The 57,671-nt window shown below is 65.3% G+C and carries 47 protein-coding genes, 1 tRNA gene and 3 rRNA genes (1 of these 51 cut by a window edge); 36 read left to right on the top strand and 15 right to left on the bottom strand.

What is annotated here, in order from left to right; genetic code table 11:
* Positions 1–19 precede the first annotated feature (19 nt).
* Positions 20–898 (top strand): alpha/beta fold hydrolase, encoded by an 879-nt coding sequence (locus tag JVX90_RS00915; protein ID WP_240193994.1) that lies wholly within the window; start codon positions 20–22, stop codon positions 896–898.
* Here the strand turns inward: JVX90_RS00915 and JVX90_RS00920 are convergent.
* Complete coding sequence (locus JVX90_RS00920; RefSeq protein ID WP_240193995.1) at positions 876–1,940, bottom strand: UDP-N-acetylmuramate dehydrogenase; 1,065 nt, start codon at positions 1,938–1,940, stop codon at positions 876–878. The two genes, JVX90_RS00915 and JVX90_RS00920, sit on opposite strands and share 23 nt — an antisense overlap.
* A 24-nt stretch (positions 1,941–1,964) precedes the next feature.
* On the opposite strand from JVX90_RS00920, the gene JVX90_RS00925 reads away from it, so the two are divergent.
* The 6 genes from JVX90_RS00925 (at position 1,965) to JVX90_RS00950 (ending at position 6,765) form a co-directional block, all read left to right on the top strand.
* A complete protein-coding gene (locus JVX90_RS00925) occupies positions 1,965–2,453 on the top strand; it encodes a DUF2505 domain-containing protein (RefSeq protein ID WP_205330629.1) in 489 nt (162 codons plus the stop codon).
* 22 nt (positions 2,454–2,475) lie between these two features.
* Positions 2,476–2,988: a DUF2505 domain-containing protein gene (locus JVX90_RS00930; protein ID WP_205330630.1), complete on the top strand. Its 513-nt coding sequence runs from the start codon at positions 2,476–2,478 to the stop codon at positions 2,986–2,988.
* Positions 2,985–3,770, top strand: a complete 786-nt coding sequence (locus JVX90_RS00935) for a class I SAM-dependent methyltransferase (protein ID WP_205330631.1) — start codon at positions 2,985–2,987, stop codon at positions 3,768–3,770. The genes JVX90_RS00930 and JVX90_RS00935 overlap by 4 nt, the downstream gene beginning before the upstream one ends.
* A gap of 63 nt (positions 3,771–3,833) precedes the next feature.
* Positions 3,834–4,685 carry a hypothetical protein gene (locus tag JVX90_RS00940; protein ID WP_205330632.1) on the top strand — a complete coding sequence of 284 codons (852 nt, stop codon included), beginning with the start codon at positions 3,834–3,836 and terminating at the stop codon, positions 4,683–4,685.
* Positions 4,686–4,819: 134 nt separating this feature from the next.
* Positions 4,820–5,638, top strand: coding sequence for a carbon-nitrogen hydrolase family protein (locus tag JVX90_RS00945; protein ID WP_205330633.1), 819 nt, complete (start codon positions 4,820–4,822; stop codon positions 5,636–5,638).
* A complete protein-coding gene (locus JVX90_RS00950) occupies positions 5,635–6,765 on the top strand; it encodes an LmeA family phospholipid-binding protein (protein WP_205330634.1) in 1,131 nt (376 codons plus the stop codon). Before JVX90_RS00945 ends, JVX90_RS00950 begins: the two co-directional genes overlap by 4 nt.
* 43 nt (positions 6,766–6,808) lie before the next feature.
* Here JVX90_RS00950 and JVX90_RS00955 read toward each other — a convergent pair whose 3' ends face one another.
* Together JVX90_RS00955 and purU are read right to left on the bottom strand one after the other, a co-directional pair.
* Positions 6,809–7,660 carry a DUF559 domain-containing protein gene (locus JVX90_RS00955; RefSeq protein ID WP_240193996.1) on the bottom strand — a complete coding sequence of 284 codons (852 nt, stop codon included), beginning with the start codon at positions 7,658–7,660 and terminating at the stop codon, positions 6,809–6,811.
* Between the two features lie 120 nt (positions 7,661–7,780).
* Positions 7,781–8,671, bottom strand: a complete 891-nt coding sequence (purU, locus tag JVX90_RS00960; protein ID WP_205330635.1) for a formyltetrahydrofolate deformylase — start codon at positions 8,669–8,671, stop codon at positions 7,781–7,783.
* 27 nt (positions 8,672–8,698) lie between these two features.
* On the opposite strand from purU, the gene deoC reads away from it, so the two are divergent.
* Positions 8,699–9,376, top strand: a complete 678-nt coding sequence (gene deoC / locus JVX90_RS00965; RefSeq protein ID WP_205330636.1) for a deoxyribose-phosphate aldolase — start codon at positions 8,699–8,701, stop codon at positions 9,374–9,376.
* Positions 9,377–9,384: 8 nt separating this feature from the next.
* Here deoC and JVX90_RS00970 read toward each other — a convergent pair whose 3' ends face one another.
* Positions 9,385–10,512 (bottom strand): ROK family transcriptional regulator, encoded by a 1,128-nt coding sequence (locus tag JVX90_RS00970; RefSeq protein ID WP_205330637.1) that lies wholly within the window; start codon positions 10,510–10,512, stop codon positions 9,385–9,387.
* Positions 10,513–10,553: 41 nt separating this feature from the next.
* On the opposite strand from JVX90_RS00970, the gene JVX90_RS00975 reads away from it, so the two are divergent.
* The gene (locus tag JVX90_RS00975) at positions 10,554–11,309 is read left to right on the top strand and encodes an SDR family NAD(P)-dependent oxidoreductase (RefSeq protein ID WP_205330638.1); all 756 of its coding nucleotides are present in this window, start codon (positions 10,554–10,556) and stop codon (positions 11,307–11,309) included.
* Here JVX90_RS00975 and otsB read toward each other — a convergent pair.
* The 5 genes from otsB to JVX90_RS01000 are packed head-to-tail and all read right to left on the bottom strand — an operon-like array spanning position 11,296 to position 15,962.
* Positions 11,296–12,054 (bottom strand): trehalose-phosphatase, encoded by a 759-nt coding sequence (gene otsB, locus JVX90_RS00980; protein ID WP_205330639.1) that lies wholly within the window; start codon positions 12,052–12,054, stop codon positions 11,296–11,298. The genes JVX90_RS00975 and otsB overlap by 14 nt on opposite strands.
* Positions 12,051–13,523, bottom strand: a complete 1,473-nt coding sequence (locus JVX90_RS00985) for a trehalose-6-phosphate synthase (RefSeq protein ID WP_205330640.1) — start codon at positions 13,521–13,523, stop codon at positions 12,051–12,053. The genes otsB and JVX90_RS00985 overlap by 4 nt, the downstream gene beginning before the upstream one ends.
* 6 nt (positions 13,524–13,529) lie before the next feature.
* The gene (locus tag JVX90_RS00990; RefSeq protein ID WP_205330641.1) at positions 13,530–13,691 is read right to left on the bottom strand and encodes a hypothetical protein; all 162 of its coding nucleotides are present in this window, start codon (positions 13,689–13,691) and stop codon (positions 13,530–13,532) included.
* A 10-nt stretch (positions 13,692–13,701) separates the two neighbouring features.
* Positions 13,702–14,478 (bottom strand): MerR family transcriptional regulator, encoded by a 777-nt coding sequence (locus JVX90_RS00995; protein ID WP_205332212.1) that lies wholly within the window; start codon positions 14,476–14,478, stop codon positions 13,702–13,704.
* 41 nt (positions 14,479–14,519) lie between these two features.
* Positions 14,520–15,962, bottom strand: coding sequence for a threonine/serine exporter family protein (locus JVX90_RS01000; protein WP_205330642.1), 1,443 nt, complete (start codon positions 15,960–15,962; stop codon positions 14,520–14,522).
* A gap of 80 nt (positions 15,963–16,042) precedes the next feature.
* Here JVX90_RS01000 and JVX90_RS01005 point away from each other — a divergent pair.
* A tRNA-Thr gene (locus JVX90_RS01005) sits at positions 16,043–16,117 on the top strand.
* 163 nt (positions 16,118–16,280) lie between these two features.
* Positions 16,281–17,531, top strand: a complete 1,251-nt coding sequence (locus JVX90_RS01010; protein ID WP_205330643.1) for an MFS transporter — start codon at positions 16,281–16,283, stop codon at positions 17,529–17,531.
* Here JVX90_RS01010 and JVX90_RS20505 read toward each other — a convergent pair.
* A complete protein-coding gene (locus tag JVX90_RS20505) occupies positions 17,446–18,315 on the bottom strand; it encodes an AraC family transcriptional regulator (RefSeq protein WP_240193997.1) in 870 nt (289 codons plus the stop codon). The genes JVX90_RS01010 and JVX90_RS20505 overlap by 86 nt on opposite strands.
* An 85-nt stretch (positions 18,316–18,400) precedes the next feature.
* Here JVX90_RS20505 and JVX90_RS01020 point away from each other — a divergent pair, with 85 nt between their 5' ends.
* The gene (locus tag JVX90_RS01020; RefSeq protein WP_205330644.1) at positions 18,401–19,819 is read left to right on the top strand and encodes an FAD-binding oxidoreductase; all 1,419 of its coding nucleotides are present in this window, start codon (positions 18,401–18,403) and stop codon (positions 19,817–19,819) included.
* 21 nt (positions 19,820–19,840) lie between these two features.
* Here JVX90_RS01020 and JVX90_RS01025 read toward each other — a convergent pair whose 3' ends face one another.
* The gene (locus tag JVX90_RS01025; protein WP_205330645.1) at positions 19,841–20,311 is read right to left on the bottom strand and encodes a GyrI-like domain-containing protein; all 471 of its coding nucleotides are present in this window, start codon (positions 20,309–20,311) and stop codon (positions 19,841–19,843) included.
* A 50-nt stretch (positions 20,312–20,361) separates the two neighbouring features.
* Here JVX90_RS01025 and JVX90_RS01030 point away from each other — a divergent pair, with 50 nt between their 5' ends.
* The 12 genes from JVX90_RS01030 (at position 20,362) to JVX90_RS01085 (ending at position 36,464) form a co-directional block, all read left to right on the top strand.
* Positions 20,362–21,945, top strand: coding sequence for a carboxylesterase/lipase family protein (locus tag JVX90_RS01030; RefSeq protein ID WP_240193998.1), 1,584 nt, complete (start codon positions 20,362–20,364; stop codon positions 21,943–21,945).
* Positions 21,942–22,331 (top strand): RidA family protein, encoded by a 390-nt coding sequence (locus tag JVX90_RS01035; RefSeq protein ID WP_205330647.1) that lies wholly within the window; start codon positions 21,942–21,944, stop codon positions 22,329–22,331. The genes JVX90_RS01030 and JVX90_RS01035 overlap by 4 nt, the downstream gene beginning before the upstream one ends.
* Positions 22,328–23,500: a winged helix DNA-binding domain-containing protein gene (locus tag JVX90_RS01040; RefSeq protein WP_205330648.1), complete on the top strand. Its 1,173-nt coding sequence runs from the start codon at positions 22,328–22,330 to the stop codon at positions 23,498–23,500. The genes JVX90_RS01035 and JVX90_RS01040 overlap by 4 nt, the downstream gene beginning before the upstream one ends.
* Before the next feature lie 175 nt (positions 23,501–23,675).
* The gene (locus JVX90_RS01045) at positions 23,676–24,386 is read left to right on the top strand and encodes a response regulator transcription factor (RefSeq protein ID WP_205330649.1); all 711 of its coding nucleotides are present in this window, start codon (positions 23,676–23,678) and stop codon (positions 24,384–24,386) included.
* Complete coding sequence (locus JVX90_RS01050) at positions 24,383–25,816, top strand: HAMP domain-containing sensor histidine kinase (protein ID WP_205330650.1); 1,434 nt, start codon at positions 24,383–24,385, stop codon at positions 25,814–25,816. Before JVX90_RS01045 ends, JVX90_RS01050 begins: the two co-directional genes overlap by 4 nt.
* Before the next feature lie 9 nt (positions 25,817–25,825).
* Positions 25,826–26,251 carry an HIT family protein gene (locus tag JVX90_RS01055; RefSeq protein ID WP_205330651.1) on the top strand — a complete coding sequence of 142 codons (426 nt, stop codon included), beginning with the start codon at positions 25,826–25,828 and terminating at the stop codon, positions 26,249–26,251.
* Between the two features lie 67 nt (positions 26,252–26,318).
* Positions 26,319–27,836 carry a multicopper oxidase domain-containing protein gene (locus JVX90_RS01060; protein ID WP_205330652.1) on the top strand — a complete coding sequence of 506 codons (1,518 nt, stop codon included), beginning with the start codon at positions 26,319–26,321 and terminating at the stop codon, positions 27,834–27,836.
* Between the two features lie 30 nt (positions 27,837–27,866).
* Positions 27,867–29,456 carry a multicopper oxidase domain-containing protein gene (locus JVX90_RS01065; protein ID WP_205330653.1) on the top strand — a complete coding sequence of 530 codons (1,590 nt, stop codon included), beginning with the start codon at positions 27,867–27,869 and terminating at the stop codon, positions 29,454–29,456.
* 492 nt (positions 29,457–29,948) lie between these two features.
* Positions 29,949–31,468: ribosomal RNA gene (locus JVX90_RS01070) — 16S ribosomal RNA — on the top strand.
* Between the two features lie 450 nt (positions 31,469–31,918).
* A 23S ribosomal RNA gene (locus tag JVX90_RS01075) occupies positions 31,919–35,051 on the top strand.
* A 114-nt stretch (positions 35,052–35,165) separates the two neighbouring features.
* Positions 35,166–35,282, top strand: a 5S ribosomal RNA gene (gene rrf, locus JVX90_RS01080).
* Together the 16S, 23S and 5S rRNA genes form the textbook arrangement of a ribosomal RNA operon.
* A gap of 60 nt (positions 35,283–35,342) precedes the next feature.
* Positions 35,343–36,464, top strand: coding sequence for a hypothetical protein (locus JVX90_RS01085; RefSeq protein WP_205330654.1), 1,122 nt, complete (start codon positions 35,343–35,345; stop codon positions 36,462–36,464).
* 31 nt (positions 36,465–36,495) lie between these two features.
* Here the strand turns inward: JVX90_RS01085 and JVX90_RS01090 are convergent, their stop codons facing one another.
* Entirely contained in the window at positions 36,496–38,595 is a 2,100-nt protein-coding gene (locus JVX90_RS01090) for a DEAD/DEAH box helicase (protein ID WP_205330655.1), read from the bottom strand.
* Positions 38,596–38,681: 86 nt separating this feature from the next.
* On the opposite strand from JVX90_RS01090, the gene JVX90_RS01095 reads away from it, so the two are divergent.
* The 9 genes from JVX90_RS01095 to JVX90_RS01135 all read left to right on the top strand — a co-directional run bounded on the left by JVX90_RS01095 (position 38,682) and on the right by JVX90_RS01135 (position 49,134).
* The gene (locus tag JVX90_RS01095) at positions 38,682–40,448 is read left to right on the top strand and encodes a penicillin-binding transpeptidase domain-containing protein (protein ID WP_205330656.1); all 1,767 of its coding nucleotides are present in this window, start codon (positions 38,682–38,684) and stop codon (positions 40,446–40,448) included.
* A 50-nt stretch (positions 40,449–40,498) separates the two neighbouring features.
* Positions 40,499–40,936, top strand: coding sequence for a MerR family transcriptional regulator (locus JVX90_RS01100; RefSeq protein WP_205330657.1), 438 nt, complete (start codon positions 40,499–40,501; stop codon positions 40,934–40,936).
* A gap of 39 nt (positions 40,937–40,975) precedes the next feature.
* Positions 40,976–42,007 (top strand): aldo/keto reductase, encoded by a 1,032-nt coding sequence (locus JVX90_RS01105; protein ID WP_205330658.1) that lies wholly within the window; start codon positions 40,976–40,978, stop codon positions 42,005–42,007.
* A 5-nt stretch (positions 42,008–42,012) separates the two neighbouring features.
* Entirely contained in the window at positions 42,013–42,402 is a 390-nt protein-coding gene (locus JVX90_RS01110; RefSeq protein WP_205330659.1) for a PPOX class F420-dependent oxidoreductase, read from the top strand.
* Positions 42,403–42,467: 65 nt separating this feature from the next.
* Positions 42,468–43,730: a bifunctional glycosyltransferase family 2/GtrA family protein gene (locus JVX90_RS01115; protein ID WP_205330660.1), complete on the top strand. Its 1,263-nt coding sequence runs from the start codon at positions 42,468–42,470 to the stop codon at positions 43,728–43,730.
* Positions 43,727–45,829, top strand: a complete 2,103-nt coding sequence (locus JVX90_RS01120; protein ID WP_205330661.1) for a glycosyltransferase family 39 protein — start codon at positions 43,727–43,729, stop codon at positions 45,827–45,829. Before JVX90_RS01115 ends, JVX90_RS01120 begins: the two co-directional genes overlap by 4 nt.
* Positions 45,830–45,893: 64 nt before the next feature.
* Complete coding sequence (locus JVX90_RS01125; protein WP_240193999.1) at positions 45,894–47,105, top strand: low temperature requirement protein A; 1,212 nt, start codon at positions 45,894–45,896, stop codon at positions 47,103–47,105.
* A 22-nt stretch (positions 47,106–47,127) separates the two neighbouring features.
* Positions 47,128–48,378: a phosphoribosylamine--glycine ligase gene (gene purD, locus JVX90_RS01130; RefSeq protein ID WP_205330662.1), complete on the top strand. Its 1,251-nt coding sequence runs from the start codon at positions 47,128–47,130 to the stop codon at positions 48,376–48,378.
* Positions 48,379–48,486: 108 nt separating this feature from the next.
* A complete protein-coding gene (locus JVX90_RS01135; RefSeq protein ID WP_240194000.1) occupies positions 48,487–49,134 on the top strand; it encodes an LppP/LprE family lipoprotein in 648 nt (215 codons plus the stop codon).
* A gap of 6 nt (positions 49,135–49,140) precedes the next feature.
* On the opposite strand, the gene JVX90_RS01140 is transcribed toward JVX90_RS01135, so the two are convergent.
* Entirely contained in the window at positions 49,141–50,040 is a 900-nt protein-coding gene (locus tag JVX90_RS01140) for an alpha/beta hydrolase-fold protein (RefSeq protein WP_205330663.1), read from the bottom strand.
* A 193-nt stretch (positions 50,041–50,233) separates the two neighbouring features.
* Here JVX90_RS01140 and purB point away from each other — a divergent pair, with 193 nt between their 5' ends.
* From purB to JVX90_RS01155, 3 genes are read left to right on the top strand one after another with little or no spacing between them, the layout of a single operon-like run.
* Complete coding sequence (gene purB / locus JVX90_RS01145) at positions 50,234–51,661, top strand: adenylosuccinate lyase (protein ID WP_205330664.1); 1,428 nt, start codon at positions 50,234–50,236, stop codon at positions 51,659–51,661.
* Between the two features lie 45 nt (positions 51,662–51,706).
* Positions 51,707–52,603 (top strand): phosphoribosylaminoimidazolesuccinocarboxamide synthase, encoded by an 897-nt coding sequence (locus JVX90_RS01150; protein ID WP_205330665.1) that lies wholly within the window; start codon positions 51,707–51,709, stop codon positions 52,601–52,603.
* Positions 52,596–54,725, top strand: coding sequence for a S9 family peptidase (locus JVX90_RS01155; RefSeq protein ID WP_205330666.1), 2,130 nt, complete (start codon positions 52,596–52,598; stop codon positions 54,723–54,725). Before JVX90_RS01150 ends, JVX90_RS01155 begins: the two co-directional genes overlap by 8 nt.
* Before the next feature lies 1 nt (position 54,726).
* On the opposite strand, the gene JVX90_RS01160 is transcribed toward JVX90_RS01155, so the two are convergent.
* Entirely contained in the window at positions 54,727–57,240 is a 2,514-nt protein-coding gene (locus JVX90_RS01160; protein ID WP_205330667.1) for a polynucleotide kinase-phosphatase, read from the bottom strand.
* A protein-coding gene (locus JVX90_RS01165; protein ID WP_205330668.1) for a 3' terminal RNA ribose 2'-O-methyltransferase Hen1 crosses the window boundary here: on the bottom strand, positions 57,233–57,671 show its final stretch. Its footprint extends 938 nt past the window's final position; the window shows 439 of its 1,377 coding nt (coding positions 939–1,377); its start codon lies off the right edge, out of view — the gene reads right to left on this strand; its stop codon occupies positions 57,233–57,235. The genes JVX90_RS01160 and JVX90_RS01165 overlap by 8 nt, the downstream gene beginning before the upstream one ends.

The raw sequence follows: 57,671 nt of genomic DNA on the forward strand, positions 1-57,671 counted from the left end.
AGCGCCCCGGTCGTCCGTCGTGGGGACGCCAGACGGTGCACTGCTCCACGTCGCGACGCTCGGCGACATCGACGCCGCCGACGAGGTGGTCGTCCTCATTCACGGGTGGACGTGCAACACGGGATTCTGGAATCCACAGTTCCATCACTTCGCGGGCAACCGCGCAGTCATCGCGTACGACCATCGAGGGCACGGGCTGTCCGAGATGGGCTCGGTCCGACCCTCCGTCGAACTCCTCGGGCAGGACCTGCAGACCGTCCTCGAGGAGATGGTCCCGGAGGGCAAGCGAGCCGTGCTGGTGGGCCATTCGATGGGCGGCATGACGATCATGTCGTGGGCGGCGCAGTTCAGTTCGGGGATGGAGGAGAAGATCTCGGCCATCGTCTTGACCTCGACCGCTGCGAAGGACGTCGTCCAGCGTCAGCAGCTCGTCCCGGATCTCCCGAGGTTCCTCCGCCCGGCCGAACCGCTGGTGGAGCGTGCGTTCGTCTCCTTGCCGCTTCCGCTCGCCAGCAACGATCTGAGCGCCAGGATCGCACACTATGTTGCACTCGGCCCGGTCGCGCGACAGGCGCATGTGGACTTCACGGACAAGCAGCTCGCTGCGTGTTCGCCGTCGGCGCGCGGTGCATGGGGAACGGCCATGTACACCCTCGACGTGACCGCGGGCCTCGAGCGGATCTCTGTGCCGACCGCAGTGGTGGTCGGCACGAAGGATCGACTGACGAAGGTGGAGCATTCGCGGGAGATGGCGGACGTGCTCCGATCCAACGGGGTGCTGCACTCGTACACGGAGTTCCCGGGTGCGGGTCACATGGTGCCGTTCGAGCGCGCCGATGCGTTCAACGCAGTGCTCGACACCGTCCTCGGTGATGTCAGCGAGGCAGTGAACAGCTGACGAACACGGGCTCGGGGTGCAGGTCGACGCCGAACGCGTCGCGCACCCCGTCCCGCACGTCGGAGGCCAGCGTCACGAGGTCGGCGGCGGTAGCGGCACCACGGTTCGTCAATGCGAGCGTGTGCTTGGTGGACAGTCGAGCGGGAGCTTCCTCGTCGGGATAGCCGCGCGTGAAACCTGCCCGTTCGATGAGCCAGCCCGCAGACAGCTTCGATCCGCCTTCGGCGGGGAAGCGCGGGACCTTCACGTCGTCGCCGACCTTCGCGACGATCGCCGCCATCACCTGGTCGATCCGGTCGTCACCGACCACCGGGTTGGTGAAGAACGATCCCGCGCTCCACGTGTCGTGGTCGTCGGCGTCGAGCACCATGCCTTTGCCTGCGCGGAGGCCGAGCACCACATCGCGCACCTGAGCGGCAGGGGCCGTCGAGCCCTCGTCCACGCCCAGCCGCTGGGCCAACTCTCGGTAGGCGATCGGCTGCGAGACCCCGCCCGGATTGAGTCGGAAGCTCACCGTGAGGACCACATGAGTGTCGGTGCCCTTGAGCTTCGACGTCCGGTAGGCCAACCCGAGGGCCGCCGGCGAGACCCATTCGGCTTTGCCGGTGGCTCGGTCGAGCAGTTCGACGCTGCGCAGCAGGTCGCCGACTTCGACCCCGTAGGCGCCGACGTTCTGCACCGGGGTGGTGCCCGCGGCGCCCGGGATGCCGGAGAGGCATTCGAGGCCGCCGAAGCCCGCGTCGACCGTCGCGGCGACAAGCGTGTCCCAGTCGGTTCCGGCGGCGGCGGTCACGAATGGGCCCTCGTCGTCCGAGTCGAAGGTGATTCCGGTGCTGCGGACGATCACCGCCGTGCCTGCGAAGCCGTCGTCGCCGATCACCAGATTCGACCCTCCTCCGATGAGGAGGACGGGCTCGGCCTCCCGGTCCAGGCGGGTCACGGTCTCCACGAGTGACGCAGTGTCCGTGCACTCGACGACGGCTCGGGCGGGTCCGCCGAGACGCAGTGTGGTGTACGCGGACAGGAGCTGTGCGTGGGTCATGCGGGTAACGGTAACCTCTCCTTCATGGCGAGCAACTTCGAGCATTCGGTGTCGTACCCGTTCTCTGTGGCGGAGCTGTGGGCTCTGCTCAGCAGTGAGCAGTACTGGCGTGATCTGCTGAAGGCGACCAACGCCGATCACGGCGTCCTCGAATCGTTCACCGTCGACGGAGACTCGGTGACCGTCGTGACCAAGCAGGGCATCGCCGCCGCGAACCTGCCGAAGGCGGTCACCGCGGTGCGCCCCGGTGACCTGGAGATCCCCCGCACCTGCGTCTTCACTCGCAACGGCGACACGATCACGGGTCGGATGGACGCATCGGTGACGGGTGCACCGGCAAAGATCTTCGGCGACATCACGATCGCCGGACAGCAGGCGGTGGCGAAGTACGCCGGAGGCGTCGACGTCCCGATCCCGTTCGTCGGCGGAAAGATCGAACGCGCCGTCGCCGATCAGGTCGTCATCCTCCTCGACGCGGAGCGCGACGCAACGCTCGATTTCCAGCAGAGTTAATTCCCCAGTTACCCTGGGGTGCATGGCACGACGGCTCAGTTACTCCGCCCGCTACGAGCACCCGGCGGAGAAGATCTACCAGGCGCAGATGCAGCGGGAGTACTGGGACGCATTGATGGTGCAGTTCCGGGAACTGACACCCATCTCGAACGTCGAAGAGTTCGAGTCAGGTGACGATGGCATGCGGGTGGTCCTCAAGCAGACGATCACACGTGACATGCTTCCGCCTGTCGCGCAGACCGTGATGAAGAAGGACATGGTCATCACGCGCGTCGAGACGCTCGGCGCGTTCGTCGCCGACAAGACTCCCGGCACGTATACCGCGTCGATTCCGGCGGGCCCTGGCTCGTTGAACGGCGAGCAGGTGCTGTTTCCGACTGAGACCGGCTGCACAGTCCGCAAGACGACCGAGGTGAAAGTCTTCCTCCCGTTCATCAACGGCAAACTCGAGCAGTTGATGCTGATCAACCTGGTGGACCTGTTCCGCGGCGAGGCAGAGTTCATAGCCGAATGGGTGAGCAAGAACCTCGCATGAATCGATCCGGACGGGCGGGCCGCCCGCTCGGACGGATCACCCGTGGCACCACGAACATCAACCGCCTGCGCCGCGTCGACCGCGCGATGGCAGGCGACCGTCGGGTGCGTGCAGCGCTGGACGTGCCGCAGCCGCTCGCCGTCGACCTCGGGTACGGCGGACGACCGGACACCGCCGTCGAAATGGCTCACCGACTCCGCGCCGTCGTTCCTGACGTGAGTCTGGTCGGCCTGGAGATCGATCCGGACCGGATCGTCGAACCGCGTGACGGCGTCCGTTTTGCACTCGGGGGCTTCGAACTCGCCGGGCTGCGTCCCAATCTGGTCCGCGCGTTCAACGTTCTCCGCCAGTACAACGAGGCCGAAGTCGACGCCGCGTGGTCGCAGATGCGATCCGCGCTCGCCCCGGGCGGCCTGATTGTGGAGGGCACGTGCGATGAGATCGGCCGTAGACACTGCTGGGTGCTGCTCGACGCCGAGGGGCCGGTCGAATTGACCCTGTGCTGGTCGCCGACTCACTCCGACCGGCCGTCCGATCTTGCACCGCGCCTGCCGAAAGCGCTGATCCATCGCAACGTGCCCGGGGAACTCGTCCACGATCTGCTCGTCGCCGCAGACCGGGCCTGGGACCGGGCCGCCGGACAGGCCGCGTTCGGGCCACGTGACCGGTGGCGGGTGGCATTGCAGATGCTCGCCGACGACGGTGTGCCGGTCGTCGTACCGCGCGGACGGCGGATCGACAATGTACTGACCGTGCCGTGGTCGTCGGTCAACCCGTCTTGACCCCAGGTGATCCGAACAGATGACGTACTCGGTGCGGGCCCTCGACGCGACTAGCATGAGCGCATGTCGACGCCAGGTACGTCAGGATCGCCCGATGGACAGCAGTCGGGGGTGAATCACTTCGCCGAGACGATGCAGCGTGACATCGCGTCGAACCGAGTCTCGCTAGACAAGGCGTCAACCGAGCAGTACACCACTCCTGAGGCCGCCTACGGGTACCCGACAGGCCAGGACTCCGCCGCCCGGTATGCCGCCGCCCAGCATCCCGCGAGCCAGTACCCATCCGGCCAGCATCCGCCGACCGGGTACCCGATGGCCGGATATCCGCCGCAGTACGGTCAGCAGGGGCCCTCCGTCGCGCGCGGAGTGATCCTCGGGCTCGCGATGGCCTGCATCATCGCGCTGGTGATCGGGTGTGTTGTGGTCTGGAAGAAGGTGTCCGACACGTCCGACACGACCACGGAGACGACCACCGCGCAGGTCGGACAACCCCAACCCGGCCCGGCGACCATCACGACGTACGTCGATCCGGAGGCGCAGGCGGCGAACGATCTTGCCGCGGCTACGGCGTCGGACACCGCGTACATGCGGTCGAACGACAACCGCTGGACCGCTCAGGTGAGCGCAAAATGGCCGGGCCTGAGCGCCGAAGGCCGCACGTGGGACAACGCCGCGATCTACAACGAGTACGTGTCGATGAAACAGCGGTATCCGAACGTGCGGCTGCTGCGTTCGGCGGACTGGCCGGTGTTCACCCAGGATCACTGGTGGGTGATCGTCTCGGCGCAGCAGTTCTCGACACCGTCCTCGGCGTTGTCGTGGTGCGTGAGTCAGTCGCTCGACAAGGACCACTGTTTCGCCAAGTTCATCAGTTCGACGAGCGGCCCGGACGGCTCCACGCTGTACCAACGCTGACCCGCGTCGAATTGCGAATGCCGCCAATGGAACTCGACGGTGTCTCTCGAACCCCGGGAGTCACGTACCTTGCCGACGAGGGCTGACAACGGCACTAAGGTGGAGGTGCGCGACCACAACGACGAGGAGCCCCCATGCGGCTGGCGATGGCCCAGATCTCCACCGGAACAGACCCCGAAACCAATCTGACGCGCATCATCGACGAGACGCGCCGTGCCGCGTCCGACGGTGCGGACCTGATCGTCTTTCCCGAAGCCGCCATGTGCCGGTTCGGAGTGTCGCTGACCGACGTGGCTCAGCCGCTCGACGGACCGTGGGCGTCACGAATCGTCGATGTCGCTACCCAGCTCGGGATCACGGTCGTCGCGGGCATGTTCACGCCGTCGGGCGACGGTCGGATCCACAACACTCTGCTGGTCGCGCGGCCAGGCCTGCCGCCTGTCGGCTACAACAAGATTCATCTGTTCGATGCGTTCGGCTTCAGTGAATCGGCGACGATAGCGCCGGGGGAGCGGACCGTGATCGCCGAGATCGCAGGTCGTCGAGTCGGTTTCGCGACCTGTTACGACATCCGCTTTCCGGAGCTGTTCACTGAACTCGCACGCCGGGGCGCCGAGCTGATCGTGGTGCCCGCATCGTGGGGTGCCGGGCCGGGCAAACGGGAGCAGTGGGAACTCCTCGCGTCGGCGCGCGCCCTCGATTCCGCGACCCATGTCGTCGCCGTGGGCCAGGCGTTGCCCACCGACCCCGCAGCTCGGAACTCGTCAGCTCCCACTGGGATAGGACATAGCCGAATCTCAGATCCGTTCGGTAGCGTGATCGCCGACTATGACTCCGGTGAACAGGTCGATCTCCACGACATCGACCTGGCCCGGACCGACAAGGCGCGAGCGGCGCTGGCGACCGGCGCCAATCGCCGTGACATCCGCAGCCTGGATGGGACCGAAGCATGACCGACAACAACACTCCCGGCGGCGAGACGCCTGACCGCGACTCTCTCGACAGCGGTACTCCGGACGAGCCGACCGTCGGCGACGCCGTGACGCCGCCGGCGGATGCGGCACAGCCTGAACCGACCACCCCGGCAGACTCGAAGAGCGTGCCGGTGTCTGCGGATGACACCCCGACAGGTGAAGTGATCACCGGACCGATCGACCCGACTCGTCGTCCGGCCGATCCGGCGACCCACGCATACTCGCAGGCATCGCGCCCGGCGACGCGCCAGATGGAAGCGATCGGCACCGGCGCGTTCGATGCATCGAGCAACCCGGGCATCCCCGCCGCGAGCTCCCCGGAGATCCCCGTGACGAAGTCCGCACCCGCGGCGAACAAGCACGGTCGCAGGCGCACCATCGGTTTGATCGCCGCCGCTCTGGTGCTGTTGCTGGTCATCGCAGGCGTGGGGTCCGAACTGTATATGCGCAGCAAGGTCACCGACTGCATCTCGAACGCTTTCGGGAGTCTGACAGGTGCGTCCACCGACGTGTCGGTGTCGCGCAAGCCGATGCTGCTCTCCGTGTTCGGCAGCGAGGTGCCGTGGGTCCAGGTGGACACCAACGACGGCGACGCCGCCGACATGCGGCTCCACGCGCGTGCCGAAGGCATCAGCACCGACGGCGGCACCGTCCGATCGCTGAAGGGCTCGGGTTACCTGCCCTACAAGCGGATCACGGAACTGAGCAACGAGAGCCAACAGGGCGGCAGCGCAACCATCAAGTCGATCTCGGCTGACGCGAACGCCGGCACCATCAAGCTCGAGACCGAGGTTCCGATCGCGATCCTCAGCATCCCTGCGACCGTCACGCTGAAGCCGACCGTGTCGAACGGGACGGTGAGGTTCGAGGTGAAGGACGCGACCGCCCTGATGTTCGGTCTGCCCTCCGATTTCGCGCAGCCGATCGTCGATCAGGTGACGACGTCGATGTTCGGCCCACTGTTCAAGCAGATCAAAGTCAGCGATCTCAAGGTGACCGGGTCGGGGATCGACTTCGCGTTCGCAGGCTCCGACGTCAACCTGAAGGCCGCTTCTGAAGGGCAGCAGCCCGCCTCGGGTGAGTCGTCCGGCAGCTGCTCAATCTGAACCACCGTGCGTGAAATGTGCACGTGAGCGGACGTACTACCCCTCATAGCTCAGTGTGGAAGCGCTCACGTGCACATTTCACACGACGTGACGGCCGCTGATGGACTCCGGCTGCGATCGCCTCCATGATCGAGGTCGTCACATACTCCCAGTCGTACAGAACTTGATCCCGGCTGAATCGCAGCGTTGTGTAGCCGAGCGCAGACGCGGCCACGTCGCGGGCACGATCTTCATCGAATCGTTCGAGGTGGAACTCCCGGCCATCGGTCTCGATGATCAAGTGTTTGCCCACCAAGAGGTCGACCTGACCGACAGTGTCGATCTGCACTTGGATGCGGACCTTGACATGCTTGCCCTCTAGAAAGAAGCGGATCATCGACTCGGGGCCGGACATCGCCCTGCCGTCGCATCGGTCGAGCAGGGCGAGAATTCGCTTAGGTGCGTTGCGGAACTGGTAGTCGATCTGCTCGCCGGTCATGAACCCGAGATTCATCACGGAGTCGCATACTGCGACGTATTCCCCGCGATCCAGGCAACGCGCCGCATACTGCAGTGCCGTCGAGACATCGTCTATCGCGGTACAGGCCGGGTCGTCCCGACCGAACCGATGGCAGAACCTGCTATCCGGGACGCGGGCCGCACGGCCGCTGGTTCGGACGTGGACATCGGGCTGCTCGGGTACCCATACCCCGTGCTTGTCCAGCGCCGATACACAACTCAGAACTCCGCCCCGGTGGGCAGCGATCACCAGATCCTGGGGCGGGTCCCCGATCGCATACCAACCGTGGCGAATCTTCCGTGCGATGCCGTTCTTGATGCATTCGGCGAAGCCCGCACGGCCCAGCCGCCTGATCAGTTCCTGCGCGGAGTACACCCCGGTGCGTATCGGATTCATCCCGCAAGGATCACCGACATCTTCTGGGTCGCTTCAGGTTCATCACGGGAAGTCGACATCTGTGGACAACAGGAGCGTCATCCACAGATCGACCTGTGGTGATGCGCCTCCGTGAAGGTCCTATGTGAAGACGACGGTCTTGCGTCCGTAGACGAGGACGCGGTCCTCCAGATGCCAACGGACCCCGCGAGACAGGACGAGGGTCTCGATGTCGCGGCCCTGACGCACCATGTCGGCGGTCGTGTAGTCGTGGCTGATACGGCTGACGTCCTGTTCGATGATCGGTCCGGCATCCAGATCTGCGGTCACGTAATGGCAGGTGGCGCCGATGAGCTTCACGCCCCGGTCGAACGCCTGGTGGTAAGGCCGGGCGCCGACGAAGCTCGGAAGGAAGCTGTGATGGATGTTGATCGCACGTCCGGCCCACGCCTCGCAGAGGTCTGCGGGCAGGATCTGCATGAAGCGTGCCAACACGATGGCGTCAGGTCGGTAGCCGTCGACTATGCGACGCACCTCGGCGAACGCCTCGGTCTTCCCGTCCGTGGGGAACGGGACGTGGTGGAACGGGACGCCGAAACGTGACGTGAGCTCCTCGAGGTCGCGGTGATTGCCGATGACGGCCGCGATCGTCGCCGGGAACTCGCCGCGCTCAGCGCGGGCGAGCAGGTCGGTGAGACAGTGGCTGTCCTTGCTGACCAGGAGAACCGCGGTCTTCTCGACTGATGTATCGGTGAGCGTCCACTCGGTCTCCGGGCCCATGTCGGCGGCGATCTGCGCGAAACGTGCACGCACCTCGTGGACGGGAAGCTCCGCGGAGTCGATGCGGATCGCTTGGCGGGTGAAGAACCATCCCGTCGACTCGTCGGAGTGGTACGACGCCTCCGTGATCCAACCTCCGATGTCGGAGATGAAGCCGGAGATGGCGGCGACGATGCCCGTGGTGTCGGGGCATCCGAGGGTGAGGACAAGACGTCGTGCGTCGTCGCTTGCGGGGCGCTGTGGGGTGGTCACGGGTCTAAGTGTGCCAAGCTCGAACCTGTGACGAACAGCAACCTGAACCGAGCGGCCGTCGCGGCTCTCGTCGACCACACCCTCCTCAAGCCGGAAGCGACTCGGGCCGATGCCGAAGCGACGGTCGCCGAAGCCGTCGACCTGGGCGTTCACTCTGTCTGCTTGTCGCCGTCGATGCTGCCGATCAACACCGGAACGGTGCGCAACTGCGTCGTCGCCGGATTTCCCTCGGGTAAACACCACTCGCTCGTAAAAGCTGCCGAGGCACGTTTCGCGGTGGAGTCGGGTGCCGGCGAGATCGACATGGTGATCGACATCGGCGCGGCCGTCGACGGCCGCTATGACGAAGTGTTCGCCGATGTCATGACCGTCCGACAGGGCATCGGACCGGATGTCTTGCTCAAGGTGATCGTCGAGTCGGCCGTCCTGCTGGAGACGATCGGCGAGGACGGGCTGACGCAGGTCTGCCAGAAGGCAGTGCAGGCGGGTGCGGACTTCGTGAAGACGTCGACGGGCTTCCATCCGGCGGGCGGTGCGAGTGTCCGTGCGGTCGAGGTGATGCGTGCGGCTGTCGGCCCGCATGTCGGAGTCAAGGCGAGTGGCGGAATCCGTACCGCGGAGTTCGCCGCCGAGCTGATCGCTGCCGGCGCGAGCCGTCTGGGTTTGTCGGGCTCGCGCGCGGTCCTCGACGGCTTCCCTGAGTAAAAGCCTGGTCAGACCACTGCGAGCGGGTCGACGTACACCGCAGACAGCGCGACGGCGATCGCGGCGGCTTCCGGGACGCCGATCCCGAAGCACGTCGGGTTGATCTCCAAAGGTCGGTCGATTCGGGTCGCGGCGTCGAACGCCGCCTGAACCGGCGCGAGACCCTGCGGATGGGTCGCGAACGCGTCACCCGCGACGATGATCTCGTCGGGATTGATCACATCGCGCATGGCGGCCACGGCCTCGCCGAGTACCCGAGCCTGGTGATCTGCGATCACGCTGGCATCCGGCTGCACGCCGAGACGTGCGGCGACGGCCGCGGTCGCCTCGGTTCCGATCACCGACTGCAGCGGGACGATCGGTTCGGTCGACAGGAGTCCGGGTGCGACGGGCAGTCCGGCGATGGTTCCGGCGCCGTGCATCGGTTGGTGGACTTCGCCCGCGAACGTCATCGCCATACCGACGGTTTCGCGGGCGTAGAAGAACAGGCCCGACTGCCCGTGGTCCATAGATCCCGACAGGATCAAGTCGGCGGCGGCCATCGACTGCACGTGTTCGGACACCGATACCGGGACCCCGAGCGCCGCAGTCAATTCCGGGCCGAGCGGCTGGCGGTGCCAGTTCAGGATCGGATGGTCGACGATGCCGGTGTCGGCGTCGACCGCGCCACCGATCGCTGCGCCGCCCCACAGGACACGACGGCCGGAGAACCTGTCGGCGAGTTCACGAAGCAGTCCGCAGAGGCGACGCACGGCGTCGGACGCATCGATGCCTGCGAACTCCTGGGTGCGGATGGCGTGCGAGTACAGCGTGCGACCGCGGAGGTCGGCCACAACGAGGGCCGTGCGCAGTGCGCCGACGTGCATGCCGGCGACGCAGTAGTGGTCCCGGTCGAGAGTCAACGGAACCTTCGGCCTGCCGATGGCGCCGGTGTCGACGAGGTCGGGCCGCTCGGTGATCAACTTGGCTTCGAGCAGGGCGTTGACCTGACGATTCACCGTCGCGGCAGACAAATCGACAGCGGCGACGATTTGATCGCGCGTGACCGGACCCCCGACCCGGATGGCGTGAAGAACCGCCGCTGCCGGTCCGGTTCCGACTCGTAGTCGTGCGGGGACGACGCCGCCTGAGCTCATGGCCTCAAAACTAGCAGTCGACCCGGCTCTATTATGGCTGCATGAGCACCGCCGCGTCTGATGAGTCCAGCAGAGTCGCCGTTGTCACCGGAGCGAGTTCGGGTATCGGCGCCGCAACCGCGCGGGCCCTCGCCGGCGACGGTTACGACGTGATCCTTGGAGCCCGGCGGGTCGATCGTCTCGAAGCACTGGCCGCGGAGATCGGCGGACGCGCGCGGCAGCTGGACGTGACGGACCCGGAGTCGGTCGAGCGGTTCGTCGCCGGTCTCGACCGCGTGGACGTCCTCGTCAACAACGCGGGCGGTGCCAAGGGTCTCGCGACGGTCGCTGACGCCGACCTGGACGACTGGCGGTGGATGTGGGAGACGAACGTCGTCGGCACATTGCGTGTAACGAAGGCTCTTCTGCCCGCACTGGAGGCGTCCGGCGACGGGCTCATCGTGACGATCACCTCACTCGCTGCGATCGAGCCGTACGACAACGGCGCCGGCTACACCTCCGCCAAACACGGGCAGGCGATGATCCATCGCACGCTTCGCCTCGAACTCCTGGGCAAGCCGATCCGCCTCACCGAGATCGCTCCCGGAATGGTGGAGACCGAGTTCTCCCTGGTCCGGTTCGACGGCGACGCAGACAAGGCCGACGCCGTCTACTCCGGACTCGAGCCGTTGGTGGCCGAGGACGTGGCCGAGGTGATCTCGTTCGTAGCGTCACGCCCGCCGCACGTGAACCTGGACCAGATCATCCTGAAGCCGCGCGATCAGGCGAGCGCTCGACGCAATATCAAGACCGGCTAGCGACAACCGCTTCGAGGACGTCTGCGACGTCGTCGGGGCCGTCGACGCGGTACCGCGCCGAGGTCGCGCCGTCGCCGACTTTCACGCTCACGTCGCCGGGCAGGTTGAGGCGAGCGAACGCCTTCTCATCGGTGATGTCGTCGCCGATGTAGAGCACCCCCTGCGCGTGCCCGATGTCGCGTAGACGATCAAGCGCGTGGCCTTTGCTGGTCTCGATCACGGCCAGTTCGATGACGGCCTTGCCGTAGGTGACGTGCACGCCCTCCCACGATGCAGGACCTTCGGCGGCGAGTGCGAGCGCCGCGTGGGCGTCGTCCGATGACGCATTTCGGACGTGCAGCGTGGTGCTGGCCGGTTTGATCTCGACGGAGGTCCCGGGGAAGCGGGCGGCGAGGGCCTCGAACTCGGCGATCACCCGATCGAGCAGCGCGCGCCTCTCGGCGGTGACGGGGTCGGCGAAGCCGGTGTCGAACTCGGCGCCGTGGCTGCCGACGAGGACCACCGGGTCGCTGAGACCTGATAGGACGGCCAGGTCGGATCGCGCTCGTCCGGACACCAGCGCCACATCCACGCCGGGCAGTTCGGCGGCTGCAGCGAGCGCGGCTACCGACCGTGGATTGGGCTTCGCGTCTTCCGGACGGGAGACGATCGGTGCGACACACCCGTCGTAGTCGGAGGCGAGCAACACCCGATCGAGGTGAGCGAACTCGGCGATCGCATGGCCGAGAGAACCGTCGATCCTCACTTGATCTCCTCATTCGCCGCACTCGCACCCGCGAGAGACTGCAAGAAGCTGTTGGCCCACAGATCGACGTCGAAGTCGCGGACCTGCTGGTGCAGAGCGGCCATCCGTGAGCGCTTAGCTGCCGGATCATCGGTCACAGCCGCTTCGATCACGTCCATCACGTTCTGGTCGTCGTACGGGTTGAGCAGGTAGGCGGCCTCGCCCAGCTCTGCGGCCGCTCCGGTGAACTCGCTCAACACCAACGCGCCGCCATGGTCGGCGCGGCACGCTGCGTACTCCTTGGCCACGAGATTCATCCCGTCCCGCAGCGGCGTCACGAGAACGACGTCGGCCGCCATGAAGTACGCGAGAAGCTCGTCGCGGGGGACCGGCTGCAGCAGGTAGCGAACCGGCGGCGACGTGGTGGTTCCGTACGTGCCGTTGATGTGGGAGACGCTCCGCTCGATGCGATTGCGGACGGCGATGTAGCTGTCGACCTGTTCCCGGCTAGGGCTCGCGAGCTGCACGAACACGGTCTCCGCCGGGTCGAGGCGGCTCGCGGCGAAAAGTCCTTCGAGGCCTTTCAGCCGAACGTCGATGCCCTTGGTGTAGTCGAGTCGGTCGACGCCGAGCAGAATCGTTTTCGGGTCGCCGAGTTCGGCACGGATCCCGGCGGCACGATCGAGAGTCTTCGACGCCTGGTCGGCGACCTCGGCGGCGTTGATGGAGATCGGGAACGAGCCCACCCGCACGGTACGCGTGCCGGTGGTGATGGTTCCGAGCCCGTCACGGACGCCGACCGGGTCGCGGGAGGTCTCCAGGCCGAGGACTCGGCGGACCAGGGTCAGGAAGTTCTCCGCGCCGCCCGGAAGGTGGAAACCGACGAGGTCGGCCCCAAGCAGTCCTTCGAGCAGTTCACGGCGCCACGGAAGCCGCGTGAACAGTTCATACGATGGGAACGGGATGTGAAGGAAGAACCCGATCCGCAGGTCCGGGCGCAGGTCCCGCAGCATCGCTGGCACGAGCTGGAGCTGGTAGTCGTGCACCCAGACGGTGGCGCCGTGTGCGGCGGAGGCGGCTGTCGCCTCGGCGAATCGCCGGTTCACCGTCAGGTAGGTGTCCCACCAGTCGTGCCGGAACACCGGTTCCACCAGCAGATCGTGGTACAGCGGCCACAGGGTCGAGTTTGCGAAGCCCTCGTAATAGTCGGCGATCTCACCGCTGCTCAACGGCACCGCGTGGATGTCGATCCCGTCGACCCGCGGTTGCTCGTCGAGGGCACCTGTTGTCTGCTCGTCGAGCGAAGTCGAGGTGGCTGCCGCGCCGCTCCACCCGACCCACGCGCCCTCGCGGGTCGCGAGAGTCGGGGTGAGAGCGGTGACGAGACCTCCCGGTGCACGCTTCCACGTGACGGTCCCGTCAGGTTGCACACGTTTGTCGACGGGGAGCCGGTTGGCTACGACGACGAATTCAGCACCCGTGTCGGTCATCGACGATCAGGCGGACTCGTCGGTGGCGAGTCCCAGCATGGACAGGAGCATCCGGCATTCGTCGGCGTCTGTGGCGTACGTGGCGACCACGCGGCGGGCCGAGATCGCCGTCTCGTCGGCGACCGGAGTCAGATCGTCTTCTGCGATGTCTTCTGTCTTGGCAGGCATGCTGGTGATTCTACGCGTGACCCCGGTTGGCGTCCGAGTTGGCGACGATCGCATCCCGGACGTACTGCGCGAGACCGGGTTCGAGCGTGTTGTACGTTGCCGCGAACCGTTCGTCTGCGACGTACATCTCGCCGAGGCAGCGATGGAATTCGTGATCGCACTCGTAGAAGCGGTCGTTGATCTGCAACCGAGCACGTTCGGCCGCCGCCCGAGCCCGCGCTCCGTCAGCCGGCTCGCCGGACCTCATGGCGTTGACGAACTCGGCGTTCACCGCGTCCTGCTCGGCTTTGACCTCCGCCCAGTCGGCCTTCGTATAGGTCGACGTGCGGGCCGCGGACTGGGCCCACGCGTCGGTCTGGCCCCAGCGTTCCTCCGCTTCGGCCTGGTATTCGTCGGAGAACCCGTCTCCGAACAGTTCTCTCAGTTCCGCGTCTGTGGCGGGTCGGTTCGTCATCTCACGCTCCAATGCGTCGTCGATTGCGCCCACGAGCTCATTGAGTTCGTCGAGCCTGGCCGTGACGACTTCACGTTGTCGGCGGAGATGGTCGACCGCGCCGTCCGCCCCGTCGAGCAGGTCGGCGATGTCGTCGAGGGACATCTCGAGCCGTCGATACACCACGATCTGCTGCAGCCGGACCAGGTCCGCCTGCGTATACAGGCGATAGCCTGCCGATGATCGTTCGGTCGGGGACAACAGGCCGATCTCGTCGTAGTGGTGCAGTGTGCGCACCGTCACCCCGAAATGCTCTGCCAGTCGACCCACGGTCCACGTGTCGCCTCGTGTCATCGTCACTCCTGAAGATCGTGGTGCCTCACGCCGCGTGAGGGTCAAGGACTTTCGCGTCGCGGCTTTCGGCGGGGAAAGTTCTCCGGGCGGACGGGGATTCGGACGAGAACTGCCGGGATGCTCGGTCGACGCAGAGATCGCGCCAGGAACTCGCCGAGTGTGACGCCCGCGGCGAGCGCACAGCCTGTTGTCAGTGCCGCTGCGACCTGGCCGAAGCCCTCGAGCGACTGCCCGCTCATGATTCCGTACAGCCCGCGGTAGATCGAGAGACCCGGAAGCAGAGGCGTGATACCCGCGACGGCGATGACCAGGGGCGGCGTCAACGCACGACGGGCGGCGAGACCACCGACGAGGCCGACGACGACGGCGGCGGAGGCCGCGGCGACGATCGACCCGGCCTGAGTGAGCGCCAGGCCCAACGAGACGCCCGATGCGACGATTCCGGCGCCGAACGCCACCGGGATCGCGCGACGCTCGGCGTAGCTCCCGACCGCGAACGCCCCAGCCGCGATCGCGGCACCGGTGATGCGGGCCAGCGTGTCGGCGGTGCCGAACGGGAGCTGGGTTCCGAGACCGGGCAGCGTCACCCCGAACCATTCGGTGACCCGCAGAGCGAGAGCGACTCCGGCGAGGATGCCGCCGGTCTGCAGGACCACCTCGGAGAACCGGGCGGTGCCGGTGATCGGAGCGCCGGTGATCGCATCCTGCACCGAGCCGACGAGGGACAGCCCGGACAGCAAGACCACGATGCCTGCCGCGATGATCTGGGACGGCATGAAGTCGATGCCGATCTGCTCGCGCCAATGAAACAGAGTCGCTGCGGGCATGACCGCGATGAAGCCGCCTGCGAATTGTTGGAAGAACACCGGGGTCCCGATCCGCGCGAGTCTCCGGTTCAGGGAGACGATCACCAGGGTGGTGATGAACGCGGTGAGCCCGACGAAGAACGTGCCGCCGAGGAGTATCGAGATACCGGCCGCCATCGCTCCCCAGCCGAGTGAGGCCACCCAATACGGGTACGGGTGGTTGGCCGCGATGATCTCGTCGACGATCCGATGCGCCGTCGTCGGGGTGATCGCCAACTGGCGGATGCGCCGCACCAACCGGTCGACGTGTGCAAGGCGGGTGAAGTCCAGTGATCGATAGTGAACCGTCCGCATCGAGATCACCGGGGGCAGGGAGTAGCCCCGGCGCGCGCACACCATGATCGTGTTGAACGTGACGTCGACGTCCACGTCCTCCAGGCCGTAGATGCCCGCCACGAACTCGATCTGTTTGCGAGTGTCGATGGCGCCTGTGCCGGAGTCGAGGAGGACCGCACCGATCTTGGCAGCGAGGTCCAGGACCTCGGTGATCGCGGCCTCGTCGTCGAGCGCGATAGGTTTTCGCGGTGCAACGACGATGCTGCCCGGCTCGATCGTGTCGATCGTCGCCTGAGCGTTTCCAAGGACTTTCTCGAGTCCGCGGCGGAAGAACGCGCGCACGTTGTGGTGCCTCCTCGTCGTGCGATCGTGGTGCTGGTGGTGGGCGAGCTATCTGCGGCGGATATACTTCTTCACCGCACGCCTCCTTAGCTCAGTGGTAGAGCACCGCTCTTGTAAAGCGAAGGTCGTCGGTTCAATCCCGACAGGGGGCTCCACCAGAGGGTCGGGCGAGAAGACGTTTCTCGCCCGACCCTCTTCGTGTATCGCCGCGGCTGCCCCATGCGTGACAATTCTGCCACCGGAATCGGTGGACGTTCGGTTCGATCCTGTGGGGTTTCGGTCAAGTGGCGGCATCGCTCGGCACGGAGGATCTATGTCATGACACAACGCACCGCTTCGTCGTCGACGGCCACCCAGTGGGCCTCGATAGTCGTGATGATGGCGACCAGCTTCGTCCTCGTCGTCGCCGAGTTCCTTCCGCCGAGCCTGTTGCCCGCCATGGCCGAGTCGTTGGGGGTGTCGGAGGGCAACGCCGGGCAAGCGGTCACCGTCACCGCATTCGTCGGCTTTCTGACTGCGCCGACGATCGGCATCATCTTCCCGAAGCTGGACCGCAGGTTGTTGCTAGTGGGCCTGACGAGCGTGGCCGCGGTGTCGAATGTGCTGGTCGCCGTGTCCGGAAGCATGTGGATGCTGTTGGTTGCCCGGCTGCTTCTCGGTGCGTCGATCGGCGGCTTCTGGGCGATGTCCATCGCTGTCGCCTCGCGTCTCGCGCAGCCTGCACACCTCGGTCGCGCCATGATGCTCGTCAACACCGGCACCACCGTCGCGACGGTCGCCGGGGTCCCGCTCGGCACCTACTTGGGGGAGGTGTTCGACTGGCGCGCGGTCTTCGCCGGCGCGGCCGTTCTGTCGGCCGTGGTGGCCGTCACGCTCTGGCGAGTGCTCCCGTTCGTAGAGCCGTCCGCCGCCGCACGGGTCAGCTCCCTCACCGAAACCCTTCGTGTGCCGGGACTCTCGCTCGGCCTCACCGGACACGTCCTCACCGTGTTCGGCCACTTCGCGGCGTTCACCTACATCCGGGTGGCGCTCGAACGGAACCCGGATCTGGACGCGACGACCATCGCCGCGATCCTCGTCGTGTTCGGTGTCGGCGGGTTGGCGGGCAACTTCGCGGTCGGCATGGTCGTCGACCGACATCTCGACATCGCCAGGTATGGGGTGCCCGCGCTGATCGCGTCGAGCATCGCGGTGGTCGCTGCGGCGCCGGACAACGTCCCGCTGGTGATCGCAGCAGTCGCAGTGTGGGGCTTCGGTTTCGGATCGTGGCTGATGGTGGTCTCGACGTGGATCGGGCGTCAGGCCCCGGACCGTATGGAGGCGGGCGGCGGCCTGCTGGTGGCGGGCTTCCAGATCGCGATCACCATCGGCGCCGCCGTCGGAGGCGCATTGTCGGACACGGTCGGGATCACCGCGGCACTGTGGATCGCGGTCGCCTCCGCGGTCGTGGGTGGTGTGCTGTTCGGCTCGGCTCGCGGCGACGTCAACTCGCCGACGGCTGCGGGGCCTGCCGACCCCGTCGCCATCGAGCCGGAGGATGTCCAGTGTGTCGGCGGAACGCGCGGCTGAAGCCGGCTTCGGACTCGTAGCCGAGCCGGTGTGCGGTCGCCGCCACCGGCTCGCCGTCGCTGAGCAGGCGCATGGCCTCCGCCATACGCACCCCGGCCAGATATGACGCCGGTGACCGTCCGGTCAGGTCGCGGAAGCGTTCGGCGAAGGCCGATCGAGACATCGTCGCAGTTCTCGCCAGTTCGTCCACCGTCCACGCTCGGCCCGGTTCGGCGTGCAGAGCATCGATGACCCGCGACAGGTCGGGTTCGGCCAAACGCTCGGCCCACAGGTCGGGAGCGCAGCCGCGCTCGAGCCACGTCCGCATGACAACCGACACGATGGTCGAGGTGATTCTGTTGCAGACCACCACGTCGCCGGGCCTCGTCGCCCCGGGGCCGGGCCCGGTGCCAATGGTGTCGATGAGACCTGCAACAGCGGGCTCGGCGGCTCGGAAGCCGCCGATCACCACCGCAGTCGGCAGAGTGTGCAGCCACCTGCTCGGCGCGGGCGTCTGCGCGAACACGACGCTCACCAAGTCGACATCGGTGAGCGCGCGGAGGCGTCCGCACGATCCGTGCGGCCACAAGATGACGTCGCCCGCAGAGATCAGACGCGTCGTCCCGCAGTCGTCGATCTCGAGGGAGCCCTCCACCAGATACCGGAAGCCGGCGGTCGGACCGCCGTACAGGCGATCCTCACCCGCTGACAACCGCTCGCGGCGAGACTCCTGAAGGGTCCATTCAAGGGCGGCGAGGGCCCGGTCGACGTTCTCGGCGTTGTTGGCCTGCGTGGGTGCACTCACTCCCTCTGCAAGCGCACGGGCGGCGCCTGTTATTCCTTGGGGAACTCGCAGGAGCTTCTCAGGCCGCGCCGGTACGTTCGCCGACGTGACTACGACTGCATACGACGTGGTGTCGACCAGGACCCTCAACGGTTGGTCGCGAACCAACGAGACCAGAGCCGCCGTCCTGGCGACGCCGGACGTCGACACGATCGCTCGCGCGGTCGCGAAGGTGGCCGACGCGAAGGCCGATTCGCCGGGTTACCTGCGCAACGGTGTCATCGCACGAGGGCTCGGGCGCTCGTACAACGAATCGGCGCAGAACCGGGCGGGGCTGACGGTAGACATGACCGCCGTCAACCGGATCCACCGGATCGACGGCGACGCCCTGATCGCCGACGTCGACGCGGGTGTCAGCCTCGACACCCTCCTGCGGACGCTCGTCCCGCTCGGCCTGTGGCTGCCCGTCCTACCGGGGACGCGGCAGGTCACGGTCGGTGGTGCGATCGCCCACGACATCCACGGCAAGAGCCATCACAGCAGCGGCAGCTTCGGAGACCAGGTCGCGGACCTCGATCTGCTGGTCGCCGACGGTCGGGTCCTCACCCTCGCACCCGACGGAACGTCCGACGATCCGGACGCGTCCCTGTATTGGGCGACTGTCGCCGGACTCGGTCTCACCGGCATCGTGCTGCGCGCCCGCCTCCGACTCCAACGGACCGAAACCGCCTACTTCCTCGCCGACGGAGTCGTCACGCACGACGTCCACGAGACTGTCGACCTGCACCGCACAGGGTGGAGCGACTCCGCCGAGTACAGCGCCGGCTGGTTCGACGCGGTGACGAAGGAACCGGCGCTCGGCCGCGGCTACTTCACTCGAGGGCGTCTGGCCGCCGTCGACGAGCTGCCGACGAAACTCCGCCGCGACCCTCTGCGTTTCGATGCGCCGCAGTACTTCACCGTCCCCGACATGTTCCCGAGCGGGCTCGGCAACCGGCTGACGTTCGGACTCATGAGTCGCGCCTACTTCCAGGCGGGCGGGACGTACACCGGGAAGGTCCACAACATCACCGGGTTTCTGCATCCCCTCGACATCATGGGCGAGTGGAACCGCTTCTACGGCGGCACCGGCTTCCTGCAGTACCAGTTCGTGATCCCGCCGGAGAACCTCGACGCGTTCGTCCCGCTCCTGTCCGAGGTGCGGGCCTCCGGTCACGCCAGCTTCGTCAACGTGCTCAAGATGTTCGGCGACGGCAACCGCGCGCCGCTGTCGTTCCCGACGCCGGGCATGACTGTCACGTTCGACTTCGCGATCAAACGCGGCCTGGACAGGCTGGTCTCCGAACTGGACCATCGGGTGATCGATTTCGGTGGGCGCCTCTACTCCGCGAAAGACTCGGTCACCAGGCCCGACACCTTTCACGCCATGTACCCGCGGATCGACGAGTGGATCGCGGTGCGACGACGCATCGACCCGACCGGAGTTTTCGTCTCCGACATGGCCAAGCGACTCGAACTCGTCTGAACAGCGGGGCGAGGCGGTGCGTCAGTACAGGATGATCAGATCGGTGCGGAGGTCTTCGGGTTCGGTCACCGACGGGTCGTTGACGTAGATCTCGATGACGCCCCGCGAATCTCCTCCACCGTTCACCTCGTGAACTTCGAAGAGCGACTCCCACGCCGAACTGATGCCCTCGTACGCGCCGACATGGCTCATGATGAGGGCCCGCCCGGACGGGAAGACACCGTTGTCGACGCCTTCGACGTCGGTCGGGGCCGCAACGGGGAAACCGAGAGTGATGTCGAAGACATCGTGGGGATCGCCCTCGTACAAGCCGTAGCCGGGACCGATAGGCCCGCAGCCTGCGAGAGTCTGGAACGACTCGTCGAAGATGTCGCGGATGTCTTCCATCCGGACGTCGTAGAACTTCTGAGTGACAACGCGGATGTCGTCGGGAAGCGTCACCTCCATCGGCTGCAGGAACGACTCTTCGCGGAAGAACAGCGGGATGCTCATGCCCGCAAGGGTACGGCTCACACTGCGGCATCGGCACTCCTCCCGGCAGAATGGAACCCGTGATTCAAGATGATCTTGTCGTCGACACTCACTACGGTCCGTTGCGCGGTGTGGCGACTGAAACGCTCGACGTGTGGCGCGGCATCGCCTACGCCCAGCCGCCGGTAGGCGACTTGCGGTGGCGGCACGCCGTCGATCCGAGACCCCACACCGATGTGGTCCCCGCCGACTCTTTCGGCCCGGTGTGCCCGCAGCCGGTGATGCCGGTGATCGAGCTGGGCGACGGCACGCGGCAGGAGGAGGACTGCCTGTACCTCAACGTGTCCACCCCGCGCGGAGCGTCGCGCAGCGACGCTCGGCTTCCGGTGCTGGTGTGGATTCACGGTGGCGCCTACCTCTGCGGTTCGGGTTCACAGCCGCTGTACGACGCGGCGTCGCTGATCGGCACGGGTGTCGAGGCGGGCACCCCGGTGATCGTCGTGACGATCAACTATCGGCTCGGTGCGTTCGGATTCGTCGACTTCTCGTCGTGGTCGGACGCCGACCGGACGTTCGACGCGAACTGCGGCATGTCCGATGTGCTGGCTGCACTGCGTTGGGTGAACCTGAACATCGGGGCTTTCGGCGGCGACCCCGGGAACGTGACTGTCTTCGGGGAGTCGGCAGGCGGCGGAGTGGTCACGACACTCCTCACCATGCCGGGCGCGAAAGGGCTCGTCCATCGAGCGATCGCGCAGAGTTCTCCGGCCACGTCGGTGTACGGTCCCGACCGCGCCGCGCGCTACGCGCAGGCGATGCTCGACCTGATGCCCGCCGAACGGGTCACCCCGGACCTGCTCCGCGACATCCCCGTCGACGCGCTTGTGGCGGCGTCACAGCAGATGTTCCTGTCGGTGCCGCGGGAGCATCCCGGCACCATCGCTCACACACCAGTCGTCGACGGCGACCTGATCCCCGACGATCCGCTCCGCGTGTACGAGTCCGGGCACGCTCTGCCGGTGCCGCTGATGATCGGCACCAATCGACACGAGACGTCGCTGTTCAAGTGGATGTCGTCGCCTCTCATGCCGGTGAAGTCCGAGCACGTCGACGCGATGTTCACCCTCATCGGCACCGAGCAGCCGCACCTCCCGCTGCCTGAGCCTGAGCACCTCGACGAGTCGTACCAGCACGTGAAGGCTCGGGTGCGGAGCATGGCGATCTCCCGCGACATCGGTTTCCGCATGCCGGCGCTGTGGATCGCCGAGGCGCACAACTCGCGTGCTTCGGTGCACCTGTACCGCTTCGACTGGGCTACGCCGCTGCTGAGGTTCATCGGCTTCGGCGCCGCGCACGCCACCGAACTGCCGTACGTGTGGGGCAATCCGGCGTCCACCAAACGCGATCCGATGTACCGACTCGGCGGTCGACCGACCGGCGACGAGGTGACCGCCCGCGTCCAGCGTCGATGGCTCGCGTTCGCGACCTCGGCCGACCCGAACATCGGCGACGACATCCCCGGCAACGCACAGTGGGACCCCTACACGGTCGACGATCACGCGTCGCTGCGAATCGGCGCGGTCGACTCCGCCGCCGTCGGTCTCGACGACGCGATGCTCCGCGCCTGGGGCGACGAAGTGCTCAGCTTCCAATGACTGTCCGTCGATTCGGGTCTGACGCACTGTTCGACGGCGGCTTCGCCTACGGCTCGCGTGTCAGCGGCGAACAACTCTTCACGGCCGGCATATCGCCCTTGGACGAGCACGGGACCGTCGTGGCGCCCGGCGACCCGATCGCCCAGACGGCACATGTCGTTGAACTGTTGGCGACACTTCTCGCGGAGCAGGGGAGTTCCGTCGACGACATCGCCAAACTGACCGTCTACGTGGAGACGGCCGATCGCGCGGACGTCGCTGCGGTGTGGGGCGCGGTGGAAGAGGCGTTCGCCGGAGCAACGCCTCCGGCGGTGATAGCCGCGGTCACCGTGCTGCCGTACCCGGGCCAACGAATCGAGATCGACGCCGTTACGGTGGCCCGATGACACGACCACACGTCGACGACAACGCGCGACGGGCTCGGTTTCAGCGCAGACATCTGCTCGACGGGACAGTCGGCACTCCGGTGGCCGAGATCGCCGACGCGGTTGTCGGGTTGCACGCGACGACCGCGTCCACCGTGCATCTGTCGGCGTGGGCGCGTAACGGCGAGATCACCCCGCAAGACGTCGACAGTGCACTCTACGATGATCGAACGGTCGTGAAACAGCTCGCGATGCGGCGGACTCTTTTTGTCATGAGCCGACCGATTCTCGCCGACGCAGTGGGCGCGGTCGGCAGCCGCGTCGCGGCGTCGGAGCGCACCAACATGCTCCGTGACCTGCGTCGCGATGACGGACCCGCCGACCCCGAAGGCTGGATCGATCAGGCGCGGGCGGCAGTGCTCGACCTCCTCGACGGAACCGAACTGGTCGCCGCCGAGGTGCGCAAAGCTTTGCCCGATTTCGACATCTCGATCATGCGCGATGCGGGGAAGTCGTACGGCGGACTCTCGCCGATGCTCCCGCGCATGCTCAATCACCTGGCAGCGGCGGGCGACGTGGTCCGCGGGACCAATCGCGCGACTTGGGCGGTGTCGCGGCCCGGCTGGACGTCGATGGCGTCGTGGCTCGGTGAGCCGCTCGCGGCAGTCACTCCGGAGGACGGCCACCGCGATCTTGTGGCGCGCTGGCTCCGATCGTTCGGCCCCGGGACCGAGGCCGATCTCGTGTGGTGGCTGGGGTCGACGAAGACTGCGGTGCGGAAGGCGATCGCCGCCCTGGACGTGGTCGAGGTGGACCTCGACTCCGGCGAGATCGGATATCTGATGGGCGACGACCTCGACGCCGTCGACGACGTGGAGCCGCGGGCGCTGCTGCTCCCCGGGCTGGACCCGACGACCATGGGCTGGCGAGGTCGGGAGTTCTACCTCGATCCCGCGCACGTTCGGCACCTGTTCGACACCAACGGCAATGGTGGACAGACCGCATGGTGGAACGGCCGAATCGTCGGCGGCTGGGTACAGGAGGACGCCGGCGTCCGCGTGCAGCTCTTGGAAGACGTCCCCGCGGACGGGGTCCGGGCGCTCGACGCCCGTGCCGCCGAGCTCGCCGAGTGGCTCGGCGACATCCGCCTCACCCAAGGCCTCTTCGCCTCCCCGATGATGAAGTCCTGACCCCGCCCGCTGCTCGTTGAGCCGAGCGTCCCCTGCTCGTTGAGCGCGCGTCCCCTCTGACCGATGAGCGAGCTTGCGAGACGAAAGGCGCTCAAGGGGCAGTGGGGCGTCGGCTCACAGGAAGCTCCCAGCGTTCGGCCAGCGGAGGGGAAGGCGCACGGTGCACGATGGTGACATGACCGTGAGTTCCCCTGCCGTGCCCGCAAAAGTCCTGGTAGTCGACGACGAGGAGAACATCAGGGAACTGTTGTCGGTGTCGTTGAAGTTTCAGGGGATGGACGTGCGCACGGCCGCCGACGGTCCCCGCGCCCTGGACATCACCCGTACCTTCAAGCCGGACGTTGTGATTCTGGACGTGATGATGCCCGGCATGGACGGCTTCGGCCTGCTGCGCCGCCTGCGCGCGGACGGCGTTGAGGCGCCGGCGTTGTTCCTCTCCGCGCGCGACTCCGTCGAAGACAAGATCAACGGACTCACCGTCGGCGGGGACGATTACGTGACCAAACCGTTCAGCTTGGAAGAGGTCGTCGCGCGGCTCGGTGTGCTGCTTCGCCGCAGCGGATACGGCGAGGAGTCGAAGGCTTCGTCGCGCATCGTGTTCGCCGATCTGGAACTCGACGAGGAGACCCACGAGGTGTTCAAGGACGGAGAACTCGTCTCGCTGTCGCCGACCGAGTTCACACTGCTCCGGTACTTCATGGTCAACGCGGGCACGGTGCTGTCGAAGCCCCGCATCCTCGATCACGTGTGGAACTACGACTTCGGCGGCGATGTGAACGTCGTCGAGTCGTACGTGTCGTATCTGCGACGCAAGATCGACACCGGCCCGGTCCGGCTCATCCACACCCTGCGCGGCGTGGGTTATGTGATGCGCGAGCCACGATGAACTCGTTCTCCGAGCGCATGCGGTCGATGCCGCTGCGGGTGACACTCGTCGTGCTGACCGTGATCCTCGTGCTGGCCGGACTCGGAGTGTCCGGAGTCGTGGTGACGTCCGCCATGCGGAGCGATCTGCTGACACGTGTCGACGAGGGACTCAACGACGCGGTCCACGGGTGGGCCCGGCCACCCGATGTCAGGGACGGTGACATGCCGGGCCCCCCTGGACTGCGTCGCCCGAAATCGCAGTACTTCGTGACCGCGACGTCGTCGGACGGTTTTGAGATCACGTTCAACGACTTCGGCTCCAGTCCGGACCTGTCGACTCTCTCGTCGTCGGTGAGCACGTCCCCGTCTACCGTGTCGTCGTCCGGCGCCGGCCCGGACTGGCGGGTCGTCAAGCGAGTGTCGGCTGGATCGACGGTGGTGGTGGCGATCCCGTTGACCGACGTCGACGCGACGATGACGCGGTTGATCTGGCTGCAGGTCGGTGTCGGCTGCATCGTCGTCATCCTGATAGGGGCGCTCAGTTACCTGTTGGTGCGTTCCAGTCTGCGTCCGCTGCGTCGCGTCGAGGAGACCGCTCATGCCATCGCCGGCGGTGACCTTCACCGACGAGTCCCGGCGCGGCCGGTGAACACCGAGGTCGGGAGTCTCGGCGAGTCGCTCAACGCGATGCTGGCTCAGATTCAGAACGCATTCGCCGCGACGGCGGCGTCCGAACGCCAGGCGCGCGCATCCGAGGAGAAGATGCGGCGATTCATCGCCGACGCATCGCACGAACTCCGCACCCCGCTGACGTCGATCAAGGGATTCGCCGACCTGATGGCGCTCGGCGCCGTCACCGACTCGTCGGACGCAGTCCGTCGGATCGCCGGCGAAGCCGATCGGATGACGATGCTCGTCGAAGACCTCCTCATGTTGGCACGGCTCGACGCGCACCGCCCCGTCGAGAACGCCCCGGTTGAGATGCTTCCTCTGCTCGTCGACTCCGTCGAGGCCGCGCGCGCGTCTGCACCGGACCGGCAGATAGACCTCGACCTCGCCGGATTCGATCCGACAGCGCAGGTCAAGGGCGACGGACTGCGACTCCGGCAGGTATTGGGCAACCTCCTCGGCAACGCCGTCGCTCACACCGGATCCGACGTACCGATCACGCTGGCGGCCCGAATAGAAGGCGCGGACGTGATCGTCGACGTCGCCGATTCCGGGCCCGGACTCACCGCCGACGAGCAAGCGCACGTCTTCGAGCGTTTCTATCGGGGCGACCCGTCCCGCCACCGGAACGTCTCGGACAGCGGGAGCGGACTGGGACTCTCGATCGTGGCCGCGCTCGTCGCCGCTCACGGAGGCACGGCAGGCGTTCGGTCGGCACCGGGGGAGGGCGCGACCTTCTGGTTCGCGCTGCCCCGCGCAGACGGCGTCGACCCTCGGTAAGGTTCGGGCATGGCCTCGGTTTTCACGCACATCATCAACGGCGATCTGCCCGGACGCTTCGTCTGGAAAGACGGACAGAGTGTCGGGTTCCTGACGATCAACCCGGTGACGCCCGGGCACGTGCTCGTGGTGCCGCGCAAGGAGATCGATCACTGGGAGCAGATCGACACTCCGACGTTCACTCACCTCTCCGACGTGTCACAGAAGATCGGCCGTGCAGTCAAGGACGCGTTCGACGCACCGAGAATGGGCCTGTTGATCGCCGGACTCGAAGTGCCGCACCTGCACATCCACGTGTTCCCCGCGCACTCGTTGGAGTCGTTCGATCTCACCCAGGCAGACCAGGACCCGTCACCGGAATCACTCGACGACGCGGCAGAACGCATCCGCGCATCGCTGCGCGCGCTCGGGTACGGCGAAAACGTGCCCGACTGACCGCCGCACCGACCCGGCCCGGCGTATAAGCTCATCCGATCAACGGACGGGGCGAACGGGAGCGGGTGTGGACGTTCACGGAACGGTGTCGCGGCGGACACTGCTCAAAGGCGCAGGTCTCGTGTTTCTCGCAACCGGTGCCGCGGCCTGCTCCTCTCGGCCCGACCCGGAACCGGAAGCCACGGCGGTCGTCGTCCGACCACTGCCGATCCCGCCGGTGCTTGCACCGCGCAGGGTCGGCAAGACGAAGGTCTTCAGCCTGCAGACGCAGACCGGTGCCAGTGAGATCGTTCCCGGCACCCGCACGGGGACCTGGGGATACAACGGCGCGAACCTCGGCCCGACAATCCGGGTCACGCGCGGCGACAACGTGCGGATCAACGTCCGGAACACGCTTCCCGAGACCACCACGGTCCATTGGCATGGGCTGCACATTCCTCCGGACATGGACGGCGGCCCGCACCAGCCGATCGGGCCGGGCCGGACATTCGCATCACGCTTCCGGGTCCGCCAGCAGGCCGCGACCCTCTGGTATCACCCCGACCTGCACGGGAGCACCAGTCTGCAGACGTCCCGCGGGCTCGCCGGGATGGTGATCGTCGACGATGCGGCGACGTCCCGTCATGATCTCCCGCGGCGGTACGGCATGGACGACATCCCGCTGATCTTGCAGGACAAACGTTTCACCGCCACCGGGGCCCTCGACGAGACCGACCGTGCCGACGTCGGACTGCTCGGCGACACCCCGACAGTCAACGGCATCACCCAACCGACTTTCACCGCGACAACCCGCAGGGTGCGGTTCCGCATCGTCGACGCGTCGACCGCGCGCCTCTACAACCTCGCGTTCTCCGACAACCGCCGGTTCACCGTCATCGGGACCGACGGGGGGCTCCTCGACAAGCCGATGACGGTGACGAGCATCGCGATCAGCCCGGGGGAGCGAACTGAGATCGTCGTCGACCTCATCCCAGGCGAGACCGTCCGACTGCGCGCCGTCGCGTTCCCCGGAGACCTCGGCGTCGACGACGCTGCTCCGGACTTCGGGCTGCAGGACGAATTCGATCTGATGACAGTCGTCGGCCCGACGTCGACCGCGCCGAAGCCGCGCGCGCTTCCGACCGGCCTGAATCCGACGCTGCGCAACCCTCCGAACATCGGTATCGCCCACAAGCGGTACTTCGACCTCCAATGGTTTCAGATCAACGGCCAACTCTTCGATCCCACACGCGTCGACGCCGTCGTCCCCATCGGGAGGGAAGAGATCTGGACGGTGCGCAACACCGACACCTGGATTCACAACTTCCACATCCACGGAACCCAGTTCCGAGTGCTCTCGCTCGACAAGGCACATCCGAAGCCGCCGACGGGAGGTTGGAAGGACACCGTCCTGCTCCCACCGGGTGCGGTCGCAAGACTCGCAGTGCGGTTCACCGACTACACGTCGATTCGCTGGCCCTACCGGTTCGGATGCCATCTGACGTTCCACCAAGACAAAGGGATGGAAGGCCAGTTCGTTGTCGTCCGTCCCGGCCAGAAGCCGTCGGCGATACTCGGTCGGGCACCACGCCGCAGCAAGCGCTGACCACAGACCGGGCTCGAGAAGAGAGAACACATGAACACAGCCGAATCGATCAGCCGACGTACGTGGCTGAAAGGTGCAGGCGTGGTGGCCGCCGCGACAGTCGTCGCGGCGTGCTCGCCAGACGACACGACGCCGAGCGGCTCGGACCAAACGGATAGTCGCCCCCGCCCACTGCCGATCCCGCCGATCCTGAAGCCCACCGCATCAGGAACGACGAAGGTCTTCCGCCTTGAAGCGAAACCGGGCATGAGCGAGATCGTCGCGGGAACGAGCACTCCCACCTGGGGCTACAACGGATCCATCCTCGGCCCGACGATCCGGGTGCGTCGTGGTGACGACATCCGCATCAAAGTGGGAAACGCGCTCCCGGAGATGACAACGGTGCACTGGCACGGCATGCACCTGCCCGCCAACATGGACGGCGGACCACACCAGCCGATCATGCCGGGCGACACGTGGACCGCCGAGTACACGATCAAACAGCAGGCCGCGACCCTCTGGTACCACCCGCACCCGCACGGCACCACCAGCCGCCACGCCTATCGAGGACTCTCCGGGCTGCTCATCGTGGACGACGACCAGTCCGACCAGCACGATCTCCCGAACCGCTACGGGATCGACGACGTCCCGCTGATCGTCCAGGACAAGCGCTTCACCTCCGACGACGTCCTCGACGAGACCGACCGTGAAGACGTCGGGCTCATCGGCGACACCGCCGTCGTCAACGGAATCAGCGGTCCGACGTTCACTGCGACCACGCGCCGCGTCCGCTTCCGCATCCTCGACGGTTCCACGATGAGGCTGTTCAACCTCGCCTTCTCCGACCGGCGAGAGTTCACAATCATCGGCTCCGACGGAGGACTCCTCGATCGACCGGTCACCGAGACAAGCGTCTACCTCAGTCCAGGCGAACGCGTCGAGATCGTCGTCGACCTCCAACCCGAGGAGACGGTGACGTTGAGAGCGGTCGGGTTCCCCGACAATCTCGAAGTTGACGACGATGACGCCCCCGACTTCGGACTGAAGGACGAGTTCGACTTGGTGACCATCGTCGGGCCGCACGCGGCGGCCCCAGTGCCTGCGGCATTGCCGACCGGTCTCAACCCGACGCTTCGCACTCCTGCCCGGCCTGCCGCCACTGCCAAGAAGCGAACCTTCGACCTGGAGTGGTTCCAGATCAACAACCGACTCATGGACATCACCCGAGTCGACGACACGGTCGACGTGGACACCGACGAGATCTGGACCATCGCGAACAAGGACAACTGGATTCACAACTTCCACGTCCACGACACCCAGTTCCGAGTCCTGTCGCTCGACAAGACGAGCACCACGCCGCTCATCGACGGGTGGAAGGACACGATCCTGCTCGCACCCGGCGCCGTCGCGACCATCGCCCTCCGGTTCACCGACTACACGTCCACCAGGTGGCCGTACATGTACCACTGTCACCTCATGTTCCACGAGGATCAGGGAATGATGGGCCAGTTTGTCGTCGTGAAACCGGGACAGAAGCCGTCGCCGGCCATCGGCTCGGGACTCGAGCACGAGATGGACCCGAAGCCGTCGAACAGCCGATCCGCACCCGAGACATCGTCGAATCACCGGCATTCCGGCTAGCGCAAGGCCCTGACCTGGCGATTTGGCTTTCTGTGGGCCGATGCGTAACTTATATCGAGTCCGAGCGGCCAGGCCGCGGAAGACAAATTCCCTTCAACTTCTTCACCGGGTCGTGAGATTCCGGTGGTGTTGGTGGTGGGGCCGGTCACGGCCGGCACGCTGATTTGCACTGCGGAGCGGCGTGTGGCTAGACTGGAAGAGTTGGCCCGAAACGGTCGGCGGATAATTGAGTTCACTGGAGTTCGGCCTGTGTTTGTGCGGGTTGGTGCTGGTGGGTGTGTGTTCTTTGAGAACTCGATAGTGTGTAGATAGATGTTCTTGTGCCACATTATTTTTGTTTTGTGGCATTGAGGATGTTGTGACGGACAAGAATTTGTTTTTGTTTTGTTTATGATTGAATCTTTGTCAGTTTTTTGGATTTGGTCAGGTTTTGCTTTCTGGCTTGTGCTGAAATCGCGCACTCTTTTTGGGGGTGTGTTTGTTTCACATTTTTTGTTGGAGAGTTTGATCCTGGCTCAGGACGAACGCTGGCGGCGTGCTTAACACATGCAAGTCGAACGGAAAGGCCCCTTCGGGGGTACTCGAGTGGCGAACGGGTGAGTAACACGTGGGTGATCTGCCCCAAACTCTGGGATAAGCCTGGGAAACTGGGTCTAATACTGGATATGACCTTCCGCTTCATGGTGGTTGGTGGAAAGCTTTTGCGGTTTGGGATGGGCCCGCGGCCTATCAGCTTGTTGGTGGGGTAATGGCCTACCAAGGCGACGACGGGTAGCCGACCTGAGAGGGTGATCGGCCACACTGGGACTGAGACACGGCCCAGACTCCTACGGGAGGCAGCAGTGGGGAATATTGCACAATGGGCGCAAGCCTGATGCAGCGACGCCGCGTGAGGGATGACGGCCTTCGGGTTGTAAACCTCTTTCGCTAGGGACGAAGCGCAAGTGACGGTACCTAGAGAAGAAGCACCGGCCAACTACGTGCCAGCAGCCGCGGTAATACGTAGGGTGCGAGCGTTGTCCGGAATTACTGGGCGTAAAGAGCTCGTAGGCGGTTTGTCGCGTCGTCTGTGAAATTCTGCAACTCAATTGCAGGCGTGCAGGCGATACGGGCAGACTTGAGTACTACAGGGGAGACTGGAATTCCTGGTGTAGCGGTGAAATGCGCAGATATCAGGAGGAACACCGGTGGCGAAGGCGGGTCTCTGGGTAGTAACTGACGCTGAGGAGCGAAAGCGTGGGGAGCGAACAGGATTAGATACCCTGGTAGTCCACGCCGTAAACGGTGGGTACTAGGTGTGGGGCTCATTTCACGAGTTCCGTGCCGTAGCTAACGCATTAAGTACCCCGCCTGGGGAGTACGGCCGCAAGGCTAAAACTCAAAGGAATTGACGGGGGCCCGCACAAGCGGCGGAGCATGTGGATTAATTCGATGCAACGCGAAGAACCTTACCTGGGTTTGACATACACTAGAAAGCTATAGAGATATAGCCCCCCTTGTGGTTGGTGTACAGGTGGTGCATGGCTGTCGTCAGCTCGTGTCGTGAGATGTTGGGTTAAGTCCCGCAACGAGCGCAACCCTTGTCCTGTATTGCCAGCACGTAATGGTGGGGACTTGCAGGAGACTGCCGGGGTCAACTCGGAGGAAGGTGGGGATGACGTCAAGTCATCATGCCCCTTATGTCCAGGGCTTCACACATGCTACAATGGCGCGTACAGAGGGCTGCGAGACCGTGAGGTGGAGCGAATCCCTTAAAGCGCGTCTCAGTTCGGATTGGGGTCTGCAACTCGACCCCATGAAGTCGGAGTCGCTAGTAATCGCAGATCAGCAACGCTGCGGTGAATACGTTCCCGGGCCTTGTACACACCGCCCGTCACGTCATGAAAGTCGGTAACACCCGAAGCCGGTGGCCTAACCCCTCGGGGAGGGAGCCGTCGAAGGTGGGATCGGCGATTGGGACGAAGTCGTAACAAGGTAGCCGTACCGGAAGGTGCGGCTGGATCACCTCCTTTCTAAGGAGCAAACAACAATACCGATGCTCAACCCGAATGCGGTCGAGATCGGTGTTTGTTCAGGGTGAAACACAAGACGCGCCTGCGGCGAGCACAATTATGTGTGGTCGCTTTTATGTGGGTGGAGTCATGCGGGTGACTGCATGGCTGCTAGATACACACTATCGGGGTTCTGAGAGAACACACCGGCCGGCGGATTTTTTCTGTCGGTTGTTGTTGTTTTTTCTGCTGCTCGCTGACTTTCCGCCTCTGTGTTGGGGTGTGGGGGTGGGTGGGTGTGTGTTGTTTGAGAAGTGGATAGTGGATGCGAGCATCTTGACACGTTCAAGGTGTATTGTATTGCAATTTCAAAAAGTATGTTGAATCTATTGTGATGTCCACATTCGTGTCACAGTGGTGGCTGTCCTGTTTTGTGGGGTGGTTGTTGTTGTGGTGTGTTTGTGGGTGTTGTTGTAAGTGTTTTAGGGCGTTCGGTGGATGCCTTGGTACCAGGAGCCGATGAAGGACGTGGTAGGCCGCGATAGTCCTCGGGGAGTTGTCAAACGAGCTGTGATCCGAGGGTGTCCGAATGGGGAAACCCAGCACGAGTTATGTCGTGTTACCCACTTCTGAATGTATAGGGAGTGTGGAGGGAACGTGGGGAAGTGAAACATCTCAGTACCCACAGGAAGAGAAAACAATAGTGATTCCGTGAGTAGTGGCGAGCGAAAGCGGATGGGGCTAAACCGCGCGTATGTGATACCCGGCAGGGGTTGTGCGTGTGGGGTTGTGGGAGCATCATGTCATCGTCTGCCGGCGGTGAGGTCAGTAAGAAAATCATGGGTTAGGTGAAGTGGCCTGGAATGGTCTGCCGTAGGGGGTGAGAGTCCCGTAACCGAAAACTTGTGGTCTGGCTTTGGTGTTTCCCAAGTAGCAGCGGGCTCGTGGAATCTGCTGTGAATCTGCCGGGACCACCCGGTAAGCCTAAATACTCTCTGGTGACCGATAGCGGACTAGTACCGTGAGGGAAAGGTGAAAAGTACCCCGGGAGGGGAGTGAAATAGTACCTGAAACCGAGCGCTTACAATCCGTCAGAGCCTCCCTTTGTGGTGGGGTGATGGCGTGCCTTTTGAAGAATGAGCCTGCGAGTTAGTGCTCAGTGGCAAGGTTAACCCGTGTGGGGTAGCCGTAGCGAAAGCGAGTCTGAATAGGGCGAATGAGTCGCTGGGTCTAGACCCGAAGCGGAGTGATCTACCCATGGCCAGGGTGAAGCAGAGGTAAGACTTTGTGGAGGCCCGAACCCACTTCAGTTGAAAATGGAGGGGATGAGTTGTGGGTAGGGGTGAAAGGCCAATCAAACTCCGTGATAGCTGGTTCTCCCCGAAATGCATTTAGGTGCAGCGTCACGTGTTTCTTACTGGAGGTAGAGCTACTGGATGGCCGATGGGCCCTACAAGGTTACTGACGTCAGCCAAACTCCGAATGCCGGTAAGTGAGAGCGTGGCAGTGAGACTGCGGGGGATAAGCTTCGTAGTCGAGAGGGAAACAGCCCAGATCGCCGGCTAAGGCCCCTAAGCGTGTACTAAGTGGAAAAGGATGTGGGGTCGCGAAGACAACCAGGAGGTTGGCTTAGAAGCAGCCACCCTTGAAAGAGTGCGTAATAGCTCACTGGTCAAGTGATCCTGCGCCGACAATGTAGCGGGGCTCAAGTACACCGCCGAAGCCGCGGCACTCACACATGTACATCGGCAACCCTCTTTGGGGGGTTGTCTAGTGGTGTGGGTGGGTAGGGGAGCGTCCTGCATCCGTGGAAGCCACAGAGTGATCTAGTGGTGGAGGGTGTGGGAGTGAGAATGCAGGCATGAGTAGCGAAAGACAAGTGAGAAACTTGTCCGCCGAATGACCAAGGGTTCCTGGGCCAGGTTAATCCGCCCAGGGTGAGTCGGGACCTAAGGCGAGGCCGACAGGCGTAGTCGATGGACAACGGGTTGATATTCCCGTACCCGTGTATCCGCGCCCAGTGGCGAATCATCTGTACTAACCATCCAAAAGCATTGCTTCAGCCTTTCGGGGTTGTCTTAGTGTGGCTGCGTGGGACCTTGGGTGTAGTAGTCAAGCGATGGGGTGACGCAGGAAGGTAGCTGGGCCAGTCAGTGGTTGTACTGGTGTAAGCCTGTAGGGAGTGACATAGGCAAATCCGTGTCACATTGATCCTGAGAGGTGATGCGTAGCCGTTATGGTGAATTCAGTGATCCTATGCTGCCGAGAAAAGCCTCTAGTGAGTTGGTGCACGGCCCGTACCCCAAACCGACACAGGTGGTCAGGTAGAGAATACTAAGGCGATCGAGATAACTGTGGTTAAGGAACTCGGCAAATTACCCCCGTAACTTCGGGAGAAGGGGGGCCATGGCTGGTGATCACCTTTGCGGTGTGAGCTGGTTGTGGTCGCAGAGACCAGAGAGAAGCGACTGTTTACTAAAAACACAGGTCCGTGCGAAGTCGTAAGACGATGTATACGGACTGACGCCTGCCCGGTGCTGGAAGGTTAAGAGGACCGGTTAGTGGAGTAATCCGCGAAGCTGAGAATTTAAGCCCCAGTAAACGGCGGTGGTAACTATAACCATCCTAAGGTAGCGAAATTCCTTGTCGGGTAAGTTCCGACCTGCACGAATGGCGTAACGACTTCTCTGCTGTCTCAACCACAGACTCGGCGAAATTGCAGTACGAGTAAAGATGCTCGTTTCGCGCGGCAGGACGAAAAGACCCCGGGACCTTCACTATAGCTTGGTATTGGTGTTCGGTACGGTTTGTGTAGGATAGGTGGGAGACTGTGAAGCTGGCACGCTAGTGTTGGTGGAGTCGTTGTTGAAATACCACTCTGATCGTATTGGGCTTCTAACCTCGGACCCTGATCGGGTTCAGGGACAGTGCCTGGTGGGTAGTTTAACTGGGGCGGTTGCCTCCTAAAATGTAACGGAGGCGCCCAAAGGTTCCCTCAGCCTGGATGGCAATCAGGTGTTGAGTGTAAGTGCACAAGGGAGCTTGACTGTGAGACGTACATGTCGAGCAGGGACGAAAGTCGGGACTAGTGATCCGGCACCGGCAAGTGGAAGCGGTGTCGCTCAACGGATAAAAGGTACCCCGGGGATAACAGGCTGATCTTCCCCAAGAGTCCATATCGACGGGATGGTTTGGCACCTCGATGTCGGCTCGTCGCATCCTGGGGCTGGAGTAGGTCCCAAGGGTTGGGCTGTTCGCCCATTAAAGCGGCACGCGAGCTGGGTTTAGAACGTCGTGAGACAGTTCGGTCTCTATCCGCCGCGCGCGATTAGAAACTTGAGGAAACCTGTCCCTAGTACGAGAGGACCGGGACGGACGAACCTCTGGTGTGCCAGTTGTTCCGCCAGGAGCACTGCTGGTTAGCTACGTTCGGAAGGGATAACCGCTGAAAGCATCTAAGCGGGAAGCCTGTTCCAAGATGAGGTTTCTCACCACCTTTCGGGGTGGGTAAGGCCCCCTACAGACTATGGGGTTGATAGGCCAGAACTGTAAGCATAGTAATGTGTTCAGGTGACTGGTACTAATAGGCCGAGGACTTACTAACAACACTCACACACATTTTGTTTGATGTCTGTGATGGTCGCATCCACTATCTACTTCTGAAACAACACACGATCACGACCGTTTAGGTTTGTGGTTGGTGATAGTTTCATATTGTTTCGGTGGCTATAGCGGAGGGGAAACGCCCGGCCCCATTCCGAACCCGGAAGCTAAGCCCTCCAGCGCCGATGGTACTGCACTTTAGTCAGTGTGGGAGAGTAGGACACCGCCGAACTCAACTCTATTCGAGCCCCTCAACCCTTGTGGTTGAGGGGCTCGAATACTATCTACACCCATGACAAGTGCACGTGAGGCAGTCGAACGCACTTGGCGGCCAGTACTCGCACTCACTGTCCTCAGCTTCTCGACGTTCATCGCATTCAGCAAGTACTGGACCGTGATCAGAGCGGGCGGAAACGATCACCAGAGCGGTGACTGGCTGATCAACTACGCCGGCGGATTCATCCGCCGCGGCTTCACCGGCGAACTGCTTCGCATCGCATATCCGGACGACTTGCTGATCGCGACAGCGGTACTCCAGATGGTCCTGTGGTCGCTGTTCGTAGCCTTCGTCATCTATCGACTTCGGCGCGACGAGTGGTCGACGACGTCGATCCTCCTGTGGTGCGGCCCCGCCGCAGTCCCGTTCGCCGGCTGGGACCCGGCGGGAGGACTCCGCAAGGAGATCATCGCTTTTCTCTCCCTCGCACTGATGAGCATGGCGGCAGACCGGACGGCACGCGTGCGGTTCGGGCTCGTGGTGACGTCGATCGTCGTCTGGGCGGTGTCCCTTCTGTCGTGGGAAGCGACGGTCGTCTTGCTGCCGACCCTCCTCGTCTTATGCTGGCGAGCTCTGTCGGATGTCCGTCGGCAGTGGCGGATAGCGGCTGGAGGAATTGTTCTGGGATCGGCGGCCATCGTCGGAGCCAGCATGCTCGCTCCGGGCGGTGCTCGAGCTGCGACTGCGATCTGCGACGACCTCGTGGCCCGTGGGTACGAGCCGCAACTCTGCAATGGCTCCATCCGCTGGCTCGAGTACACGATGCAGTACGGATTCGACTACACGATCGGGTTCTGGCCCCAGAACGCCTACTTCATCCCACTGGCCGCGCTCGCGTTGCTGCCGGTCTGCTGGCTCGGTCGCTTCTGCGAACAACGATGGTGGTGGCCGCTTCAGATGGCCGCGATCTTCCCCCTGTTCCTCATCGCTGCCGACTACGGACGCTGGATACACATGGCGGCCATCGCCACAGCATTCCTCGCGATCGGTCGGAACGAGGAACGACGTGAGCCGCCTGTCGGGTTCGTGATCGTCTACCTGCTCGGATGGGGCGTGCAGCACGCGATGTTCGGCATGGCTCGGATCCCCGTGTGGCGAGGCGGCTGGATCACATTCGTTCAGCACTACCTCTCCTGACCGGACGGGTCCGGCCGTTCACACCGTGGTGTCAGACGGTCTGATGGATCACGAGGGGTAGGACGGCCGACGCTCCCGCCTCGCGCAGTGCTGCGGCAGCAAGAGTCACCGCCCACCCGGTCGCGGTCTCGTCGACGACCAGCAGTACGGATCTGCCCGCGACATCTGACGGTGTCGGGCCGAGGTGTTCGGTCCAGTACGTCGCCTCCACGCCGCTCGTCGCGTCTCGCCCCGGAACCCGGCCCGGGACGACGTCGAACACCGAACCGGGACGACGTCCGACAGTGCGGAGACGTTCGGCGAGATCGGCGGCCAGGTCACCACCCTGCAGATCGAGGGAGACGATCGAATCCGGCCGCATCCCTCCACGGCGCGCCCAATCGCCGAGAACCGCGACAGCTGACTCTGCCAGACGCTCGCGCGCTGTCTGGTCCCCGTGCTTGGCGCCGGTCAGGACGTCGCCCCACTGGGGAGCGTCCGCAAACGCCAACACCCGGCCGGGTTCCGCGGCGAGATCCACGGCGATCCGTCCACCGCGAGAGAACGTTCCCTTGGGAGGCCACATCTTGCGCGGTGCGAACGACTGAGCGTCCCTCCTCAATACCGCCGAGATGGTGGCCACGGTGTCGTCGTTCGGACGATCGTTGAGGCCGGGTGTCAGTTCCCCGCGGCAGACCGAGCAGCGACCGCAGTCAGCGGCCGCCGGATCGTCCAACGATTCGGTGAGCAACCGCATCAGGCACTTCTCGCCGCGGATGAACGACCGCATGATGTCCGCCTCCCGCCGCCGGACCTCGAGCACACCGCCGTAGTGTTCGGCGTCGTACGTCCACGGGCGTCCGGTGGCCACCCATCCGTCCGCGGTGCGCTCCACAACACCGTCCACGGCCAATTGCTTGAGCATCAGCTCGACCTTGCCGCGCCGGATACCCGTCTCCGATTCGAGGGTGATCACGCTGACCGCCGCGCCGACACCATTCATCGCGTCCAGGAGGTGAGACATGCGTTTCGGGTCGGGGATCGTCGCAGTCGCGAAATGCTCCCAGATGGCGTCGTCGAGCGCCGACGCCAGGAGAACCACAACGGCCTCGTCAAGGGCTCGGCCGGCACGACCGACCTGCTGGTAGTAGGAGACCGGCGACGGCGGAGCTCCGACGTGAACGACAAAGCCGAGGTCGGGCTTGTCGAAACCCATCCCGAGAGCGGACGTCGCGACGAGCGCTTTGACCTGATTGCTCAAGAGCGCGTCCTCGAGACCGTGACGCTCGTCGGCCGGCAGTTGACCCGTGTAGGCGGCGACCGGGTACTCGTCGCCCCACACCGAGCGGATCGCCGTCACGAGGCGGTCTGCGTCGGCGACGGTGAGGACGTAAACGATGCCGGAACCAGGAAGGAACGGCATCTCCTGGGTCACCCACCCGTACCTCTGGATCGGAGACAGACCGTCAACCACATTGAGGTGCAGAGACTTTCGGGCAAGCGGACCGCGAAGAACCAGCGTAGCCTCGCCGAGTTGGGCGGCGACGTCGTCCGTGACCCGTTCGTTGGCGGTAGCGGTGGTCGCGAGTACCGAAGTCTGTGGATTCAGGTTCTGGAGGACATCCGACACGCGGCGGTAGTCGGGCCGGAAGTCGTGTCCCCAGTCGGAGATCGCGTGGGCCTCGTCGATCACAACAAGTCCGAGCTTGCCCGCGAGTGCACTGAGCACCCTGGCGCCGAAACCAGGATTGGCGAGACGCTCGGGCGACACCAGCAGCACGTCCAGTCGACCGGAGAGCAACTCGGCTTCGACCGCACCCCACTCGTCGATGTTCGCCGAGTTGACGGTGGCGGCTGCGAGCCCGGCACGTCCGGCCGCCGAGACCTGGTCGCGCATCAACGACAACAGTGGCGAGACGATGAGCGTCGGTCCTCCGCCCGCAGAGCGGATCACCGCGGTCGCGGCCCAATAGACCGCCGACTTGCCCCAACCCGTCGCCTGGACGACCAGTGCGCGTGAACCGGGAGTCGACAGCGTCGCGACCGCAGTCTCCTGATCGGCGCGGAGTGCGGCGTCGGGACCCGCGAGAGAGGTGATGACACGATCGGCGACGAGGCGCTGAGCGTCGGTGAGAACCGCCGTGGATGACATGCCACCAACCTATCGGCGCATGCCGACACGGTCGAACAGGTTGTCCACACCCCACTTCCGCGGGCGGTCCGGATACTGTCGAAATCATGGAACTGTCATCCGTTCGAACGATGCGTGCTCCGGTCGCGGCCCTTCTCTCACTGGTGATGGTCGCCGGACTCTTCGTGGCCTGCGGGTCGGACGAGTCGCCCGTTCAGAAGTTGGCGAATGCGCTGACCAGGCACGACCCGGACGCGTCCGCTGACCTGACATCCGACGCCGGAGCTGCGAGGAAGGCGTTCACCGACACGTTCGACGGTATGGGAGACGCGACTGTGAACGTGGCGGCGAACGACGACGGCACCGAACTCACCTGGACGTGGAACCTTCCCCGCGAGCGGACCGCGACGTACACGGCGCGTGTCGAGACGTCCGCGGACCGGGTGACGTGGGCGCCGACGATCATTCATCCGAACGTCGCCACCGGCGGAAGGCTTCTCTACAGCGAGCTCAAGGCGTATGACACACGCGTCACGGACAGGAAGGGACGCTCGGTGCTCACGTGGCAAGAGGTGTCCGTCGTGTCGCTCGACGCCGCACGAACGGACTCGGCCACGAGACTGGCACAGCGGTTGAACACCGTAGCGCCCGACGTGACGGCGACAACGATCCGAAAGGACCTCGCAGGCAAGAGCGGACCGCAGACCGTTGTCGCACTGCGGCCGGACGACGCGGCAGAAGTGGGCGACCTGACTCGCATCGGTGGTGTCTCCGTTCGTCGCGAGGGACGGTTGATCACCGCCTCGAAGAACGTGAAGTCGCCCGCGACGGCTGGGCTTGAGGGCCGCTGGCGTGAGGTGATCGACGCGGCGGCAGGCGCGGAGGTGAACGTCGTCGACGCCGCGGGAGAGACCGTCACACGTATTCAGCGCTTTGAGGGAGTGACACCCGATTCTGTCCGCACTTCGTTGGATGTCGTGTTGCAGCAGGCCGCGAACGCCGCGGTGGCGAGGGAGAAGCGTCCGACGATGCTCGTCGCGATCCGACCTTCGACCGGCGGGATCCTCGCCGTCGCGCAGAACGACGCCGCCGACCAGCAGGGCCCCATCGCCCTCACAGGGCTCTACGCGCCCGGTTCGACGTTCAAGACAGTGACAACCGCAGCGGCCCTGAAATCGGGCGTGGCCACCATAGACAGCCGTCTGCCGTGCCCGGGGAAGCAGCGGTTCGGCGATCGGACGATCCCGAATGAGGACGAGTTCGACCTCGGGGTGGTGCCGCTGCACACCGCGTTCGCGCAGTCGTGCAACACGACGATGGCAGGTCTGTCCACACAACTCGACGACAACGCGCTCTCCGTCACGGCTCGCATGTTCGGCCTCGGAGCCGACTACTCGGTGCCCGGGCTGACAACCATCACGGGGAATGTGCCTGCCGCCGATTCGGCCGCGCACAAGGTCGAGAGCGGCATCGGGCAGGGACAGGTGACGGCGTCGCCGTTCGGCCTGGCCCTCGTCGAAGCCTCTCTCGCGGCCCGGAGGACAGTGACCCCGGTCCTCATCCAGGGGATGAGGACCACCGCGGACAGCGACCCGACGGTGATCCCCTCGACCGTCGCGACCGCCATCCGGTCGGCGATGCGGGAGGCCGTCACCTCGGGCACGGCCCGCAGCCTCCGCGACATCAACGGCCTCGGTGGAAAGACCGGGACGGCCGAGTACGGCGACAACAAGCATGCCCACGGGTGGTTCGCGGGCATCGTCGGCGACCTCGCCTTCGCGACGCTTGTCGTCGGCGGCGACAGCTCGTCGCCCGCGCTGACGGTGAGCGGGGACTTCCTCCGGTCCAGTGAAGCTGCCCGCCCGCGGGGCTAGGGCGGAAAGCTCTTGCCCTGGAGTGCACTCCAGGTTCTACCGTTGACGTCATGCCTGAAGACATGAGCATCGCCGACGTGTCCGCCCGCACCGGACTCACCCGCGACACACTGCGGTGGTACGAAGCGGAGGGACTGATCCCCGCCGTTCCGCGCACGTCCGCGGGTGTCCGACGGTACGACGACGCGACCATCCGCATGATCGACCTGCTGGTGCGGCTGCGCCGAACCGGGATGTCGGTGGCCCACATGCGGGATTTCGTCACCATGGTCGACCAGGGTGCTCGGACGCACGGCAGGCGGATGCGGCTCCTCGAGGATCACCGCGAGGAGATCGAGTCCCGCATCCGAGAGCTGATCGACGACCTCGAAGCTGTCGACGACAAGATCTCACACTATCGACGCCTCATCGATTCAGGTCTGGACTGCGGTGAGCAGCCCATCACAGACCCCGCCGTCATCGAACAGCAACGACTCCTCGGCGACTGACAGCCCGGGATCACACCGATAACCTCAACAGGAGCATTTATGCACACCACAGTTCTCGGCGACTCCCTGCAGACGTCGGCACTCGGATTCGGCGGCATGGCGGTCACACACGTCTACGGCGGTACCGACGACGCCGCGGCACTCGGCGTTCTGCACAGTGCCGTCGACGCAGGTGTCACGTTCATCGACACCGCTGACGTGTATGGCGAACCGCAGCCGGGCGTCGACGGCCCGTCGGGGGCCAACGAACGTCTCGTCGCGCGGCTCCTCGTCGACCGACGCGACGACGTGACGCTGGCAACCAAGTTCGGGATCACCGGCAAGGTTCCGTTGGCAGGTCAGGAGACGGTCAAGCCGACACGTGGGGACGCCGCGTACGTGCGCGAAGCGCTTGAGAAATCACTCACCCGCCTCGACACCGACGTCATCGACCTCTGGTACATGCACCGTCGTGATCCTGACGTGCCGATCGAGGAGACTGTCGCGGCGATGGCGGAGGCCGTCGCGGCGGGTAAGGTACGGCACCTCGGACTGTCGGAGGTCACCGCAGCGGAACTGCGTGCAGCACAAGCGGTCCACCCGATCGCCGCCGTGCAGAGCGAGTGGAGCCTGTGGTCGCGTGACGTCGAGGCCAACGTGATCCCGGCGTGCGTGGAACTCGGCGTCGGATTCGTTCCGTACTCGCCGCTCGGCCGCGGATTCCTCACCGGGACACTCACCCGTGATCAGGTCGCGTCGGACATGCGTGGATCCACCGCACGTTTCGGCGACGACAACTGGGACGCGAACCAGCGCGCCCTCGACATCGTCGCCGACGTCGCACAGCGGTTCGACGCGACGAACGCGCAGGTGGCGCTGGCCTGGCTGTACGAGTCGGGACGCAGAGCCGGTCTGCCGACAGTCCCGATCCCCGGGACCCGCTCACCGTCACGGATCGCCGAGAACGCGGCCGCAGTCGATCTGCTCCTCGACGACGACGCGATGATCGCGCTCGACGACGTCTCATCGCTCGTCCACGGGACACGGAACATCGTGGCCGATCCCGCGTGGATCTCATCCGGGCGAGAGTGACCGACATGACCGTGATCCCCGACAGTCATCGTGACCTGCTCGAACGGCCGCTGTACGCCCATCTCGCAACAATCCGTCCCGACGGGCGTCCGCAGGTGAACCCGATGTGGTTCTCCTGGGACGGCGAGCATCTGCTCTTCACGAACACGACGACCCGCCAGAAGTACAAGAACGTGACCGCCCACCCCGAGGTCGCGATCTCGGTGAACGATCCCGACCAGCCGTACCGCTACCTCGAAGTCCGCGGTGTCGTGGAGCGGATCGACGACGACTCCGCCGGAATCGTGTTCGCCGCTCTCGCCGAACGCTACGGCCTGCCGATGGACGGGCCGCCCGGCGACGTCGCCGACAGAGTCGTCTATCGGGTCACGCCGGTGTCCACCAGCAGTCAATGACTCCCACAGGAATCTGACAGGTCGATCGCAGTGGGGCGGGAGGTGGGGGAGCGAATCTTGCTCCCATGACGACAACACTCGACCCCGATCCGGCGGCGCGTTCCGGCGCGGCCGCCGGGGCGCCCCCACCACCGGTCCTGGACATCGTGATCCCGGTGTTCAACGAAGAAGACGACCTGGACGCAGCCGTTCTCGCCCTTCGCGATCACCTGCACAAGGCCGTCCCGTATCCCGCCCGAATCACGATCGCCGACAACGCGAGCACCGATACGACATTGCAGGTGGCCAAGGCGCTCGCCGCGCAGTTCGACGACGTTCGGGTTGTGCATCTGTCGAGGAAGGGACGCGGCGGAGCACTCAATCGAGTGTGGCGGGACAGTGACGCGGAGATCGTCGCCTACTGCGACGTCGACCTGTCGACCGACCTGAACGCGTTGATGCCGCTGATCGCGCCGCTGATCTCCGGTCATTCCGACATCGCGATCGGGACGCGTCTGTCGCGGTCGTCGCGTGTGGTCCGCGGGCCGAAACGCGAAATGATCTCCCGTTCGTACAACCTGCTGCTGCGCACCACGATGCACGCGCGCTTCTCGGATGCGCAATGCGGATTCAAAGCGATGCGCACCGATGTCGCACGACGTCTGCTGCCATATGTCGAGGACACCGGATGGTTCTTCGACACCGAACTGCTCGTGCTCGCCGAACGGGTCGGACTTCGGATCGCCGAGGTCCCCGTGGACTGGACCGACGACCCGGACAGCTCGGTCGACATCGTCGCCACCGCCGTCGCCGACCTGCGCGGATGCGTCCGGGTGGGCTGGGCGCTCACCCGGGGTCGCCTTCCGATCGCGGAACTGCGGGCGACGCTCGGACGGGACCGCAGGCCGGGCCCCGCCGTCGACGGTGTGCCGGTCGGCATGGTCGGACAGCTCGTCCGGTTCTGCGCGGTCGGCGTCACGTCGACCGTCGCGTACGCACTCCTGTACGTGATGCTGCACTCGGTCGCTGGAGCGCAGGCGGCGAACTTCCTCGCCCTCGGCATCACCGCGATCGCCAACACCGCGGCCAACCGGCGGTTCACCTTCGGTGTCCGCGGCGCCGAACGCGCGATGCGAGATCACCTGATGGGCCTCGCAGTGTTCACGTTCGGCTGGCTCGTCACCGCCGGATCGCTCGCTACCCTGCACAGCTTCGCCCCCGACGTGGGACGAGCCGCAGAGCTCGCCGTCCTCGTGACGGCCAACCTGGTGGCGACCGCCACCCGGTTCGTCGGACTGCGCCGACTCTTCTCCTCACGCAGCACCCGCTCGGAAGGAGCAACCGCATGACCGCCATCGACATCTTGGACAGTGCGGACCGAAGCGGGGTGGACGGCAACGGGGAACCGCCCGCGCCTGTCGACCGTTCGGCCCATCAGGCGGACGACGGTCTGCAGCCGTCCCGGCGCACGACGATCTGGTCGCTGGGGGCGTTGCTCATCTCGACCACCGTCCTCTACCTCTGGAATCTGTCCGCCAACGGGTGGGGCAACTCGTTCTACACCGCGGCGATCCAGGCGGGTTCACAATCGTGGAAGGCATGGTTCTTCGGGTCGTCCGACATGGCGAACTCCATCACCGTCGACAAACCGCCCGCCTCCCTGTGGATCCCCGCGTTGTTCGTGCGGGTGTTCGGCCTCAACTCGTGGTCGGTGCTGGTCCCCGAGGTGCTGATGGGGGTCGCGTCTGTCGCACTCTTGTATCTCATCACGCGCAATCGATTCGGCCACTGGGCGGGCATCGGGGCCGGAACTGCCCTCGCACTGACGCCGGTCGCCGCCCTGATGTTCCGATTCGACAACCCCGAAGCGCTCCTCATCCTGCTGATGATCGCCGCGATGGGCGCACTGCTCAAGGCCGTCGACACGGGCAGGCTGCGATGGATGATCGCAGCGGGAGCGGCGGTAGGCTTCGGCTTCCTCACGAAGCAACTCGAAGTGATGCTGATCGTTCCCCCGATGGTGGTCGTGTACTTCCTCGCCGCTCCCGGCGGATGGGCGCGGCGTGTCGGGCACCTGTTCGCCTCGTTGGGCGCATTGATCGCCAGCGCGGGCTGGTGGATCCTCACCGTCGAATTGTGGCCTTCGTCCAGCCGCCCGTACATCGGCGGTTCTCAGAACAATTCGATCCTCGAACTGACCTTGGGCTACAACGGATTCGGCAGGCTCAACGGCAATGAGGAGGGCAGCGTCGGCGGGGGAGGTCGGCGCAGCCAGGTCGCGGAGATGGCCGGCCAGCAGGGACCCGGCGGAGGTCCGGGTGCAGGTGGCGGCATGTGGGGTCAGACAGGCATCACGAGGATGTTCGACGCCGAGCAGGGCGGCCAGATCGCCTGGCTCATTCCGGCGGCGATCGTTCTCGGGGCAGCGGCGATCGTCCTCATCGGGCGTGCGCCCCGCACGGATCGTCGGCGCGCCTACCTGCTGCTGTTCGGCGGCTGGCTCGCCGTCATGACATTGACGTTCAGTTTCATGGCGGGCATCTTCCACAGTTACTACACGGCCGCGATGGCGCCTGCGATCGCCGCGGTGATCGCAGCCTCGGCGGCGGTCGTCTGGCCTGCGCGTGACCGACTGTGGGTCCGGCTGGTCCTCGCCGTCGCGGTATGGGCGACGGCGGGCTGGGGTTTTGCGTTGCTGGCTCGCACCCCCGACTTCGTGCCGTGGCTGCGTTGGCCCGTCCTGATCGTCGGAGTCGTTTCGGGTCTCGCGCTGCTCGTGGCGCCGTCCTCGGGCTGGAAGAAGCGCACGGCGGCCGTCGCCGCGGCGGGGGCGATCATCGCTGCGCTCGCCGGGCCGACCGCTTACACGATCGACACCGTCAACACAGGCAAGCAGGGATCGATCATCACGGCGGGTCCGCGCACTGAGGGCGGAATGTTCGGGCCCGGTGGTCGGCACCGCGGTGGCCCGGGTGGGATGATGCCGCCGGGAATGAGCAACAGCAGCCAGCGAGGTGGATTCCCCGGCATGAACGGAGGATTCCCCGGAATGACCGGCACCGAAGGCATAACCGGTGGACCCGGAGGGCTGCTGAGCGGTTCCACCCCGAGCGACGAGATGGTCGCGCTGCTTCGAGACAACGCGTCCGAGTACACCTGGGTCGCCGCGGCAGTCGGCTCCAATGAGGCGTCCGGTTACCAGATCGCGTCCGGGTACTCGGTGATGCCGATCGGCGGATTCAACGGAACCGACCCGTCGCCCACCCTGGAGCAGTTCAAGCAGTACGTCGCCGACGGTCGCATCCATTACTTCGTCAACGGCGAACGGGGAATGATGGGCGGCGATTCGGAAGGCGCTTCCGCGCAGATCAAGGAATGGGTCACCTCCACCTTCACGTCGACCACTGTCGATGGAGTGACCCTGTACGACCTGACCTCGCCGCGCTGATCGCCTTCGCGGACACGCCCGCCGTCGTGGAGACGGCGGGCGCGTTCGTGTCTAGGCTTGGCCCGTGCCAGTGAGAACCGAGTTGCAGTGGATGACCGGCCGTGACGCCGACGAAGGAGAAAGAGCAGGCAGCGGCCTCGAAGTCTTCTACGACCTGATCTTCGTCGTCCTGTTCGCGGTCGCAGGTGTGCAGTTGGCGGAGTACCTCGCCGAGGGCCACGTGTTCACCGCGATCGTCGGGTACGCACTCGTCACCTTCGCCGCCATCTGGGCGTGGATCAACTTCGCGTGGTTCGCTTCGGCCTTCGACACCGACGATCCGTGGTTCAGACTGTCGGTGTTCGTTCAGATGATCGGAGTCTCGATCATGGCGACCGGCGTCCCGGCCGTGTTCTCGTCGATCGACGCCGACGAACACATCGACATGAAAGTCATCGTCTTCGGCTACATGGTGATGCGGATCGGACTGGTGCCGCAGTGGATTCGTGCCGCACTTCAGGCCCGGGACTACCGACGCACCTGCCTCACCTATGCGGTCGCATGCGTCGTCGCACAGATCGGGTGGACGTTCGTCGCCCTCGCGCCGATGAACCTCACGGTGACGCTCATCGCGATCGCCGTCTGCGCCTTCATCGAGTTCCTCGGCCCGTTCGTGGCGGAGGTGCTCGTCAAGCGGACACCGTGGAACCCGTTCCACATCACCGAGCGCTACGCGACGCTCGTCGTCATCACACTCGGCGAAGGGGTCGTGGGCACCGTCGCCGTCCTACAGGCGCAGATCTCGCGGACCGGCTGGAGCACGCAGACCGCGGTGCTGGGCGTAACCGCGCTCAGCGTCACTTTCGCGATGTGGTGGCTCTACACGATCATGCCCAACGGGGAGGCACTCGCTGAGCATCGTGAACGCTGCTTCCTGTGGGGATACGGCAGCATCCCGATGTTCATGGGATGCGCCGCCGTCGGCTCGGGCATGCACGTGATCGCACTGTGGATCGAAGGCGAGGCCCACATCTCCGAGCTGGCGGTCCTCCTCACGTCGGCGATCCCGATGCTCATCTTCGCGGTCGTCGCCATCGGCCTGCATTTCTACCTGACCGGCCCGTCGCAGCTGGCCTTGTGGATGTTCATCGCTGCGGTGCTGCCCATCGTGGCCGCCGTGCTCCTCCTCGCCGCGGGCGGCCCACTGCTCGCCGGTGTGGTTGTCGGAGCCCTCGCCCCTGTGCTCCCGGTACTCGTGATCGAGTTCAACGGCAAGGTCGCCCCGGCGGGCGGCTGACGTCCTCGCTACGCTGATACGCGTGCGCGCACTGGTGATCGGCTCGGGCGGCCGCGAACACGCCCTCCTCCTCGGACTCGACCGCGACCCGTCGGTGACGGAACTTCACGCTGCTCCCGGCAACGCCGGAACCGCGGCCGTCGCGACCAACCACGCGGTCGACGCCAACTCCGGCGATGCCGTCGTCGCCCTGGCGCGCGAGATAGGCGCCGACCTCGTGGTGATCGGCCCCGAGGTGCCGCTGGTGCACGGTGTCGCCGACGCGCTGCGCGCTGCGGGATTCCCGACGTTCGGACCCAGTGCCGAGGCCGCTCAGATCGAAGGATCGAAGGCATACGCCAAGGACGTCATGGCCGCTGCCGGCGTCGCGACCGCGCGCGCCGAGAGCGTCACCGCGATCGACGACGTCGACGCCGCCCTCGATCGCTTCGGCCCCACCTGGGTGGTCAAGGACGACGGGCTCGCCGCAGGCAAGGGCGTGGTCGTGACGGCCGATCGTGCCGCCGCACGGTCGCACGCCGTCGACGTGATCGAGAACGGTCATCCCGTGCTGCTCGAGAGCTTCCTCGACGGTCCCGAGGTGTCGTTGTTCTGCCTGGTCGACGGAGACACAGTGGTCCCGCTGCTGCCCGCGCAGGACCACAAGCGGGTCGGCGACAACGACGAGGGGCCCAACACCGGTGGCATGGGTGCGTACACCCCGCTCCCGTGGCTGCCCGACGGCATGGTCGACACCATCGTCGACGACGTGGTACGCCCTGTCGCCGCAGAGATGGCCAAGCGCGGCAATCCCTTCTCCGGACTCCTGTACGCCGGCCTGGCCATCGGCGCGCAGGGGCCGTCGGTCGTGGAGTTCAACTGCCGGTTCGGCGACCCCGAGACCCAAGCCGTCCTCGATCTCCTCGAGACCCCGCTCGGCGATGTGCTCGGCGCCGTAGCGAACGGTACACTCGCCGACCTTCCTCCGCTGAGGTGGTTCGACGGCAGCGCCGTTGTCGTTGTGCTCGCCGCCGACAACTACCCAGGCAGTCCGCGCACCGGAGACCCGATCTCCGGCTCCGACACCGAGGGCGTCCTGCACGCGGGAACCAAGCTCGTCGACGGTGCGATCGTCTCGTCGGGCGGCCGTGTGCTCTCCGTCGTCGGTCGGGGTGCGGATCTCGCGGAGGCTCGCGCGCAGGCATACGACCGCCTCGCTCGCGTCGGGCTGGAGGGCGCACATTTCCGCACGGACATCGGCAAGGCCGCCGAAGAAGGCCGCATCACGCTGTAGGGCTGCCGCACCCGTGCGGGTGTCCTCTGTTTGAACGACGCCGGTGATACGGCTGCGCGGCGTCGCCCGATGATCGAGACAAGACCGTTCGATCACCAGGGAGGCGTCATGAACCGTCGAACACTGTACGTATCGATCACTGCCGCGGCGGTGGCATGCAGTCTGGCCGCCTGCAGCAGTGCACAGCCGGACGCGGCTGGGGCGTCTGAGGCGGACAGGCCGACAACCGCCGCGTCGACGACGGCGATCGTCGAAACGGCACCGCGGATCGTCTCCGGCGAACCGACGCCGATCCCGACCGCGGTCACCACGACGACAACACCAGCCGCACCGTACGGCAGTGGTCACGGACTCTGCTTCGACCTCAACTCACGCCTGGCCAAAGACTCGATGGAATCGCTCGGAGTCGACTCGAACGGTGGGCAGTGGCGTATCGCGGGCGCCAGCAACCATCCCCTCGCGGGCGGATGCGGGCTCGACTGGCTGAAGGTCGACGGTTCAGGATTCGGCGACGCGACCTACACCTCGCGCGTCCTGCTGTTTCAGGGCGGAGCGTTCGTCGGCACCGTGGAACCCCACGAATACTCGTACACGTCGATCGCAGGTGACACGCTCGATTCGGTGACGGTGAAGTACAGCTGGCTGCGGTCGGACGATCCGTTCTGTTGCCCGCAGGGCGGGCCGACAACGGTCACCGCATCGGTGTCGAACGGCTCCATCGTGCGTGACGGCCAGTTCCCGCCACAGGTGAAGTAGCGCCGATCAGCGGGCGAGTTCGCGACCGAGGAACTCGAGCTGGTCGTCCATCACCGACCGCCAGAAGCGATTGGTGTGGCCGCCGGGTGTGGTCGCGAACGCCGCGGGCGGATGCAGATCGGCCGCCCACTGTCGCGTGTAGGTGTAGAACTGGTCGGACGATCCGATGCTGATCATCAGCGGAATCTTTGCGAAAACGTGCTGCTGACCGAACAATGAGTTCGCCTGGTAGTCGGCGAAAGAGTCGAAAGCCCGAGGCGGGAACATCAGCGGGTCGGCCCACATGGCTGGCGAGCTGACCGCGATCGACGCGACCCGCTGCGGACCGAGGATCGATGCGATGCGCAGCGCACCGTAGCCGCCCATCGACCATCCGTAGAGTCCGATGCGATCGATGCGAAGGTTGAGCTCAGGGTTCTCGGCGAGCACCGGCATGAACTCGTCGATGATCATCGCGGCGCCGTCCGACCCGTCGGTGCGCAGGTGGAAGTAGTTGCGGCCGACGTCGGCCGCTGCGAGCGCGAAAGGCGGATTCCCCGCGTCGACGTACTTCTGGAGTGCGCCCTGCATGTTCATCGACGGACGGAACAGCGACTTCTCATTGGTGTTGAGCGCGTGCGCGACGATCACCACGGGGAGCTCCCCGGTGACGCCGCGGGGACGCGCAACCGCCCAGCGGGTGGTTCGACCGGCCATCTTCGCTGACACGAACTCGCCGGTCACCACGGGCGGGTCGGCCGGAATGTCGGCGGGAGACGTCTCGACCGGCAGTTCGTCGTCGGGCCCGAGGTGGACGGCTTCGTCGGCTTCGATCGGGTCGTGTGACGTGCATGCGGCCACACCGAGAGCGGCCGCGCCGACGGCCGCGGTCAGCAGGCCGCGTCGTGTCAGTTCAGTGGAGTGCACTTCAGCGTGGGCACGTGCAGCGCTGCTCGGGCGCGACCTGACTCATGACCTCGTCGACGTGCGAACCGCATCCGTCCCAGGTGATCTTGCCGCAACGGTTACAGGTGACCGGAAAACACATGTGGCCAGTCTACTTCCCTCCCCGCCGTCGTTGTTTTCGCTGCTGCGCACGGTCGGAAGTAGACTGTCCGACGTGGGTAAACCGGCTATCAGCAACGTCCTCGCCAACCGCTACGCGTCCGCCGATCTCGCCGGCATCTGGTCGCCGCAGCACAAGATCGTCCTGGAGCGTCAGCTCTGGATCGCCGTGATGAAGGCGCAGCGCGACCTGGGGATCGACGTCCCGGCCGATGCGATCGCCGACTACGAGCGGGTCGTCGACCAGATCGACCTCGATTCGATCGCCGACCGTGAGCGGGTCACTCGCCACGACGTCAAGGCGCGCATCGAGGAGTTCAACGCCCTCGCAGGCCACGAGCACATTCACAAGGGCATGACGAGCCGTGACCTCACGGAGAACGTCGAGCAGCTTCAGGTGCTGCTGTCCCTGCAGCACGTCCGCGCAGGCGGCGTCGCGGTCCTCGCACGCATCACCGAGCGCGCAGCCCAGTACGCGACCGTCGTGATGGCGGGACGCAGCCACAACGTCGCAGCGCAGTCGACCACGCTCGGCAAGCGCTTCGCGTCTGCCGCCGACGAGCTGATGATCGCCCTGACCCGCATCGATGAGTTGATCAACCGATATCCGCTGCGCGGGATCAAGGGCCCGATGGGCACCAGCCAGGACATGCTCGACCTGCTCGACGGCGACGCCGCAAAACTCGACCAGCTCGAAGGCAAGGTCGCCACGCACCTCGGCTTCGCCAACGCATTGACCTCCGTCGGCCAGGTGTACCCGCGTTCACTCGACTTCGACGTCGTGTCGGGCCTGGTCCAGATCGCGGCCGGACCGTCGTCGCTCGCCACCACGATCCGCCTGATGGCAGGTCACGAGCTGGTCACCGAGGGCTTCCAGCCCGGGCAGGTCGGCAGCTCGGCGATGCCCCACAAGATGAACACGCGCAGCTGCGAGCGGGTCAACGGACTCGCCGTGATCCTCCGCGGCTACGCGTCGATGACCGGCGAACTCGCGGGCGCGCAGTGGAACGAGGGAGACGTGTTCTGCTCGGTCGTGCGCCGTGTGGCGCTGCCCGACGCGTTCTTCGCCATCGACGGCCTCATGGAGACGTTCCTGACGGTGCTCGCCGAGTTCGGCGCCTACCCCGCGGTGATCGCCAACGAACTGGATCGGTACCTCCCGTTCCTCGCCACCACCAAGGTGTTGATGGCCTCGGTTCGTGCAGGTGTCGGGCGCGAGACGGCCCACGAAGCGATCAAGGAGCACGCGGTGGCCGTCGCCCTCGCGATGCGCGAGGAGGGCCGCGAGCCCGACTTGTTGGATCGTCTCGCCGCCGACGACCGCATCCCGCTCGACCGTGCACAGCTCGACGAACTGATCGCGGACAAATCCGCATTCACCGGTGCCGCCGACGCTCAGGTCGCGGGTGTCGCCGCCGCCGCGCAGGCGTGGTTCGACGCCTACCCGGACGCGGTCGCCTACGCGCCGGCCCCGATCCTGTAGTTCCCCCGACTCATCCGCCCCGACTCGAAGGTCTCAGCAACTCATATGCGTCCCGCACTCTCCGACTACCGTCACGTCGCGTCCGGCAAGGTCCGCGACATCTACGAGATCGATGAGCAGACGTTGCTGCTGGTCACCTCCGACCGGATCTCGGCCTACGACCACATCCTGTCGACGCCCATCCCGGACAAGGGGAGGATCTTGACAGCCGCCAGCTTCTTCTGGTTCGACGCCCTCGCCGTCCCGAACCATCTGGCAGGCGGGCCGACTGACGAGCGGATTCCGGCAGAGTTGGTCGGACGGTCCATGGTCGTGAACAAGCTGCCGATGGTGCCGGTCGAGTGCGTCGCCCGTGGATACCTCACCGGTTCCGGTCTCGTCGACTACACCGCGACCGGGTCCGTGTGCGGTGTGGCACTGCCCGCCGGCCTCGGCGAGGCGGACAAGCTCCCCGCGCCGATCTTCACCCCGGCGACCAAGGCCGACCTCGGTGATCACGACGAGAACGTCTCGATCGACCAGGTCGCCGAGACCGTCGGACGCGAACTCGCCGAACGTCTTCGCGACACCACCCTCGACATCTACGGCCGAGGCTCCGATCTGGCCGCCGAACGCGGAATCATCTTGGCCGACACCAAGTTCGAGTTCGGGCAGGCCGCGGACGGATCGCTGGTGCTTGCCGACGAAGTGCTCACCCCCGATTCGTCGCGCTACTGGGATGCCGACGGCTACACGCCGGGACGCGTCCAGCCGAGCTTCGACAAGCAGATCGTGCGGAACTGGCTGACCGGTCCCGACTCCGGCTGGGACAAGGCCTCCGGCGACCAGCCGCCCGCCCTGCCCGCCGACATCGTCGAGCGCACCCGTGCCCGCTACATCGAAGCCTACGAACGCATCTCGTCGCTCTCCTTCGCCGACTGGCCGGACCGCGTGGATGTCTGAGCTCACCCCTCCCGTCGCCAAACGAGTTCACAGCGAACGTGTTCATCACGGTGACGTGTTCGTAGACGAATACGCCTGGTTGGGTGACAAGACCGACGCGGAGGTGATCTCGTACCTCGACGGGCAGAACGCGTTCGTCGACGCTGAGACCGCGGACCTCGCGGAGCTGCGCGAGTCGATCTTCGGCGAGATCAAGGCCCGCACCAAGGAGACCGACATGGGTCTCCCCACTCGGAGTGAGGGCTACTGGTACTTCGCAAGGACCACCGAAGGTCACGCGTACCCGAGGTTCTGTCGATGCCCGATCTCCGGCGACGACGACTGGACACCGCCAGAGGTGTCGGCCGATGAGCCGCTCCCGGGGGAGCAGGTGTACTTCGACATGGACGCCGAGGCGCAGGGCCACGACTTCTTCAGTGCAGGTGCGGTCTCGGTGAGCCATGACGGTCGGCGTCTCGCGTACAGCGTCGACCTCGAAGGCGACGAGCGCTATACGCTGCGAGTCCGCGATCTGGACACCGGTGAGGACCTGCCCGGTGCCGTCGCAGGCACCGCGGGCAGCGCGACGTGGTCCAAGGACGGCCGCTTCCTCTTCTACTTGACCGTCGACGAGTCGTGGCGCCCCGACAAGGTGTGGCGCCACGAAGTGGGGGCGGGCACGGACGACGTGCTCGTCTTCCACGAGACGGACGAGCATTTCTGGGTCGGTGTCGGAGCCACCGCGAGCGACGCCTACCTGATGATCGGTGCGGACTCGAAGGTCACGTCGGAGGTCTACGTCCTCTCGGCGGATGATCCGACAGGAGAGTTCGTCAGCGTCGCCGGGCGCACGCCGGGTGTGGAGTACAGCGTCGACCACGCAGTCGTCGACGGCGACGACTACTTCGTGATCGTCCACAACGGTGATGACGGCGACGGCGGCAAGTCGATCGAGTACGCCGTCGACATCGCTCCCGTCGGCGACATCGCAGCTCGTCGAACCCTGGTGCCGCACGATCAGTCCCGCCGCATCGAAGACGTGGAATGCTTCCGGGACTACCTCGTGCTGTCGTACCGGTCCGGTGCCGTCCCACGCCTGGCCGTCGCCGACCTGCGAGCCGTGGACGGTATCCCGACCGTCGACGACTTCCACGAGATCGTCTTCGACCAGGAGCTGTCCTCACCTGCCCTCGGATCGAATCCGGAGTGGACCACCCCGCGCCTGCGTCTGGTGTACTCGAGCTTCGTCGACCCCGTCGAGGCCCTCGACCTGAACGTCGCGACCGGTGAACGGACACTTCTACGCAGGCAGACGGTGCTCGGCGACTACGACCCGTCCGAGTACATCGCGACCCGTGACTGGGCGATCGCCGACGACGGGACCCGGGTTCCGGTGTCGTTGGTCCGCCGCCGCGACCTCGCCGACGGCCCCGCTCCGGTACTGCTCGTCGGCTACGGCGCCTACGAGATGTCGATGGATCCGGGCTTCTCCATTCCGCGGCTGTCGCTGCTGGACCGCGGCGTTGTCCTCGCCTACGCGCACGTCCGCGGCGGCGGTGAACTCGGCCGGAACTGGTACGAGAACGGGAAGCTGCAGCACAAGCAGAACACCTTCACCGACTACGTCGCCGTCGCACGACACCTGATCGACTCGGGACGGACCTCACCGGATCGCCTCGTCGCGGACGGCGGGTCCGCAGGCGGACTGCTCATGGGCGCGGTGATGAACATGGCGCCGGAGTTGTTCTCCGCTGTGCTCGCTGCCGTGCCGTTCGTCGATGCTCTGACGTCGATGCTCGATCCGGAACTCCCGTTGACGGTCACCGAGTGGGACGAGTGGGGCGATCCTTTCCACGACCCCGATGTGTACGCCTACATGAAGCAGTACTCGCCGTACGAGAACGTGGCGCCCCGCCCTTATCCCGCGGTTCTGGCGCTCGCGTCGTTCAACGACACGCGCGTGCTTTACACCGAAGCCGCGAAGTGGGTCGCCGCACTGCAGGCCGCGACGACATCCGACCGCCCGATCCTGCTCAAGACCGAGATGTCCGCAGGCCACGGCGGTGTGACCGGTCGGTACAAGCAGTGGGCGGAGATCGCCTTCGAACACGCCTGGATCCTCCGGGCCTCCGGCGCCGTCTGAGTCACAGTCGCGGATCGACCGGCTCGGACTCCAGGGCGAGTACGCCGAACACGTTCTGATGGACCTCCCACAGGGGCCGTCCGGCGACGAACGCCGACAACGCGTCCAGCCCGAGCCCGTGTTCTCGAGTCGCCAGTGAACGCTTCCGTCCGAGTCCGCGTGACCGCAGCAACTCGAGCGAACCGGTGTAGTCCGGGCCGTAGATGATCCGTAGATACTCCCGTCCTCGGACCTTGAGCCCCGGCTGCACCTTCGGCGACCCGGGATCGGCGGGTTTGACGACCATGCCCTCGCCTCCAGCGCTCGTCAGGTCCATCCACCAACGCACGGCCTTCTCACGGTCGGCTTCCGACGTGAGGTCGACGGTCAGGTAGCGCGTCGGTGTGATCAGCGGGTGGTCCAGCCGTCCCAATTCACTCATGTGCCACTCGTGCGATTGAGTCTCCGTGAGCAGTCGCCCTTCAGCAGCGAGAATCTGGAAGGGTGCGACGCGGATCGTCTGCTCACCGGACTCGCAATAGGCGGCGTAGGCATCGCGGAACGCTCGAGCGTTGTCGAGCCGCGTCGAGACCCGTTCGGTCAGGTCCGCGACGTCGAGCCCTCGAGCGGCCGCTCTGCCCAGCAGATCACCCACGGCGGGGAGCGCGTTGGTCGCGGCAGCTCCCACCGACGCGTACTGCGAGGTGATCAATCCGAGAGCCTTCGCTGACCACGGAAGCAACTCGCAGTCGAGGACCAGCCAGTCGGACCCGAGCGAGTCGAACAGGGGCTCGGCCGCGGCACGTAGGTCGTCGACCAGCGCCGATGTGTCGTCGAAGAAGGAACGGCCCGTCCGCGTGTACACCACGCCGGAGCTGCCGTCGGTGACCCCGAAACGTCGCGCGGCCGCAGACGGGTCTCGAGCTACTACTGCGATGGCGCGCGACCCCATGTGCTTCTCCTCGCACACAACTCGCCGCACACCCCACCCGAGATAGTCGTCGAACGCCTGCTGCGGATGCTCGAGGAAGCCGTCGGCCGTCGAGGTGGAGGCGGGCGACATGGTCGGCGGGAGATACACCAGCCATCTAGGGTCGACGGCGAAGCGGCTCATGACTTCCAAGGCCGCAGCGGCGTTCTCCTGAACGATCTTGACCTTTCCCACCCGGGGACTCTCGACCCAACGGGTGCCCGAGACATCGTCGATCCGAAGTACCGCAGGATCCCGAGCAGACGCCACCGGGAGCAGCGGCCGCGACGGCGGATACCACTCGCGGTCGGCCTGTACGGAGACGAGATCCCGCTCCGGATAACGCAGGGCGGTCAGTGAACCGCCGAAGACCGCACCGGTGTCGATGCAGATCGTGTTGTTGACCCACTCCGGAGTCGGGGTCGGGGTGTGGCCATACACGACGGTGGCCGAACCGCGGTACTCGTCAGCCCACGGGTAGCGGACCGGAAGGCCGAACTCGTCCGTCTCGCCGGACGTGTCGCCGTACAGTGCAAAAGCGCGCACTCGTCGGGACGACCGCCCGTGGTAGGCCTCCTTCAGTCCCGCGTGAGCGACGACAAGACGGCCGCTGTCCAGTACGAAGTGGCTGATCAGGCCATTGAGGAATTCGGCGCACGCAGTGCGGAAGCTATCGGTCTCGGCGTCGAGTTGCGAAAGAGACTCGGCGAGGCCGTGCGAGACCGTCACCTTTCGGCCGCGAAGCGCACGAGCGAGCTTGTCGTCGTGATTGCCTGCGACGCACAATGCGACCCCCGCGTCGACCATCGCCATGACGAGTCGCAGGACGCCAGGAGTATCGGGCCCCCTATCCACGAGGTCGCCGACGAAGACAGCGATCCGGCCTTCCGGGTGGTGAGCGCCGACGGCGTTGTCGTCGGCGTGTTCAACAACCCAGCCGAGAGTCGTGAGCAGTGATACGAGCTCGGATGCACACCCGTGGATGTCTCCGATCACGTCGAATGGACCGGTCAGGTCGGATCGGTCGTTCCACGCTCGGTCACGGCGGATGCTCACGTTGTCGATCTCCTCGACCCCGCGTAGCTGGTGGACTCTACGGAACCCCTCCTTCCGCATCTTGGACAGCGACCGCTGGAGGTCGGCCCTCTGGCGTCGGATCACATGAGCGCCGAAATCGCGGTCGGACCGTGCATCGTTGCGGGCCACCGCGACCGACTCCGGAACGTCGAGTACCACCGCGTCGACTAGGACGTCGTGGTCGCGTGCGAGGCGGATCAACGACGCCCGCGACTTGGGCTGGGTGTTGGTCGCGTCGACGACAGTGAGAAGCCCACGGCGGAGGCGGATGCCGACCAGGTGATGCAGCAGGTCGAACGCGTCGGCCGTCGCGGCCAAGTCGTTCTCGTCGTCGGAGACCAGGCCTCGGCAGACGTCGCTCGACACGACCTCGGTGGGGAGGAAATGACGCGCGGCGAACGTGGTCTTGCCAGATCCTGACGTGCCGACGAGCAGCACGAGGCCGGCGATCGGCACACCGATCACAGTTGGGTCGGAAACGTCAGTCACGGGAGAACACCGCCATCTGGGTAGGGGATCCAAGAGTGGGGTCGGTGTCGCCGATGCCGCGACAGTCGACCCGGTAGCCGTTGTCGGCGGCGACGCGGTCGGCCCACGCCGCGAACTCGGCGCGTGTCCATTCGAATCGATGATCCGGATGGCGGGTGCCGACTAGGCCCTCATAGCGGACGTTGTACTCGACGTTGGGGGTGGTCACGACGACCGCGCCCGGGCGGGCGACGCCGAACAGGACATGCTCGAGAGCGTCGAGTCGAGGGAGGTCGAGGTGCTCGATCACTTCCATGAGGATGGCGACGTCGTACCCGGAGAACCTCTCGTCGACGTAGGTCAGCGCGGCCTGGAACAGATCGAGGCGAGCGGACTGGCGCTCGGTCATGTTCTCCACATGCAGGTGTTCGGCGGCTCGGGTGAGCTCGCGC

The organism is Gordonia sp. PDNC005, assembly GCF_016919385.1.
Taxonomy (GTDB): Bacteria; Actinomycetota; Actinomycetes; order Mycobacteriales; family Mycobacteriaceae; genus Gordonia.

Bases quoted from the DNA above. Each gene is read 5' to 3' on its own strand.
- JVX90_RS00920 (WP_240193995.1), bottom strand. From the start codon at position 1,940: ATGACCCACGCACAGCTCCTGTCCGCGTACACCACACTGCGTCTCGGC.
- JVX90_RS00925 (WP_205330629.1), top strand. From the start codon at position 1,965: ATGGCGAGCAACTTCGAGCATTCGGTGTCGTACCCGTTCTCTGTGGCG.
- JVX90_RS00930 (WP_205330630.1), top strand. From the start codon at position 2,476: ATGGCACGACGGCTCAGTTACTCCGCCCGCTACGAGCACCCGGCGGAG.
- JVX90_RS00935 (WP_205330631.1), top strand. From the start codon at position 2,985: ATGAATCGATCCGGACGGGCGGGCCGCCCGCTCGGACGGATCACCCGT.
- JVX90_RS00940 (WP_205330632.1), top strand. From the start codon at position 3,834: ATGTCGACGCCAGGTACGTCAGGATCGCCCGATGGACAGCAGTCGGGG.
- JVX90_RS00945 (WP_205330633.1), top strand. From the start codon at position 4,820: ATGCGGCTGGCGATGGCCCAGATCTCCACCGGAACAGACCCCGAAACC.
- JVX90_RS00950 (WP_205330634.1), top strand. From the start codon at position 5,635: ATGACCGACAACAACACTCCCGGCGGCGAGACGCCTGACCGCGACTCT.
- JVX90_RS00955 (WP_240193996.1), bottom strand. From the start codon at position 7,660: ATGAATCCGATACGCACCGGGGTGTACTCCGCGCAGGAACTGATCAGG.
- JVX90_RS00970 (WP_205330637.1), bottom strand. From the start codon at position 10,512: ATGAGCTCAGGCGGCGTCGTCCCCGCACGACTACGAGTCGGAACCGGA.
- JVX90_RS00975 (WP_205330638.1), top strand. From the start codon at position 10,554: ATGAGCACCGCCGCGTCTGATGAGTCCAGCAGAGTCGCCGTTGTCACC.
- JVX90_RS00985 (WP_205330640.1), bottom strand. From the start codon at position 13,523: ATGACCGACACGGGTGCTGAATTCGTCGTCGTAGCCAACCGGCTCCCC.
- JVX90_RS00990 (WP_205330641.1), bottom strand. From the start codon at position 13,691: ATGCCTGCCAAGACAGAAGACATCGCAGAAGACGATCTGACTCCGGTC.
- JVX90_RS00995 (WP_205332212.1), bottom strand. From the start codon at position 14,478: ATGACACGAGGCGACACGTGGACCGTGGGTCGACTGGCAGAGCATTTC.
- JVX90_RS01010 (WP_205330643.1), top strand. From the start codon at position 16,281: ATGACACAACGCACCGCTTCGTCGTCGACGGCCACCCAGTGGGCCTCG.
- JVX90_RS01025 (WP_205330645.1), bottom strand. From the start codon at position 20,311: ATGAGCATCCCGCTGTTCTTCCGCGAAGAGTCGTTCCTGCAGCCGATG.
- JVX90_RS01030 (WP_240193998.1), top strand. From the start codon at position 20,362: ATGGAACCCGTGATTCAAGATGATCTTGTCGTCGACACTCACTACGGT.
- JVX90_RS01035 (WP_205330647.1), top strand. From the start codon at position 21,942: ATGACTGTCCGTCGATTCGGGTCTGACGCACTGTTCGACGGCGGCTTC.
- JVX90_RS01040 (WP_205330648.1), top strand. From the start codon at position 22,328: ATGACACGACCACACGTCGACGACAACGCGCGACGGGCTCGGTTTCAG.
- JVX90_RS01045 (WP_205330649.1), top strand. From the start codon at position 23,676: ATGACCGTGAGTTCCCCTGCCGTGCCCGCAAAAGTCCTGGTAGTCGAC.
- JVX90_RS01050 (WP_205330650.1), top strand. From the start codon at position 24,383: ATGAACTCGTTCTCCGAGCGCATGCGGTCGATGCCGCTGCGGGTGACA.
- JVX90_RS01055 (WP_205330651.1), top strand. From the start codon at position 25,826: ATGGCCTCGGTTTTCACGCACATCATCAACGGCGATCTGCCCGGACGC.
- JVX90_RS01065 (WP_205330653.1), top strand. From the start codon at position 27,867: ATGAACACAGCCGAATCGATCAGCCGACGTACGTGGCTGAAAGGTGCA.
- JVX90_RS01085 (WP_205330654.1), top strand. From the start codon at position 35,343: ATGACAAGTGCACGTGAGGCAGTCGAACGCACTTGGCGGCCAGTACTC.
- JVX90_RS01090 (WP_205330655.1), bottom strand. From the start codon at position 38,595: ATGTCATCCACGGCGGTTCTCACCGACGCTCAGCGCCTCGTCGCCGAT.
- JVX90_RS01095 (WP_205330656.1), top strand. From the start codon at position 38,682: ATGGAACTGTCATCCGTTCGAACGATGCGTGCTCCGGTCGCGGCCCTT.
- JVX90_RS01100 (WP_205330657.1), top strand. From the start codon at position 40,499: ATGCCTGAAGACATGAGCATCGCCGACGTGTCCGCCCGCACCGGACTC.
- JVX90_RS01105 (WP_205330658.1), top strand. From the start codon at position 40,976: ATGCACACCACAGTTCTCGGCGACTCCCTGCAGACGTCGGCACTCGGA.
- JVX90_RS01110 (WP_205330659.1), top strand. From the start codon at position 42,013: ATGACCGTGATCCCCGACAGTCATCGTGACCTGCTCGAACGGCCGCTG.
- JVX90_RS01115 (WP_205330660.1), top strand. From the start codon at position 42,468: ATGACGACAACACTCGACCCCGATCCGGCGGCGCGTTCCGGCGCGGCC.
- JVX90_RS01120 (WP_205330661.1), top strand. From the start codon at position 43,727: ATGACCGCCATCGACATCTTGGACAGTGCGGACCGAAGCGGGGTGGAC.
- JVX90_RS01135 (WP_240194000.1), top strand. From the start codon at position 48,487: ATGAACCGTCGAACACTGTACGTATCGATCACTGCCGCGGCGGTGGCA.
- JVX90_RS01150 (WP_205330665.1), top strand. From the start codon at position 51,707: ATGCGTCCCGCACTCTCCGACTACCGTCACGTCGCGTCCGGCAAGGTC.
- JVX90_RS01155 (WP_205330666.1), top strand. From the start codon at position 52,596: ATGTCTGAGCTCACCCCTCCCGTCGCCAAACGAGTTCACAGCGAACGT.